Source organism: Paraglaciecola sp. L1A13 (genome assembly GCF_009796745.1).
Lineage (GTDB): Bacteria > Pseudomonadota > Gammaproteobacteria > Enterobacterales > Alteromonadaceae > Paraglaciecola.
Genome location: NZ_CP047024.1, coordinates 3,747,736 through 3,805,406, shown reverse-complemented (window position 1 = coordinate 3,805,406; position 57,671 = coordinate 3,747,736). Strand labels below are relative to the sequence as shown.

General features: G+C 42.9%; 53 protein-coding genes and 2 pseudogenes (2 of these 55 only partly in view). 38 read left to right on the top strand and 17 right to left on the bottom strand.

What is annotated here, in order from left to right:
- Positions 1-1,009, bottom strand: partial view of a polyphosphate kinase 1 gene (gene ppk1 / locus GQR89_RS16145; RefSeq protein ID WP_158770989.1) — the start only. 1,076 nt of this gene lie to the left of the window's left edge; the window shows 1,009 of its 2,085 coding nt (coding positions 1-1,009); the start codon lies at positions 1,007-1,009; its stop codon lies beyond the left edge, outside the window.
- Between the two features lie 92 nt (positions 1,010-1,101).
- Positions 1,102-1,608 (bottom strand): glycine cleavage system protein R, encoded by a 507-nt coding sequence (locus GQR89_RS16140; protein ID WP_158770988.1) that lies wholly within the window; start codon positions 1,606-1,608, stop codon positions 1,102-1,104.
- Positions 1,609-1,917: 309 nt separating this feature from the next.
- Between GQR89_RS16140 and GQR89_RS16135 the strand changes: the two genes are divergently transcribed.
- The 12 genes from GQR89_RS16135 (at position 1,918) to GQR89_RS16080 (ending at position 14,631) form a co-directional block, all read left to right on the top strand.
- On the top strand, positions 1,918-2,595 hold the full coding sequence (locus GQR89_RS16135) for a TIGR00153 family protein (RefSeq protein ID WP_158770987.1): 678 nt from the start codon (positions 1,918-1,920) through the stop codon (positions 2,593-2,595).
- 12 nt (positions 2,596-2,607) lie between these two features.
- Positions 2,608-3,876, top strand: coding sequence for an inorganic phosphate transporter (locus GQR89_RS16130; RefSeq protein WP_158770986.1), 1,269 nt, complete (start codon positions 2,608-2,610; stop codon positions 3,874-3,876).
- Between the two features lie 197 nt (positions 3,877-4,073).
- Positions 4,074-5,165, top strand: coding sequence for a substrate-binding domain-containing protein (locus GQR89_RS16125; protein WP_158770985.1), 1,092 nt, complete (start codon positions 4,074-4,076; stop codon positions 5,163-5,165).
- A gap of 91 nt (positions 5,166-5,256) precedes the next feature.
- A complete protein-coding gene (pstC, locus tag GQR89_RS16120; RefSeq protein WP_158772297.1) occupies positions 5,257-6,651 on the top strand; it encodes a phosphate ABC transporter permease subunit PstC in 1,395 nt (464 codons plus the stop codon).
- A gap of 4 nt (positions 6,652-6,655) precedes the next feature.
- The gene (pstA, locus tag GQR89_RS16115; RefSeq protein WP_158770984.1) at positions 6,656-8,008 is read left to right on the top strand and encodes a phosphate ABC transporter permease PstA; all 1,353 of its coding nucleotides are present in this window, start codon (positions 6,656-6,658) and stop codon (positions 8,006-8,008) included.
- A 12-nt stretch (positions 8,009-8,020) separates the two neighbouring features.
- Complete coding sequence (gene pstB, locus GQR89_RS16110; protein ID WP_158770983.1) at positions 8,021-8,893, top strand: phosphate ABC transporter ATP-binding protein PstB; 873 nt, start codon at positions 8,021-8,023, stop codon at positions 8,891-8,893.
- A gap of 15 nt (positions 8,894-8,908) precedes the next feature.
- Complete coding sequence (phoU, locus tag GQR89_RS16105; protein WP_158770982.1) at positions 8,909-9,610, top strand: phosphate signaling complex protein PhoU; 702 nt, start codon at positions 8,909-8,911, stop codon at positions 9,608-9,610.
- A 367-nt stretch (positions 9,611-9,977) separates the two neighbouring features.
- The gene (locus GQR89_RS16100) at positions 9,978-11,336 is read left to right on the top strand and encodes an OprO/OprP family phosphate-selective porin (RefSeq protein WP_158770981.1); all 1,359 of its coding nucleotides are present in this window, start codon (positions 9,978-9,980) and stop codon (positions 11,334-11,336) included.
- A 183-nt stretch (positions 11,337-11,519) separates the two neighbouring features.
- Positions 11,520-12,431, top strand: coding sequence for a hydrogen peroxide-inducible genes activator (locus tag GQR89_RS16095; protein ID WP_158770980.1), 912 nt, complete (start codon positions 11,520-11,522; stop codon positions 12,429-12,431).
- 74 nt (positions 12,432-12,505) lie between these two features.
- Complete coding sequence (locus GQR89_RS16090; protein ID WP_158770979.1) at positions 12,506-13,054, top strand: RNA polymerase sigma factor; 549 nt, start codon at positions 12,506-12,508, stop codon at positions 13,052-13,054.
- Positions 13,041-13,691, top strand: a complete 651-nt coding sequence (locus GQR89_RS16085) for a hypothetical protein (RefSeq protein WP_158770978.1) — start codon at positions 13,041-13,043, stop codon at positions 13,689-13,691. Before GQR89_RS16090 ends, GQR89_RS16085 begins: the two co-directional genes overlap by 14 nt.
- 10 nt (positions 13,692-13,701) lie before the next feature.
- Positions 13,702-14,631 (top strand): hypothetical protein, encoded by a 930-nt coding sequence (locus GQR89_RS16080; protein WP_158770977.1) that lies wholly within the window; start codon positions 13,702-13,704, stop codon positions 14,629-14,631.
- A gap of 183 nt (positions 14,632-14,814) precedes the next feature.
- Here the strand turns inward: GQR89_RS16080 and GQR89_RS16075 are convergent, their stop codons facing one another.
- The 7 genes from GQR89_RS16075 to GQR89_RS16045 form a co-directional block, all read right to left on the bottom strand.
- Positions 14,815-15,270 (bottom strand): hypothetical protein, encoded by a 456-nt coding sequence (locus tag GQR89_RS16075; RefSeq protein ID WP_158770976.1) that lies wholly within the window; start codon positions 15,268-15,270, stop codon positions 14,815-14,817.
- Between the two features lie 19 nt (positions 15,271-15,289).
- A complete protein-coding gene (locus tag GQR89_RS16070; protein ID WP_158770975.1) occupies positions 15,290-15,775 on the bottom strand; it encodes a cytochrome c in 486 nt (161 codons plus the stop codon).
- A complete protein-coding gene (locus GQR89_RS16065; protein ID WP_158770974.1) occupies positions 15,768-16,316 on the bottom strand; it encodes a methylamine dehydrogenase light chain in 549 nt (182 codons plus the stop codon). Before GQR89_RS16065 ends, GQR89_RS16070 begins: the two co-directional genes overlap by 8 nt.
- 10 nt (positions 16,317-16,326) lie before the next feature.
- The gene (locus GQR89_RS16060; protein ID WP_158770973.1) at positions 16,327-16,929 is read right to left on the bottom strand and encodes a redoxin domain-containing protein; all 603 of its coding nucleotides are present in this window, start codon (positions 16,927-16,929) and stop codon (positions 16,327-16,329) included.
- Entirely contained in the window at positions 16,922-17,485 is a 564-nt protein-coding gene (locus GQR89_RS16055) for a MauE/DoxX family redox-associated membrane protein (protein ID WP_158770972.1), read from the bottom strand. Before GQR89_RS16055 ends, GQR89_RS16060 begins: the two co-directional genes overlap by 8 nt.
- A gap of 3 nt (positions 17,486-17,488) precedes the next feature.
- Positions 17,489-18,643 (bottom strand): amine dehydrogenase large subunit, encoded by a 1,155-nt coding sequence (locus GQR89_RS16050; protein WP_158770971.1) that lies wholly within the window; start codon positions 18,641-18,643, stop codon positions 17,489-17,491.
- 65 nt (positions 18,644-18,708) lie between these two features.
- Positions 18,709-20,922 carry a TonB-dependent receptor gene (locus GQR89_RS16045; RefSeq protein WP_158770970.1) on the bottom strand — a complete coding sequence of 738 codons (2,214 nt, stop codon included), beginning with the start codon at positions 20,920-20,922 and terminating at the stop codon, positions 18,709-18,711.
- 171 nt (positions 20,923-21,093) lie between these two features.
- On the opposite strand from GQR89_RS16045, the gene GQR89_RS16040 reads away from it, so the two are divergent.
- From GQR89_RS16040 to GQR89_RS16025, 4 genes are all read left to right on the top strand, one after another.
- Positions 21,094-21,747, top strand: coding sequence for a TetR/AcrR family transcriptional regulator (locus tag GQR89_RS16040; RefSeq protein ID WP_158770969.1), 654 nt, complete (start codon positions 21,094-21,096; stop codon positions 21,745-21,747).
- Positions 21,748-22,198: 451 nt separating this feature from the next.
- Positions 22,199-22,642, top strand: a complete 444-nt coding sequence (locus GQR89_RS16035; RefSeq protein WP_158770968.1) for a PaaI family thioesterase — start codon at positions 22,199-22,201, stop codon at positions 22,640-22,642.
- A gap of 154 nt (positions 22,643-22,796) precedes the next feature.
- Positions 22,797-24,107 carry an alpha/beta hydrolase family protein gene (locus GQR89_RS16030; RefSeq protein ID WP_370461082.1) on the top strand — a complete coding sequence of 437 codons (1,311 nt, stop codon included), beginning with the start codon at positions 22,797-22,799 and terminating at the stop codon, positions 24,105-24,107.
- Between the two features lie 272 nt (positions 24,108-24,379).
- Entirely contained in the window at positions 24,380-24,853 is a 474-nt protein-coding gene (locus tag GQR89_RS16025; protein WP_158772296.1) for an MgtC/SapB family protein, read from the top strand.
- Between the two features lie 294 nt (positions 24,854-25,147).
- Here the strand turns inward: GQR89_RS16025 and GQR89_RS16020 are convergent, their stop codons facing one another.
- A complete protein-coding gene (locus tag GQR89_RS16020) occupies positions 25,148-25,780 on the bottom strand; it encodes an NAD(P)-dependent oxidoreductase (protein ID WP_158772295.1) in 633 nt (210 codons plus the stop codon).
- A 115-nt stretch (positions 25,781-25,895) separates the two neighbouring features.
- On the opposite strand from GQR89_RS16020, the gene GQR89_RS16015 reads away from it, so the two are divergent.
- The 3 genes from GQR89_RS16015 (at position 25,896) to GQR89_RS16005 (ending at position 28,166) form a co-directional block, all read left to right on the top strand.
- On the top strand, positions 25,896-26,786 hold the full coding sequence (locus GQR89_RS16015) for a LysR family transcriptional regulator (RefSeq protein ID WP_158770966.1): 891 nt from the start codon (positions 25,896-25,898) through the stop codon (positions 26,784-26,786).
- Between the two features lie 99 nt (positions 26,787-26,885).
- Positions 26,886-27,128: a hypothetical protein gene (locus GQR89_RS16010; RefSeq protein WP_233268994.1), complete on the top strand. Its 243-nt coding sequence runs from the start codon at positions 26,886-26,888 to the stop codon at positions 27,126-27,128.
- A gap of 234 nt (positions 27,129-27,362) precedes the next feature.
- Complete coding sequence (locus GQR89_RS16005; RefSeq protein ID WP_158770965.1) at positions 27,363-28,166, top strand: PEP-CTERM sorting domain-containing protein; 804 nt, start codon at positions 27,363-27,365, stop codon at positions 28,164-28,166.
- Between the two features lie 73 nt (positions 28,167-28,239).
- On the opposite strand, the gene GQR89_RS16000 is transcribed toward GQR89_RS16005, so the two are convergent.
- Positions 28,240-30,636, bottom strand: coding sequence for a fatty acid cis/trans isomerase (locus GQR89_RS16000; protein WP_158770964.1), 2,397 nt, complete (start codon positions 30,634-30,636; stop codon positions 28,240-28,242).
- Between the two features lie 269 nt (positions 30,637-30,905).
- On the opposite strand from GQR89_RS16000, the gene GQR89_RS15995 reads away from it, so the two are divergent.
- From GQR89_RS15995 to GQR89_RS15945, 11 genes are all read left to right on the top strand, one after another.
- Complete coding sequence (locus GQR89_RS15995) at positions 30,906-32,225, top strand: nitrate/nitrite transporter (RefSeq protein WP_158770963.1); 1,320 nt, start codon at positions 30,906-30,908, stop codon at positions 32,223-32,225.
- A gap of 139 nt (positions 32,226-32,364) precedes the next feature.
- Positions 32,365-33,714, top strand: coding sequence for a glycerol-3-phosphate transporter (glpT, locus tag GQR89_RS15990; RefSeq protein WP_158770962.1), 1,350 nt, complete (start codon positions 32,365-32,367; stop codon positions 33,712-33,714).
- A 334-nt stretch (positions 33,715-34,048) separates the two neighbouring features.
- Positions 34,049-35,173 carry a beta-ketoacyl-ACP synthase III gene (locus GQR89_RS15985; protein ID WP_158770961.1) on the top strand — a complete coding sequence of 375 codons (1,125 nt, stop codon included), beginning with the start codon at positions 34,049-34,051 and terminating at the stop codon, positions 35,171-35,173.
- A 97-nt stretch (positions 35,174-35,270) separates the two neighbouring features.
- The gene (gene prsK, locus GQR89_RS15980; RefSeq protein WP_158770960.1) at positions 35,271-37,289 is read left to right on the top strand and encodes an XrtA/PEP-CTERM system histidine kinase PrsK; all 2,019 of its coding nucleotides are present in this window, start codon (positions 35,271-35,273) and stop codon (positions 37,287-37,289) included.
- Positions 37,290-37,314: 25 nt separating this feature from the next.
- Entirely contained in the window at positions 37,315-38,673 is a 1,359-nt protein-coding gene (gene prsR, locus GQR89_RS15975) for a PEP-CTERM-box response regulator transcription factor (RefSeq protein WP_158770959.1), read from the top strand.
- 91 nt (positions 38,674-38,764) lie between these two features.
- Positions 38,765-39,148, top strand: coding sequence for a CidA/LrgA family protein (locus GQR89_RS15970; protein ID WP_158770958.1), 384 nt, complete (start codon positions 38,765-38,767; stop codon positions 39,146-39,148).
- A gap of 8 nt (positions 39,149-39,156) precedes the next feature.
- Positions 39,157-39,861 (top strand): LrgB family protein, encoded by a 705-nt coding sequence (locus GQR89_RS15965; protein WP_158770957.1) that lies wholly within the window; start codon positions 39,157-39,159, stop codon positions 39,859-39,861.
- Positions 39,862-40,003: 142 nt separating this feature from the next.
- Positions 40,004-41,713, top strand: a complete 1,710-nt coding sequence (locus GQR89_RS15960) for a DUF1566 domain-containing protein (protein WP_158770956.1) — start codon at positions 40,004-40,006, stop codon at positions 41,711-41,713.
- 1 nt (position 41,714) lies between these two features.
- Positions 41,715-42,212, top strand: a complete 498-nt coding sequence (locus GQR89_RS15955) for a DUF1566 domain-containing protein (RefSeq protein ID WP_158770955.1) — start codon at positions 41,715-41,717, stop codon at positions 42,210-42,212.
- A 90-nt stretch (positions 42,213-42,302) separates the two neighbouring features.
- Entirely contained in the window at positions 42,303-43,088 is a 786-nt protein-coding gene (locus GQR89_RS15950; protein WP_158770954.1) for a YggN family protein, read from the top strand.
- Positions 43,089-43,190: 102 nt separating this feature from the next.
- Entirely contained in the window at positions 43,191-43,847 is a 657-nt protein-coding gene (locus GQR89_RS15945; protein ID WP_158770953.1) for a site-specific DNA-methyltransferase, read from the top strand.
- Positions 43,848-43,890: 43 nt separating this feature from the next.
- Here GQR89_RS15945 and hemW read toward each other — a convergent pair whose 3' ends face one another.
- Both hemW and GQR89_RS15935 read right to left on the bottom strand, forming a co-directional pair.
- Positions 43,891-45,090, bottom strand: a complete 1,200-nt coding sequence (gene hemW, locus GQR89_RS15940) for a radical SAM family heme chaperone HemW (RefSeq protein WP_370461081.1) — start codon at positions 45,088-45,090, stop codon at positions 43,891-43,893.
- Positions 45,086-45,688: an XTP/dITP diphosphatase gene (locus GQR89_RS15935; protein WP_158770951.1), complete on the bottom strand. Its 603-nt coding sequence runs from the start codon at positions 45,686-45,688 to the stop codon at positions 45,086-45,088. The genes hemW and GQR89_RS15935 overlap by 5 nt, the downstream gene beginning before the upstream one ends.
- A gap of 242 nt (positions 45,689-45,930) precedes the next feature.
- Here GQR89_RS15935 and GQR89_RS15930 point away from each other — a divergent pair, with 242 nt between their 5' ends.
- The 6 genes from GQR89_RS15930 (at position 45,931) to GQR89_RS15910 (ending at position 52,300) form a co-directional block, all read left to right on the top strand.
- Entirely contained in the window at positions 45,931-47,037 is a 1,107-nt protein-coding gene (locus GQR89_RS15930; RefSeq protein ID WP_158770950.1) for an energy transducer TonB, read from the top strand.
- Between the two features lie 261 nt (positions 47,038-47,298).
- Complete coding sequence (locus tag GQR89_RS21585; protein WP_233268993.1) at positions 47,299-48,318, top strand: hypothetical protein; 1,020 nt, start codon at positions 47,299-47,301, stop codon at positions 48,316-48,318.
- A gap of 30 nt (positions 48,319-48,348) precedes the next feature.
- Positions 48,349-49,497, top strand: coding sequence for a hypothetical protein (locus GQR89_RS21580; RefSeq protein ID WP_233268992.1), 1,149 nt, complete (start codon positions 48,349-48,351; stop codon positions 49,495-49,497).
- Between the two features lie 53 nt (positions 49,498-49,550).
- Entirely contained in the window at positions 49,551-50,018 is a 468-nt protein-coding gene (locus GQR89_RS15920; protein WP_233268991.1) for a hypothetical protein, read from the top strand.
- A 207-nt stretch (positions 50,019-50,225) separates the two neighbouring features.
- Positions 50,226-51,608 carry an ATP-binding protein gene (locus GQR89_RS15915; protein ID WP_233268990.1) on the top strand — a complete coding sequence of 461 codons (1,383 nt, stop codon included), beginning with the start codon at positions 50,226-50,228 and terminating at the stop codon, positions 51,606-51,608.
- A 2-nt stretch (positions 51,609-51,610) separates the two neighbouring features.
- Positions 51,611-52,300 (top strand): response regulator, encoded by a 690-nt coding sequence (locus GQR89_RS15910; RefSeq protein ID WP_158770948.1) that lies wholly within the window; start codon positions 51,611-51,613, stop codon positions 52,298-52,300.
- A 263-nt stretch (positions 52,301-52,563) separates the two neighbouring features.
- Here GQR89_RS15910 and srmB read toward each other — a convergent pair whose 3' ends face one another.
- The 3 genes and pseudogenes from srmB to GQR89_RS15895 form a co-directional block, all read right to left on the bottom strand.
- Positions 52,564-53,802: an ATP-dependent RNA helicase SrmB gene (gene srmB, locus GQR89_RS15905; protein WP_158770947.1), complete on the bottom strand. Its 1,239-nt coding sequence runs from the start codon at positions 53,800-53,802 to the stop codon at positions 52,564-52,566.
- 92 nt (positions 53,803-53,894) lie between these two features.
- Positions 53,895-54,224 (bottom strand): annotated as a pseudogene (locus tag GQR89_RS21575) (dUTP diphosphatase); the annotation flags it as partial.
- 296 nt (positions 54,225-54,520) lie between these two features.
- A pseudogene (locus GQR89_RS15895) lies at positions 54,521-55,470 on the bottom strand (IS30 family transposase).
- Between the two features lie 294 nt (positions 55,471-55,764).
- On the opposite strand from GQR89_RS15895, the gene GQR89_RS15890 reads away from it, so the two are divergent.
- The gene (locus GQR89_RS15890) at positions 55,765-56,391 is read left to right on the top strand and encodes a hypothetical protein (protein WP_158770946.1); all 627 of its coding nucleotides are present in this window, start codon (positions 55,765-55,767) and stop codon (positions 56,389-56,391) included.
- A 132-nt stretch (positions 56,392-56,523) separates the two neighbouring features.
- Positions 56,524-57,051, top strand: a complete 528-nt coding sequence (locus tag GQR89_RS15885) for a deoxycytidine deaminase (protein WP_158770945.1) — start codon at positions 56,524-56,526, stop codon at positions 57,049-57,051.
- Between the two features lie 167 nt (positions 57,052-57,218).
- On the opposite strand, the gene GQR89_RS15880 is transcribed toward GQR89_RS15885, so the two are convergent.
- On the bottom strand, positions 57,219-57,671 hold the 3' portion of the coding sequence (locus GQR89_RS15880) for an NUDIX domain-containing protein (RefSeq protein WP_158770944.1). The gene runs 162 nt beyond the window's last position; the window shows 453 of its 615 coding nt (coding positions 163-615); the start codon falls outside the window, past its right edge; the stop codon is at positions 57,219-57,221.

The following is a 57,671-nucleotide window of genomic DNA, read 5'->3' as shown; positions in this document are numbered from 1 at the left end:
CAAATACGGTGTTGTGTGCGGCAAAGTCGCTGGAGGTAATTGGCGGCAACTTAGGGTTCTCAAGATAATCACGGCCTACGTTAGGGAAACCTATAAAGTCTTTAAAGTTACGATAGGTTCCACCTGCAATAAGGCTGTCGTAAGATGATATCTTTAAGCGTTTTTTTAGGTTGCGTATCATTTCGTTAGGCATCTGTTCGTCGTATACTACGCGCACTGGTTCAGCGATCAGGCGCTGCTTCATGCTTTCAGACATTTTCTCAACGTAGCTCTCTTCAATTTCATCGTTGATGGAATATTCAGAATCACGGGTCATTTTAAATGAATAGGCCTCGCCAGACTCAAAGTCGACGAAACCTTTAAAGATACTTTCAAGGTTCAAGCGAATAATGTCATCAAGCAGAATGATGTACTTTTTCTTACGGCTATTTTCAGGAGGAATAACCACAAAACGCGTCAGCGCGTTGGTGGGAACTTCTATTGTGGCGTATTGGGTGCTTTTTCCACTATTGTTAATGGCAACATATAAATAGGTAGCGGAATCATTCAGGCGAGAAACCAAATTCACTTTACTATGTAACAGTATCGGTGCGATGTGACGTAGCACCTTGTTCTTAAAATAATTTTTGAGCCAAGTGGTTTGATAATCCGTGAGCTTGTCACCTTCAATCAAAAATATGTTATAGCGAGCTAAGCGGGCAACAACATCTTCACGAACCTTCTCAAAGTCCTCGGTCATTCCCAATACTTTTTCTTGAATTTGCTCCATAAGAAGCTTAGTTTGCTCGGCTTTCTCTTCGTCATCTTCATCTAGATGAATATATATTTTACGTTTTACATCGGCCACCCGCACTCGATAGAACTCATCCATATTACTTGAATAGATGCCTAAAAATCGTATCCTCTCTACGATGGGGTTTTTTCGATCCGCAGCTTCTTGAAGTACCCGTTGGTTAAACGCCAGCCAACTGATTTCGCGAGAAAAGTAAATATTTGGTTGAGAAGTCATTGTGTCTTAACATCAAAATAAGAAAAATTTGAGCGGTATAGTGTCAATTCTGTATGACGAATTTATGACAAAATGCCGCAATACAAGTCATATCAGGCCGTAGTAGAGATATCGACCATTAAATCGTTAGCAATTGATTCAAGTGCCCGGCGAAGCTCATCTAAGTCGAATCCGTTTTCTAAGGCGACTATGGCTTTAGCTTTAAATAGCATGCCACCCCAATTTGGAGCACTACCGCAAGTAGAATCAAACTTAACAATATTTAAGCTGAAGCGATTTAATATACTGGTTAATTCTTGTACGATGCCAGGTTTGTCGTTACCCATGATTTCGATCTGTACTGTATGAGTTTGAACAGGATTTTCATTGGCACCTTCCACTAAATTTATGGACAGGTCTGGATGCGAAGAAAACTGCTCTATTAAAGCGTCCTGTTTATCTGCAGGTAATTGAATTTCGACAAAACCAGCAAAGTGACCTGCCATATATGACAGATTACTACCAAGCCAATTACCACCCAATTTGAACACAGATTGAGCGAGTGAGTCGACTAGACCTCTTTTATCTTTGCCGACTAGCGTAAAAATCATTGGTTTCATATTCGTGAACCTCGCGTTAAAGTTAAGGACTAAGATATGACCTTGAGCATAGCTTAGCATGGCGCTATTTGTTTGCAATTTTTCCTTAATAATCAATTGATAATATTAATTGATTATTCAATTTGCAATGTATATTGAGAGGGGAATATGACAGTTTAATGTGTCATTAAATATGCTCTATTATTACTGTATGTTGTAAAACTGAGACGAAAAGCACGTCACTGTCATGTTACTGTCATTTTTCTTGATGTATCATGCGCGACGATTAAATTCGAACTGTTGTATTCAAACCATAGAGATACCTAACGTATGCCAACAAACACATTTCTTGGGGTTTTTGCCAAATCACCTTTGAAACCACTCGAAAATCATATCAAAGTGGTGAATAAATGTAGCCTAGGTTTGCTACCTTTTTTTAATACTGTTTTCACAGGAGATTGGGAGAAAGCAGCCTTATTTCAACGAGAAATCTCTAATTTGGAAAAACAAGCAGATGTTCTTAAGCGCGAGCTTAGAATCAGCTTACCTCGTGGTATTTTTATGCCCATACAGCGTCAAGACGTACTTGATCTGTTAACCCAACAAGACAAAATTGCCAATAAAGCCAAAGATATCTCTGGCCGTGTATTGGGTCGCAAGTTGAATATTCCAGTAGAAATTCGCGATAGCTTCATGGTGTACCTAGAGCGTTGTTTAGATGCAACCAAACAGGCCACTCGTGTTATCAACGAATTAGACGATTTGTTGGAAACAGGCTTTCGCGGTCGTGAAGTTCGTTTAGTGGAAGATATGATCGTAGATTTGGACAAAATCGAAGATGATACTGACGTAATGCAAGTTTCATTGCGCCGAGAATTACTACATTTAGAGTCACAGCTTAATCCTGTGGACGTGATGTTTTTATACAGCATCATCGAATGGGTTGGGGAGTTGGCCGATATTTCAGAACGCGTCGGCTCGCGACTCGAACTCATGTTAGCCAATTAAGAGACAGTATTAATGGATATTTTACAAACATATGGCTTCGCGCTTATCGTGGTAGCTGCTTCCGTTGGTTTCCTCATGGCATGGGGCATCGGCGCAAACGACGTTGCCAACGCAATGGGTACGTCAGTTGGGTCAAAGGCCCTAACGATTAAACAAGCTATTTTGATTGCTATGGTGTTTGAATTTGCTGGCGCATATTTAGCTGGCGGTGAAGTAACATCAACCATTCGTAAAGGGATATTGGACTCATCCTACTTTGTCGACAGCCCTGAACTTCTGGTTTACGGGATGATATCGGCACTTCTTGCTGCTGGTATATGGTTGGCATTTGCGTCCTATCTAGGTTGGCCTGTGTCTACTACGCATTCAATTGTAGGCGCCTTAGTCGGTTTCGCTGCTGTGGGCGTTAGTGCTGATGCTGTTGCTTGGAGCAAGGTGGGCGGCATTGTAGGTAGCTGGGTTATTACGCCAGCTATATCTGGTTTTATTGCCTATTTGATTTTTCAAAGTGCTCAGAAACTCATTTTTGATACCGAAAAGCCGTTTAAAAAAGCCCAACGCTATGTGCCTTTCTATATGGCCGCTGCGGGTTTTGTGATGGCCCTTGTGACCATTAAAAAAGGCCTTTCGCATGTTGGTTTTGATGTAGGTACGGCAAATGGCTTTTATATTGCTATCTCTATCGCTATTTTGGTTGGGGTGATCGGTAAGTTTGCGATTAACCGCATTAAATACGATGAAAAAGCAGACAAAAGTACACATTTTGCTAGCGTAGAAAAAATATTCGCTATTCTGATGATAGTTACAGCCTGCTGTATGGCGTTTGCTCATGGGTCAAACGATGTGGCGAATGCTATCGGACCGTTGGCTGCTGTAGTGAGTATTATTCAAAACGACGGTGAGATAACAAAGCAATCTGGTTTAGTTTGGTGGATATTACCGCTAGGTGGTTTAGGCATTGTTGCAGGTTTGGCCTTGTTCGGTCACCGCGTTATCAAAACAATAGGTAACGGTATTACCCACCTGACCCCTAGCCGTGGTTTTGCTGCTGAACTAGCTGCCGCATGTACGGTGGTTATCGCTTCTGGGACTGGTTTACCCATCTCTACCACGCAAACTTTAGTTGGCGCGGTATTAGGTGTTGGTATGGCCCGGGGCATAGCGGCAATCAATTTAGGTGTCGTGCGCAATATCGTTGTTTCTTGGGTGGTGACTTTGCCTGCTGGTGCAGGTTTGTCGATACTATTCTTCTTTGTATTAAAAGGTGTTTTCGCCCCCTAGGTAAAAACTAAGGTGGTATATCACCAGTACAACAGAGCTTTCATACTTAGATGCTTTTTTACTAAGTAAGGGGCTCTGTTTTTTTTTGCCTGAAATGCGCATAAACAAATTTATTGAATATTAGCGACTGTCATATAACCGTTATAAAACTGTCATATTATGTGCAGCTAATGTAAGTAGATTAATTAAGTAGTTGAATGAGACCGAGCGTAATTCCGTTAATTTCTTTTTGTTTGTGGGCTGCAATTAGCGCCCCAGTGGCGGCAATGCGCGATTATATTGATGTTGTGGGTTCGTCCACTGTTTATGCGTTTTCGACTGTTGTTGCAGAGCGTTTTGGCAAGATATCCGAATTTAGAACACCTAAAATTGAATCAACGGGGTCCGGCGGCGGATTAAAGCTTTTTTGTCAGGGCGTAGGTATGAAGTTTCCAGATGTCGCTAACTCTTCTCGTCGAATAAAGGCGTCTGAAGTTGAGCTGTGCCGACGCAATGGTGTGCAAGACATCATTGAAATTCTTATCGGTTTTGATGGCATTGTATTAGCCCAGAGTAAATTAGGATCAGAGATCCGTTTAACGCGTCGTGAGTTGTTTTTGGCGCTAGCCAAGAACGTTCCTAATCCTGATGGCAGCGAAAATACTATCGATAATCCCTACCATACTTGGCGTGATATTAACTCAACTTTGCCAAATATTAAGATTGAAGTGCTTGGGCCGCCGCCAACATCGGGCACCCGTGATGCATTTTCCGATTTAGTTCTTGATTATGGTTGCCACACATTTACGTGGTTGGCCGAGTTAACAGAGCAATCAAGAGAAGCACGTGAGAAACATAATTTTCAGCTTGCTGGAGAGTTAAAACGCAAGCAGCGTCGTTTATGTAGGATGTTGCGTGAAGACGGCGCGTATATCGATTCTGGTGAAAACGATAATTTGGTGGTGCAAAAGTTAAACGCCAATCCCGATGCGCTTGGTTTACTCGGCTTTAGCTTTCTTGACCAAAACAGCGATCGTATAAGAGGGGCAAGAATTGATGGATTCGAACCCACTTTTAGCTCTATTGCTAGCGGTAATTATCCTATTTCTAGGCCTTTATATATTTATATTAAAAAGGCGCATATCGGCATGATCCCTGGAATTGAAGCTTTTATAAGTGAATTTATTAGCGAACGAGCGGCGGGAGAGAACGGATATTTATCGCGCAAAGGTATGATACCGCTATCGCGAGCAGAGCGAGAAGACATTGCACAACGCGTTAAAATGCTGCGGGGCAAAGCACAAAAATGAACAATAATCGTAGACAGGAACACAGACATCCAAAAGCAGTTTTACTCGGTATGTTAAGTATTGTGGCTAAAAAGGCAATGAATTGAAGTCTATGGAAACCCCGACGCTCATCATTATCACGCTGTTGTGTGCAGCCGGTGCGTACATTCTTGGACGTAATCGCGCCTCAAATATTGCGTACCGAGCGGGTAAAGAAAACGTCTTGCATTCGTTACCTTATTATTATGGTGTATTAAGTGCCCTGTGGTGCGCGCTGCCTTGTCTGTTCATTGTGCTTGGCTGGAATTTACTCGATGATTACGTGGTGCATACCGCGATTGTGAAACTATTGCCTGGGTCTGTTCAGGCTCTACCAGATAGTGAAATTGAGTTGATGGTCAATAACGTCATCAATAACGCCCTATATCCAAATGCATTAATCAGCAGCACCCCCCCAGATTATCTGTTACAAGCGGGGCAAAATTACCTGCGCTGGCAACAACTGAGTCAGTTGAGTTTAACGGTAGTGGTGCTAATTAGTTTAGGGCTTGCACTTTCATTAGGTTGGCTATGGATTAAGCCAAAAGTTCATGCTCGCCAGCAGGTAGAGCGGGTGTTTCAGTGGTTCTTGTTATTTTGTGCAAGTATCGCAGTTGTTACGACTATCGGCATCGTACTGTCGGTGTTGTTTGAATCGCTGCGTTTCTTCCAGTCGGTGAATCTTTTTGATTTTATATTTGGTACCCATTGGAGTCCGCAAACAGCATTGCGAATCGATCAAGTGGGGGCGTCTGGCGCGTTTGGGGCAGTACCGTTATTTTTAGGTACCATGCTCATTTCTTTTATCGCCATGTTGGTGGCGGTGCCTGCGGGCTTAATGTCAGCAATTTATTTGTCTGAATATGCCTCGCCTAGGTTTCGCGCAACAGTCAAACCTATATTAGAAATCTTAGCGGGTATTCCTTCCGTGGTATACGGTTTTTTTGCGGCCTTAACGGTAGCGCCATTTATTCATGATGCTGGTGGCTTACTGGGCTTAGATGTGTCTTCTGAAAGTGCGTTAGCAGCAGGCTTAGTGATGGGCGTGATGATTATTCCGTATGTTTCATCACTATCTGACGATGTGATAAAAGCGGTGCCTCAGTCATTGCGAGATGGCTCTTTGGGGTTAGGGGCAACTCAGTCAGAAACGATTAAGTTAGTGGTGATCCCCGCTGCGCTGCCGGGTATTGTCAGCGGCATACTATTAGCCGCATCACGGGCGATAGGTGAAACAATGATAGTGGTGATGGCCGCTGGATTAGCGGCCCATTTAACCGCAAACCCGCTGGAATCGGTGACCACCATTACCGTGCAGATAGTTACTTTGCTGGTGGGAGATCAAGAATTCGATAGTCCTAAAACCCTATCGGCATTTGCATTGGGTTTAATGTTATTTACCGTCACGCTATTACTTAACTATGTAGCCTTGTATGTCGTGCGCCACTATCGCGAAGAGTATGAGTAAGCCAATGACAAAAGCGACAACAAAGGTATCAGTAGGCAAAAACCTAAAAACTATTGTTTTGGTGCAACGTAATTTAGCAAAACGCAAGCGTGCCGAGTGGCGCTTTCGAGCTTACGGAGTGAGCGCTATATTGTTTGGCCTTGCTTGTTTGTTGATTTTATTTAGCGATATTATTGGCAAAGGACATGGTGCATTCTTGCAAACGCAAATTTACCTGGAAGTGACTTTCGACAGTCAACGATTAAATATCGATGATCCTACTAGTGACGCCCAGGTTAGACGAGCTAATTACGATAATGTGATAGCGCAAGCCTTGAGCGTGCAGCTTGAAACGGATAATAAAGCGACAGCAAATAAAGCAGGTTCGCCCATCACATTATCAGCCATAGAAAAGCGACAGCTTTTAAATCTTATCAGTAGTGGTGCTGTATACACCATTAGACAAAGCTTGAGTGATAATCCCCGTTTACTTAATCAAACTGTCGGTTTGTGGTTGATAGCTGATGATGACGTAGACAATTATGTAAAGAATATTGGGCATGATGGTAAAGGCTTTAGTAGTCGACTGAACAATCAGCAGCAAGAGTGGGTGAATAACTGGATTGCCAAAGATCAGGTGCGTCAAGTGTTCAACGCTACTTTTTTCACTTCCGGCGATTCACGGGAGCCAGAACAAGCTGGGATCCGTAGTGCACTGGTAGGTTCCTTGTATATGTTACTGGTTACAATTGGGTTAACGTTTCCTATCGGTATAGCTGCCGCGGTGTACTTAGAAGAGTATGCCGCTAAAAACCGCGTAACAGATTTTATAGAAGTGAATATTAATAACCTTGCAGCGGTACCATCGATAATTTTCGGTTTACTGGGTTTGGCAATTTTTATCGGCTTTTTTAATATGCCTCGTTCTGTGCCTTTAATGGGAGGGCTAGTATTGACCTTAATGACACTGCCTACCATTATCATTTCTAGTCGTGCTGCCATTAAAGCCGTGCCGCCCTCCATACGCGACGCTGCCTACGGATTAGGCGCTTCGAAGATGCAGGTAGTGTTACACCATGTGATACCGCTAGCAATGCCGGGCATGTTGACAGGGGCTATTATTGGTTTTGCATTGGCGCTTGGTGAGACAGCGCCATTATTAATGATTGGGATGGTAGCGTTTATCGTGGATGTTCCAAATGGTTTAATGGACCCTTCAAGCGCGTTGCCGGTGCAAATTTTTCTGTGGGCTGACAGTCCGGAACGTGCATTCATTGAGCGTTCATCTGCTGCGATCATGGTGTTATTAACATTTTTAATCACAATGAATGGACTAGCGGTGTGGTTGCGTCATCGTCTTGGTCGCAGCTATCAATAATAGGAACAAGCAGTGAATTCAAACTCAGGTTACAACGGTTTATTCGATCCGATGCTAGAACAAGGGCGAAAACTTGATTTTGCTCAACAAGGCTTGAATAACAAGACTGTAGGCAATCCGTTCTCAGACAAAGCCAAAATGTCGGTGCGTAATTTAAATGTGTATTACGACAATAAGCAGGCCATTCATGACGTTAGTTTAGATATTAATCGCAACGAGGTGATGGCAATGATCGGTCCTTCAGGTTGTGGTAAATCGACCTTTTTACGTTGTTTAAATCGAATGAACGATACGGTAGATAACTGTAAGGTTGAAGGTGAAGTGACGCTTGACGAACATAATATTTATGCTCGTAAACAAGACGTAGTACCTCTTCGCGCCCGAGTGGGGATAGTGTTTCAAAAACCGAACCCTTTCCCTAAGTCGATATACGAAAATGTTGCCTATGGGCCCAAAGTGCATGGTTTGGTATCGCGTCGTGCTCAACTGGATGAAATTGTTGAAGACAGTTTACGCAAAGCGAGTTTGTGGGATGAAGTAAAAGATCGCTTGTTTTCTCCCGGCACGGGGTTATCAGGTGGTCAGCAGCAACGGCTGTGTATCGCTCGAACTATCGCCGTTAGCCCAGAGGTGATCCTGATGGACGAACCCTGTTCGGCATTGGACCCGATAGCGACCGCTAGAATCGAAGAATTAATGGCAGAGCTAAGCCAAAACTTCACTATCGCGATTGTCACCCATTCGATGCAGCAAGCTGCTAGGGTGTCTAATCGCACGGCATATTTCCATATGGGACGTTTAATAGAAGTGAACGATACGCGTCGTGTATTTACGAATCCAGAGCATGAGCTAACAGAAGCCTACATTACCGGACGATTTGGCTAAACCAAGGGGAACAATATGGAACGACATATTTCTCAACGCTTCGACTCTGATTTAGAAGCGCTGAAAAGCCAAGTCCTAGAAATGGGTGGCGTGGTAGAGCAACAGATTATTGATTCGGTGAAAGCCATCGAATCGGTCAACCGTACGTTAGCCGAACATGTACTGAGTGTTGAAGATGACGTGGACCGTCGTGAAGTCTTGCTTGATGAAAACTGCACCATGATCTTAGCATGCCGTCAGCCAGCTGCATCAGATTTACGCATGGTTTTGTCGGTCACTAAGATGACGCGTGATCTTGAAAGAATGGGCGACGAAGCGCAAAAAATAGCGCAAATGGCCATTGCTTTAAGTGATGACGGCGCCGCGCCTGGAGGATACCAATCGATCCGCCATATGGGGGCTTTGGTACAAAAAATGGTGAACTCGGTACTCGATGCGTTTGCCAGATTCGATGCCGATAAAGCGTTAGATGTAGCGCGCGCCGATACACAAGTCGATAGAGAATACCAAACGGCGATGCGTGAAATCGTGACCTATATGATGGAAGACCCGCGCTCGATTGGTCGAGTGATGAATATAATATGGGCACTACGTTCGATTGAGCGGATCGGCGATCATGCGCGTAATATTGCAGAGCATATAATTTATTTGGTCAAAGGTTATGATGTTCGCCATACCAGTGTTCATGAGATTGAAAAGAGGCTAAATAAGTCTTAAATCATAAATTTCAACTGGATTGCATACCTAAACAAGGCAATCCAGTTGTTCAAGCCTACTTCTAAATTTATTTCACTGAAGTAATCTTCGATACCCCTAGTAATTATTCATAAACTCTTCATAAAACTGTCATTTTGTCATGTTTTTGTAATAAAATTGTCATACATTGCGCGCAATTAATTTGAATGCTTCATATACTACAACTGCGATTAATCAACGCAGGTTTATTGAGTATTGTTAAAACCAAATACGCCGGAATACCCCTGCAGATGATTTCCGTTAAGGACATATCGCGAGCGGGATAAAATGAGACGCTCTTTTACTCTCAGAAGAATTTTGCGGTCGTACAATAGGAATTCGTTTTCGTATGAATATTAAAAACCACCTAGTTGCCTGTAGTGCGTTGATTACAATTTTACCTGTCAATGCCATCGCAGCGACAAATACGAGTGAAGAGTTAGCCACACTTATCGAGCGGATTAATAAACTAGAACAAGAAGTGCTCTCGTTACGCAGTGAATTAAGTTCAGTCGAACTTGAACAGAAAGATCAGACTAAGCGTGTTGTCCTCATTGAAGATGCGGCAGAAGCAGATAGTCCCATCGCGATAAATTGGAAAGGTGCACCTGAAATAAAAGGTGAAGGAGGATGGAGTGTCAAACCCCGGGGTCGCGTACTCTATGATTTCGCTTATCTTTCGTCGGTTCCTTCAACCATTGATATTCCCGGTGAAGGATTTACAAGTGAAGCGAGACGGCTTCGGTTCGGCATAGAAGGCACTATTCCTGGCGGTTTTGGTTACAAACTTATAGCTGATTATCTTGACGGTGTGTCGCTGACTGACGCTTATATTAGTTATAAAGATGGCCCTCTGAATATTATCGTTGGCCAGCACAATACCTTTCAGGGGCTTGAAGAGCTTTCTAGTAGTAACGATACCAGCTTTATAGAACGTTCGGCATTTACTGATGCTTTTGGATTTGAGCGCAGGGTCGGTCTTTCCGCAGCATATAATGTGGGTGATTTTTTGCTAGAAGGCGGTGTATTTACAGATAATATCGATGATTTAGATGATGGAAATAATTCCTTTAGTGTCGATGGTCGAGTCACATACACTAAATTTGTAAATGAGGCACAAATACACCTTGGTAGTTCTGTACATGCACGTGATTTGGGAGAAGAAATTGATAGTGTAGGCTATAGCAAACGTCCGTTGGTGCACAGTGTTGATACACGTTTCATCAATACAGACCAAATATCAGGTGCCCAAGACGAGTTGAGTTATGGTCTTGAGGCCGCCGTAATTGCAGGCCGTTTTCATATTGCAGCCGAAACCTACTGGGCCAAAGTCAATCGTACAGAACTTGCTAATCCTACGTTTTTTGGGGGATCGATTGAAGCAGGCTACTTCTTAACCCAAGATAAACGTGAATATAAAGAAGGTGTATTCAAGGGCATCAAAGTAAACAATCCAATTGGCAATGGCGGAACAGGGGCTTGGCAAGTTAACTTTCGTTTCGATCGCCTCGATTTGGTGGATGCGGGCATTGTGGGTGGAGAGCAGGATGCTTATATGGCATCACTTATTTGGACGCCAGTGGATGAAGTCCGCTTTTTACTAAATTATGGACATCTTTCTTACAGCAACGTCTTAGAAATTGTTGAAGGCGCGCCAAATGACTTCTCGGTAAATGTGATAGGTGCTCGAACACAGATCGGTTTTTGAGGCTGCCAGAAAGACATTCTGGTTTTAGAATCCTTTGTTTAGGCTGGGAGTGAAAGTTTCTTTGCACACTCAGCCTCACTTATCGCTTACATTTTTGGGCTTTCGAAGGATAAAATTCTGCAAGCAACATCTGAGTATTTGATTTAAACTTATTATATCAATCGTTTTTATTAATGAGTTTCTATGAAATGGCCCAACCTTAAACACCTTCATTATCTTGTTACATTGCATCAAGAGCAGCACTTCCACCGTGCGGCAAACCATTGTCATGTTAGTCAATCGACACTTAGCACTGCTATTCAAAACTTAGAAGAACAGTTTGGTTGTCAGTTGCTTGAACGGGAGCATAAAACGTTTGTTTTTACCCCGTTTGGCTTAGAGCTAGTAGAGCGCAGTCGGCGTTTGTTAAATGAAGCGAATGAATTGGTCGATTTCGCCCAGACTGCTGGCGATTGGCAAGCGGGAAATCTAAAAATTGGTGTCATCCCCACTATTGCGCCATTCTTTTTTGAAGGCTTGATTGGCGTCGTTAAAGAAAATCTTCCCGATATTACCCTGCAGCTACAAGAAGACACCACGACCAATCTATTGAGCCAATTAAATGAAGGGATTTTGGACTTGTTAGTATTGGCATTGCCTATGGAAACCCCAGGTTGTAAACAGCTGGTGTTAGGTCATGACCCATTTCACCTAATTGCGCACTCTGATTTAGTCGAGACATTACCCATGCCCATGGATGTGTCAGGGTTACCGGCGAAAAGTGTGTTCTTACTACAGCAAGAACACTGCATGACTGGCCACGCTGTGAGCGCTTGCAACTTACGCCACAAAGAGCAAGTTAATTCGCTGGCTGCTAGCAGTTTGTATACCTTGGTGCAGTTGGCCAACAGTAAACTGGGTTTTACCTTTATGCCTGAACTGGCGATTAAAAATCATATTTTGACTACCACCAAACTCGTTTCTATGCCTGCTGAAGACGGTGCTTATCGCGAAATTGGCTTAGTATGGCGTAACGCTACCACGCGAGTCCGTTTATTCAGATATCTTGCAGAATTACTCGCTCCGTTAACACCTGTTCCTACCTTGAAAAAATAAAAGTCAGCTATTTCAAACTTTTTTAACCCAGTCTGCGACTTTACTTATGGTCAACACAAAAGGGAATCAAATGGGTGTTTGAGAAAAGCGACGAACAGCTAATAGAAAAAGCACAAAAAGGCCATAAGAAAGCCTGGTTGAGCTTGCTCAAACGCTATGAAAAGCCGGTTTATCATTATGGATTGCGAATGACTGGCAATAACGCGGATGCGCTGGATCTTATGCAAGAAGTGTTTATCTCGGTATTTCGAAATCTATCCTCATACCGAGGTGAAGGCAGTTTCAAAGGATGGCTTTTTCGCATCGCCCATTATCGCTGTATAGAGTTTTATCGACGTAAGCGGCCTACACAAGGGCTAGACGATGCGCCTGAAATTCCATGTGATGCTACGCCCGCTGAGCAGCTTATTGAGTGCTCCCAGCGCAATACCCTGTTGATCAAAGCGATGCAGCAACTACCATTGGCTCAAAAGTCCGTGGTTGAGCTTAAATTTTTTGGTCACTTTACCTTCGACGAAATAGCCCAACAAACCGGTATGTCAGTTAATACCGCTAAGTCGAGATTGTATGGTGCGTTAACCAAATTGAAAACCCTAATGGAGGTGGATTATGTCGAGCTTTGACAACGCCGAATTACTGGCTTTATGGCTAGAAGGCAAACTGACCCCAAAACAACGGGACGAGTTTGAACAACACTGTATCCAAGATAGTCAATTTGCTGAGCAAGTGGAAACGGCCGCTATGGTTAAAATAGGTGCTGAGGATTATCCCTCTTTTGAGGTCCCACAGTGGAATAAAGCTGCAACCTTTGAGCCCCAACAAGCCCGTAATAGTTGGTCGTGGTTATCCGGCGTATCATTTATAACGTCGGCGCTGGCCATCGTGCTGGTGTTAACGGGTACACAAGTGACTACATCTGATGGGGAGTTACGTATTCGCTTCGGTTCTGGACCGTCAGAACAGGCATTAGCGAAATTGGTAGATAGCAAATTAGATGCGTTTAAGCAAAATCAGCAAGACGCGTTCAGCTTGTATGCGCAAACGTTACAGCAACAGCAGTTAGAAAGCGCAAGCCAATTGACGAATTATTTGTTGAGTTCAAGTCGCAAGGAGCGCCGCGAAGACTTTGCCGAACTGATTAAATTTGTTAATCAGCAGCGCAGCGACGATCAGCTTTTTTATGCACGCCAACTCAATCAATTACAACAAGACGTTTATCATGATGCGACTGGCGTCGCATTAGAAAGTATTCAACAGTAGAGGTAGCCCTATGAACATGTCCAAACATATTTTCGTCATCAGCACCGTACTTGTTGTCTTGTGGGCATCCCCCGTTTTAGCTGACACAGATAAGCAAGAATTGACCGGTGAATTAGAAATAATGAGCAGTATTTTGCAAACCGCACTCAAGCAAGATAACCAAAGAGGAAGTCTGAGCATACGAGATATCGGCTATACCTATCTGCAAAATCAAGGCGTGGTGTTTAAACTGGATTTAAATCGCTACGGTAGCAGGCAAGTGTTCTTTACTGATGGTCACTCGTCTGTGCCTGTCGCGCCGCTTGCGCCTAACGTTTTTGATATGCAAGACCTCGATATCGACATTCACATGGACGAAGATGAAATAGAGGATGCAGTAGAAGACGCCATGGAACGAGCTAAATATTTATCACGTGAATCAAGCAGTAAATTACGTGCGCTAGGTGAAAAACTACGGGAGATCTCACGGGAGCAGCGCGAATATGAACGCCGTAGCCGAGATCTTGAGTTTGAAAAAAGCAACAGTAACAACGAACGTAAAGCTAACATCGAAGAGCAGTTAAGCGAGTTAAACGCTGAGCTCAAAAAGCTTCAAGCAAAACGTACAGAGGTAGAAAGATACAAAACGAAAATCGAGATCGAACGCCAAGCGCAATTACAACAACGAAAAGAAGCTGCAGAACAAGAGCATAAACGCTTTTTAGCTAACTTCGAAGAAAACTTAGGCCAAGTTTTATGTCGTTATGGCTCAGGATTAAGAGCGTTAGATAATAACGAATATGTCAATTTTGTATTAGCTGATTTTACTTCTTTATCGGCTAATGAAAAAGGCAATCAAGATAGGGTTTATGTCTTTAAACACAGTGATATTCAGGCGTGTGTTAAAGATAAAATAAACCAGGCGACCTTATTTTCTAATAGTCAGGTGTATGGGTTTTAGTGTGAAACGTGAGCTAAGCGCAACAGAATGATTACATTCTTTGTCAATCCTTCATATTAGTTATTGTAAAAAACCGGAGAGCTAATTGGGCACAATATGTCGCAATAACCTAACTATTAAATAGCGAACAATATGTTAGAGGAGCTAACGACGAGAGGGATACTCGCCGTTATCTTATTTTACTTAGTTTTGCTGGCCATTTTCTTGACGTATCTGATTAATGGTTTTTTCTCTAGATTCATACACATTTTTCATTTTTTTACCTCTGTGCAAACTAACTTCTTGAGCTGAAAATTTAGGGCTATCTTTTTCCATTAGTATTTCGGCACAAATGTAATTTAATACATCTGCGAGTTCATTATCGGTTAAGGGGGAGTTAGCCGCACCGGGCACACTAATCCAATATGATCTGCCTATACTGGAATGCACCAGTTCGGCTCCATATTCTGAAAAGTTAGGTGTCTCGGGCGGTGTTCCCGAACCATCGCTTTTATGACATCCTTGACACTGTAAAATGTAATTAGACTTAGCCGCAGTCAAACTGTTGGCCCAGGATTTCGGGGCCAACACGAACAACGTTAAAAGCAATGTCAGAACCAAAAGCGCAGTGCGAAAAGGTTGCTGGTTACTTTGATCCATAACGGTGATTCACTCCTGTTTATTCTAAAGGCAATGATGAGCGAAGTTCTCGGCTTTTAGGCCAGTTACCCAGGGCTATTTTTTGCCTAATGTTAGCAACGTCAGTTTGGGTAAACGGGCTCAATGTCTTATCGCTTGGTACCGATACCTCAGTGGTGACATAGTTAAGTACTGCGGCAATTTCTGAGTCTGTGAAGTTCATCGCAAAGGCTTGCATATAGCCATTATATTGGGCGCCTCCAATGGTTAATGGGCCATTTATTCCCTGCAACACCACGCTGATTAAATAATTTTTCCCACCTTCCAACGTTGCCATTTTATGCTTGTTGTTTAACGGTGGGAATGCGCCTGGGATGCCCTCTCCCGTCGCTAAATGACAGGCAGAGCACGTGGTATAAACTTGCTTTCCTAAGGCTAAATTTTCATTAGCAAATAGCTCACAAGATATGAAGAGCGAACAAGCCAGCAATAAGGTAGCTAATATCTTAAGATCAGAATTAACCATTTACCGCTACTCCGAGTACCACGCCAGTAGAGCATGTATAGACATTACTGCTAGTGCCTAAACACCAATTGATATCGTTATTAGCCTGAGGACGATAAGTGGGTTTGTCATTTTCGTTACGGTTACATAAGCAACGCGCGCAACTGGTTTTGCCGCAACAATCGTTATAGGAAATGATATAGTCTTTGCCATCTGTTGGGTTACGGCAGGTTCCTATCCAAGTAATTGGCGACATCTCAGTACCAGGCGGGCAGCTGGATGCTGTGCCGCCGCAGCAAGAACACAAAAAGCCATCTATGGCACAGTAACGCCAATAATCGCAGCTGGTCGGATCTCCCGGGTCGCCCTCTAGGCCGCTCGTTTGCGCCCCAACACCTGGGTAGCCTTTCCCACCTGATTCACTGGCCCGAGCGACTGGCAACAGGGGAATGGCGGCCGCGCCAATCATTAACTTAGACATATTCGCAAGCATGTGGCGGCGAGATGTATTTTGCGCAACTTTACGTGAGCTACGCTCTAACCATTTATCTAGAAATCTCATATGACTCTCCTTATGCGTAATGTTTTTGCATATATTCTTGCAGGCTGCTGTATCCGGTTTCTTTTACATTAAATAAGCTTTCAATATGTTCTCTAGAGTTGACTATTCCCATCGCTTGAAGTGTTCCTTGCTCGTCAATCAATATCGCATAGGGTAGTTTTGCGACACCAAAGGTTTTACCCAGTAGCTCTGAATTAACGAATGGGCTATTGGTTAATTGTTGTGCCTCGATGAATTTTGACATGGTGCTTTGTTCACCGTCTGAAGCGAATATCAGGTCAATCCAGCTTTGTTCGGCTTTCGCTATAGACTTAGCCACCCCAATCAAGGATTTACACATAGGGCAGGTGGGTGAAACAAAGAACAGTAGTTGGCATTTTTGGCTGGTCGACTGGCCACCAATGTGCAGCGATGTATTGTGATTTACGTCCATTACATCAATTTGTGGAGCAGATTGACCAACAGTCAATTGTTTGTTAATCGCTAACGCACCGGCGGGAGCAACGCGTTCGTATAAAATGCCAATTTGACGGATAAGGGCAAAAATAACTACTGCCATTACGATAACTGCAATCCACAGTGCGATATTTGAAGCGATAATTAAATTAGTCATGTTTAAGCCTTAATTTTGAAAGTAACACGTGATTTTCCAGCAATAAATCCACACTGCTGTAAATAACAAATAGGAAACAAGAAAAGGTTAGACCGAATAGCCATTCGGAGGGGGAACCCGTTGTTTGCTGTGTTGTTAGGTAAAACACACAACATAAAATAATTAATGCGATATTGCGCATCAACAGGGTTTTTGGGGCAATAAGCACATTCGAGTCGAACAACGAGCAACCGCAATCGACCAATGTGCGCTTTTGGAACACCAGAGTGCTGATCATGGCGCTATATGCAGTAAACAAAGTGAACAATAGTAAAAAACTGAGTTCAATCTGGCGCATGGCGTAGCACACGATAGCAGCTGCGATGACGGTGATTTCCAGCCAAGGCACGAATTTAGCAAAAGACGAGGCTAGTTTAGAAGGGAGGAAATCGTAGCTTTGCAGTGAGCGTTGAAAATTCGCTGGCGCGTTTAATTTATGTACGGCCGCTGCGAGTATTAACGACAGTAAAAAGCCAAATACGCCATAGTGTAAAATGCTGAGAAACGAGGCTATCATGGTTTATCTCCCACTGTGCAGTACAATGGGCATAGCGCCGTCACCCACATTCACGTAACGAATAAATTCGCCATCCGTGGTGTAGATATCTAACCCCATGTCGGTATTCGTCACAGCTAAAAATGGCTGCTCAGATTGGGTAACCTCGATAGAAAAGGCATTGTTTTTGAGCGCTATGCGCTTAACGCGCTGCTGCGTTATCGCGTCAAATACCCATACTTCTTCACCACCAAATTTATGGCTGCCGTTGTAGCCGTCTTTATGCATAATGATGTAGAAGAATTTTCTATTGTCAGCGGTAGCGATTTGCCACCCTCCGGGACGCCAATTTTGTATTTCTTCCTCTTTTGATACTAATGACCACCGAGCTTGTAACTTGGGCTTGGCGCTGGCTAAATCGATTGGCTGCACTTTGCCTTTGTATGAAAAGAACAAGGCGGTATCGCCGACATAAACGGGTTTATCGAATAGCGGGTCGTCATCAATATTGAAAAATGGGGCTAAGTCAAAACGTTCGCTTTCTTGACCTTGGACATCCATTTTCACGGCCTTCATTGAGCCATCGCCGCATAATGAGGAAAAGCCGATTTTACCAGTAGGATAAATCATGCTGCAGCCAGCAATGTTAATCTCACTTACGAGTTTGTTGGTTTGGGTATCCATCACAATGACGGAAGAGGCTGGCGTGAATGCATATATCAGTAGGTATTTTTCGTCATTGACCAGCTGTAGCATAAATTTGTTAGTCACTATTTGAGCGCGATTCTTTTTGGGTAAAATTACCTCGCCTGTTTTTGCAAGTGAGCTCTTGTTATACATAGAGATGACGTCCGTGCGTTCGCCCTTGGTGCCTCTAGAATAAAAAGACTCTGCTACGTAAAGAGTCGGCAGTGACTTACCTGCCAAAAATGCCGCCATTTGTGAGGCATCGATGGCGCCTTTGTATTCTTGGCTCGTTGCTGCTAGGTCTATAATGGCGATTTTACCGGCAATCATGGCGTTAAAATTTACATCATGGGCGAATATCCACGAATCTGGGTAGGTCGCGGGTAATGTCGCTATATTGGGAATCGGTTCGGGTTTTAATTCCGCCTGACTTACCAAGGGAGCAAGTGAGAGCGTTAACAACGGCAGTACCGTCAGTAATTTTGTTCGCATAATTAAGCCCTATATTGAAAATTATGGTAGCGGCCTCTAATGAGACCGTTCTGAGTTGATGTGTGCTACAGCCAAGAGTATTTAACTGATACCCCCCACCACCGTGGCTTGCCGTAATACTGCTCGGTTATGCCAAATACATCGGTACTGGATAAATCAAATGCTTGGACCATGTACTCTTCATCGGTGAGGTTGTCGACGAAGGCCTTGAGTTGCCACTTGTCATCGGATGAGGTGTAAGTTACCGAGGCGTTGTATAAGGTATAGGCTTCCTGCATAACGGTTTCTGCATCGATTAAGGCAAATTTCACATCATCACGAAAAACAAAGTCGCCTTGCAGACTGAGCGAACCGCTTGCCAAGGGCAAGGTGTAACGCAACAGACCATTGATGTTCCATTTAGGTGATTGCACTGGGGTTTGTTTAGAACCGTCAAGCAGGGTCGCTTCGGCGTCGTTATAGGCCACACCAAACAACACATCCCAACTATCTCCTAGGCTTGCTTGGTATTCGACTTCAATACCTTTGGATGAAGCGCTTGGTGAATTAACGGTGAAGGTATCAAGACCAATAATGTTGAAAATTTGATAATTGTTGTAGTCGTAGTAATAAGCCGCTAGGTTTACACGTCCGTATTCGCCCAGCTCATTTTTGATGCCTATTTCATATGCATCCAACTGTTCAGGATCATAGGACAAGGTTGCATCATCATAATCATTTGGTGGGGATAGCGGGAATATGGGGGCGTTGTAGCCACCGCCTTTTACGCCTCGATTCCAACTAAAGTATGTCAATATGTTCTCAGTAGGAAACCAGTTTAATTGTAAACGACTAGCGATTTCTGTGTCTTCTCGGCTGTTTGTATATTCCCCCAGTACTGCTTGAAGTATCATATTTTCGCTGCTATCGAAGCCAATTTTAGAGGTCGGATCAAGAAACTCAACTACCTGATCACTATAGGTAAAATCCCGCTCATCTTTGATCCAGCGAAGCCCTGCAATGACCGCTAAATTATCGGCCAATGGGTACTCAATTTGCGCAAATACAGAAGTGGATTTAGTTTTTGAAGTATAAGGGTTATACAAACCGCCTTCGCTGCCCTCAGCAGTGGTGCCACCTCCGCCGATAAATGGTTCTGATACCGCACCGTTAGCATCTGAAATATCTAGGTCCATGTAATAACCCCCTGTTACCCAGTGCATCTCATTTATGTCACCTTCTATGCGTAACTCTTGGGTAAACTGATCGGCATCTGTGGTTAAGAATAAGTTGAACAGTGATACAGGGGAGGCATCGCTGTCTTCGAAGTAGGTGCGCTCTACTTTTGAAATGTCAGTAATTGACACTACACGCATATTTTCACTGATGTCCCACTTTATTGTTGCGCTCGCGCCCTTTGTTTCTAAGTTATTAAAACCAGGATCGTCATAATCACCGGCATACACATCACCGTCGTTATCTATGTATCCCAGTACGGGATTCATCTCGTCAGGCGTTAGTTCACCCGCGCGAACTGAACTCACATTTTCAAAAAAGCCAGTATCGATATCTTGCTCGGCATAACGAACGTTGAATAGTGCTTCTACGCCTTCAGTAGGGGTATACAAAAATTGTAAACGTACGGTTTTATCATCTGCATTGTTTAGGTCATTACCTGTGTAACGGTTTTCAACGTAGCCGTCTGCGCGGTTAATATTTACAGACAAACGTGCCGCTAAGTTTTCAGTTAGCTCATTACCAAAGGCGCCCTCAAGTTTTAATTGATTGTAATCACCAACCGTTAGCTTAGCGTAACCATCTGGATAAAATGTTGGTTTTCGGGTAATAAAATGAACCAGTCCTCCTGTGGCATTTCGGCCGAATAGGGTGCCTTGAGGTCCACGTAATATCTCGACACGTTCTAAATCAAAGAGACTAAATCCCGCTCCCGACATTTGACTGATGTAAACTTCGTCTACATACAACGCAACTGGACTTTCCACATTTGTAGTAAAATCCGAGTTGGTCACACCTCGAATACCAATTGAATAATTGGCTTCACCATTTGGCTGAACCGTTTGCACACCAGGCGCCATCGCTGCGACTTCCTGAGCATTATCAAAGCCTAGAGCTTCCATTTGATCACCGGTTAGCGCGGTGATGGCGATACCTACTTCTTGAACGCTTTGTTCGCGCTTTTGGGCGACCACTTGTATTTGCTCGAAAGTGCCTTCGGCGTTAGCGGAAAATTGCCAACAGCCGGATAACATGAGCGTTAATATTATTTTATTTATTTGCATAGATATCCTCCAGGTTCCTAACAGTGTGTTTTGTGTATTGCCAAGTTGGCTGGAGCAATATCTAGACCAAAAATAGTACAGGTGAACTAAATTCATTCTTTGTTTGGTATTTTCCTGAGCAAGTTTGGGTTATTATTTAGCATGCAAAATTAACGAGTCGGAGAGTCGAGTTTGGATGACAAACAGGCGCAAAAAGACAACCTTTTAGGTAAAAAAAGAGGTCCTTATAAAACAGGGATAGAGCGTCAAAAATTGATATTAGAAGCTACTCAAAAAATATTTATTGAAGATGGATATCATAATTTTTCGTTTCGAAAAGTTGCTAAATCAGTTGGCATTTCTCCCGGTAATTTACAACATCATTTTGCTACCAGAGATGAACTTGTAGCAGCCATGCTGGACTATGTTATTGGTGGTTACATGGAAGAGATCGATGCCTTGAAGCGTGATTCTGACTCGCCAAAAGAGTATTTGTTACATGTGTTGCAACATATTATTCGGGACCTTCAAACCAGAGAGACCACACTATTTTTTCCTGAACTTTGGTCTTTATCTAATCACGAAGAAAGTGTTGATGTACTGATGCAAAATATGTATGAGAAATATCGTACTGTTTATGCTGCTATTGCCATACAAATTAACCCTCAGTTAACTCAAGTACAGGCGAACACTATTGCATTTTTTATCTCTTGTTCAATTGAGGGACATACGGTTTTTATAGGCCATAGAAAACCCCACCATGATATGTGTGAATTAACGATAAAAATAATTTATTCAACTAGCCTCAGTATGATTGAAAGTGGTGATATCCCCGTTTTTGACTGAACGAAAAAGCACCAATATGGTACGCTTGTACTATCTATGCACTAAAAATGCTCAAATTTCATACTGATTATTAGAGCTTACATTGGAATAATTGGTGTTATAACATTAATGGAAATACGCAAAGATGCCTAGATATATAGCTTTTACTCCCAGTTATGCTGGGCAAAGTCGTAGCCTATTTTTAAAATATCACCAGCCGGTAAGCTATCTCCTCTTTTACGTACCTTTTCCATTTTTTAGTAATATCACTTAAGACGACATGTTTGATCCCGATATCGCATTGAGTTCTAAATACCCCGTTATAAAACATACCTATTGGTAATCATCTTGCTCGTTTCATAAATTAATGTTCGTCTAATGAGTTTGACAATTTTTGAGCTCTGAACGAGTGAGCGCTTTGATTTACATCTAGCAATAAATCTAATGGAGGTTCTGAGATGAAAAGGAAAATATGAATATTATAAACATGGACGGTCTTGAATTGATGCAGGCAGTGGTGTGCGGTGAGCTGCCGCATCCCAATATGGCGGATACCATTCCAATGAAATTCGTATCGGCGGATAAGGGGGTTGTGGTGTTTGAAGCTATTGCGGATGACAGACACACAAACCCTCTTGGCGGAGTACATGGTGGTTTTGCTGCGACGGTTATGGACTCGGTCACAGGGTGCGCTGTGCATACCATGCTTGATGCAGGTGTAGGTTACGGTACTATCGATTTGAATGTGAAAATGCTTAAGGCTATACCCAAAAACATTGCCTTGATCGCGGAAGGTAAGGTGATCAGTATGTCAAAATCACTCGGGGTGTCTGAGGGGAAACTAGTTGATAAAAATGGCAAAGTCTATGCGTACGCTTCAGCCACGTGCATGATTTTGTTACCAAAAAAATCCTAAATTCAAAGATTATTTGAGGTTAAACCTTGTGTATTTTGTACCGATAAGTTTTGATTGTCGGCAAAATGTCATATTTTCATGGGCATAATTCATTTTTTATTTTTTGGAGTACGTGATGAGGTTGGAGTTTATACGGTGTAGTTTGACTAAAAGCATGGGGCTGAAAAGCGTTTTTGTGGTGTTGTCGCTTGGATTCACGGCTGGGATATTTGCTGAAAATAGAATCGATACTCAGCGACCCGATGCGCCGGAACTAGCAGCGTATGGTGAGCACAGTATTGGCGTGCGTCAGCTTGAGGTGGTTAATGCGGATCAAATTGATATGCTAAAACTCGACCCAACGAAGGCTCAGCCCACTGAGTTACCGCATTATGATAGGCCCCTTACACTTGAAGTTTGGTATCCGGCGGTAAAAGGTAGTCAGGGCAATACGACTTTAAAGGCGTATATGCGTGATGGCAAGACCGAGGTTGATTTGCACGGTAAAGCTGTGCGTGATGCTAAGCCTGAAACAGGTCAGAAGGCATTTCCTTTGGTACTTGTTTCACACGGTTATCCTGGGAACCGTTTTTTGTTGTCGCATTTAGCTGAGAATATCGCTTCAAAAGGCTATGTGGTGGTCTCTATCGATCATACTGATTCTACTTATCGTACTAAAGCGGCCTTTTCGTCAACGTTGGTTAATCGGCCTGTGGACCAGTTATTTGTTTTATCGCAAATTGAAGCAATGTCTCAAGACAAAAACTCCTTCTTGTATGGTTTGGTTGATGCGTCAAACGCCGGACTGATCGGTTATTCAATGGGGGGATACGGAGCGGTTATTAATGCGGGCGCAGGTGTTACTGAGCAAGTCGTCACGAGTAAGCAGAGCCCGCCATTTGGAACGCTTAAGCGTCATCAGTCAGGTATTAAGCCTAATGCTGATAAACGTTTGAAGACCGTGATAGCGTTCGCACCTTGGGGTATGAATTACCATATGTTTAGTAATGAAACCCTAAAAGAAATCAGCGTACCCATGCTGTTAATTGCTGGCTCGCAAGATGATGTGTCGGGTTACGAGAATGGCGTTCGTGCCATCTGGCAGGGAGCAAGCAACGTGAATCGCTCACTTCTGACTTATGATAATGCCAATCATAATGCAGGGGCGGTGATGCCGGCTCCAGAAGAGTCCTATGTATTTGATAACGAGTTGGGTTTTAATATCAGCGAGCACTACATAGACGCGGCTTGGGATAACGCTCGGATGAACAATATTGCCCAGCATTTTGTTAGCGCTTGGTTAGACAAGTATTTAAAAAATAACGGTGCTATGAATGCGTACATGGATTTGATACCTAATTCGAACGATGGAGTTTATGCTGTCGATGATGAAGGTAACCCTAAGGCTACCAATACTTATTGGAAAGGTTTTCCCAATCGCACAGCGAAAGGTCTGCATTTTGAGAGCTTGAGTCCATCAAAATAAGTTTTTTATCACCTTTAGTTGAGCAGTCTGCTGGGCTGGTTTAACTGAAGGTGAGCTTCTATTCACGTATTTTCTCTTCGCTCTACTTAATTTATTACTCAGCAATAAGCAGTTTTCACTGTAAAAATTACAGCGTGTGCTTTAGATAAACGCTATATCACGGGTTTTTTATTATTATCTATCTGATTCATATCTAATTTTATTTTGGCGCTGGTTTTGCTTTATGACTCTGATAGCAATCTTAAAAGTCTTGAGCAAGGGCGAAGCGCATGATTGATTTAATACCAGAGCATTTGATACGATTCGAAATAGATTTTCAGATGGTGGTGTACCATTTGTTTCAACTTGGCTTAGCTTTTTTATTTGCCTTGCCGATTGGACTCAATCGCGAGAGTTGCTCAAATGGTGCGGGGCTTAGAACTTTTCCATTAGTGGCGATGGCGTCTTGTGCGTTTATGTTAATTGCGATGAACGCTTATTCGAAAGGTGATGGCGAAGCGGAAGCAAGGGTGATGTACGGTATTATCACCGGTATAGGCTTTATCGGCGGCGGTGCCATATTTAAACAGAATGACGGGGCAAGTGGGACCGCGACTGCCGCTGGGATCTGGAATACAGGCGCAATTGGCATAGCCGTGGCCTATCAAAATTATGAAATTGCTATTATTTTATCGATCCTTAACTTCTGTATCTTTCAATTTGCCAAGCAAATTAAACCTAAAAAGTCCGAAGAGTTAGATGACTGACCATAGATCGACTCCGCATCGCCTATGGTTTGGTTGCTAAAGGTAATTTAAACAACAAGATGTTAATCGCTTTGCAAGGTAATGAGGCTGGTAAATCTATCTATTGCCATATCTTAGGCTACTATACCCCTGCATTACACTGCGACTCAGCGTCTTTTAAAAGACAAAATCCCGCAATATAGCGGAGCTAGAATAACAAAAACGTTTTTTGTTAACGCAAAAATAGCTCAACATACGAAAATATTGAGCTGTGATTTTATAAAATGCTATATATTTTAGAGTCTTAAGACATGCTTAGTAGGCAACACTTATACGCTGGTTAATGTGCGCTGCGTTCTCAGCCTCATCAACCAATGCTTTGGCATAGTCAGACACTGATATTTTACTTTCACCGTTGCTGTTAGTAAAAAATGCGTCACCACCGATGCGGAACGTTCCTTCACTTTCACCAGGGTAAAGCTGCGCTGCTGGGCTAACAAAAGTCCATTGAGTGGCTTTTTCATTGACGCGAAATATATCAAGTGCTTCACCTTGGGCCAGGGCTTCATCCTTAAATTCAGATGGAAATTCGGGTGAGGAAACCAGTAATACGCCTGGTGCAACTTCTAAACTACCGGCACCACCAACCCAAATTAGACGTTGTTGGCTGTTTGCCAACGAATTAAGTAAGCGTGCTGCGGTTTTAGCCACTAAGTCGTGGTTACCCGCTGCGCGCCCCCCGATAGAAGCAATCACCACATCAGCGCCTTGAGCTGCTTGTGCAAAGTCGTCATCGCTTGTTAAATCAAATGCGCGCGAAACTACGCCTTCTTCGTTTATTTTGGCTGGGTCACGAACTATAGCGATAACATCGTGTCCACGCGCCTTTGCTTGCGCTGTAATAGCGCTGCCGATCCAACCTGTTGCGCCTAATATTGCAATTTTCATCATAATACTCCGAATGATTATTGTGTTGTGTTAATTCAGTGAAGCTAGTTTACTTGTCTATATATTGATGATAAATACACATTTATAATCAAGATTGTTTCAATATAAGGTGCTAATGGATAAGATTACGTCACTTAAGAGTTTTATCGAGGTTGCACGATGTAGCAGCTTTACCAAAGCTGCGGATACGATTGGCTTGAGTCGCTTGCAGGTAACACGCCATGTGCAAGACGTTGAACAGTGGCTGAATTTACGTCTTTTCCATCGGACTACCCGAAAAGTAAGTTTGACCCTACAAGGTGAAGAAACGTTGGTATTTGCCAAGCAAATAATCAGTTCGGTGTCTGATCTTGAAAGCCGTGCACATAGTCATAATCATGAATTGGTTGGCACTATTCGCGTCGCTACACCGATTGGCTTAGGGCAGAATATGTTGTTGGATGCGATAGAGCAGTTTGTAGCAATGCATCCGCAAACACAGATCCAAATGCTGCTATCAGATAGTTTGAGTGAGTTGGTCGATGAACGCGTTGATATAGCATTACGGTACGTAGATGTACCACATCAACAGCTGATTGCCCGGCGATTACTGCGTATTGACAGTGTGTTGTGTGCATCTCCCGACTATATTCATCAACATTTTGAACTAACACAGCCTAGTGATTTGCTGAGCCATAATTGCTTGGTGCATAACAGTAATAGCCAGTGGCGAGTAATGTCTGCTACCAGTGACGAAAAAATATCGGTAAGTGGAAATATACAAGCCAATGAAATGGGCGTTATCTTGAAGGCCGCTTTACGTGGTTTGGGCATTGCTAATTTACCGTGTGATTTGGCTAACGGTTATTTGCGTAACAAAGAGTTATGCCAAGTGTTACCTGAATACTCAACACCGGGTAGTAATTTATGGGCAGTATATTTGTCTCGTGATCATCAACAAAATGTGGTGCGCGCCTTTATTGATTTCTTGGCGCTGCGTTGGCAAGATGATGTGAAAAGAGCGTGATGAATAAAAAACTTGATAAGTAACTGAGTATAGATTTTTGCATGGAAACACTCTAGGGAAATGCAAACTACCGCTAAATCAACGAAAATAAGGTCTCTTATGTCACCTATTATGCCGCAAATATTTAGAGTCTTCGCGCGAGCGACCATTTTTATCCCATTGTTATTGTCTGTTTCTGCTTGTACCAATAAACAATTATATAAGGCTGGGCAGTCTTACCAAAAAAGCGAATGCGAACGCAGCGCTTTGTCAGATGTGCAGTTTACTCAATGCAAAGAGATCGAAGCCAAACGTTTTGAAGATTATGAGCGAGAACGCCAAGCTGCATTGGAAAAACCGTAATATACAAACAAAGCCAATAGTAGACCTTAGTATAAGGGTGGATTTTTATTGGTAGATCTAAATCACTATTTTTAAGTGTATAAGTAGTGATAAATGTTAATTAAATGTCAAATTTATTTACAATTTACTGCTTGTGATTTTTTCGAAATATTTAAGGTGTTGAATAAAAAGCACTTTTAATTGTGGTGTTGTTCTTGCTGTACAGGCTGTGATTTTCATTAAGAGGAATGTCACATGCATAAAAAAAATATAGCAAAAACAAGCTCAAAATTAGCTAAACATATGGTTAAGATACTCAGTTTAACGGCGGTATTGGGTCTATCTTTCAATGCTTACGCGTCACCGATAAACGGCACTGGTAATATCACACCAGAAGTCATTTTTGGCGATGGTAATGCAAATGGTGCTTGGACCGGCGAAACCGTTAATGGCGTTGAAGTTGCCTTAAGAGGCAAGTTACGTTTTAACGCAGCGGCTAGCCCAGAAAATACCTTCAATTATGATGGGGATCGTACTTATACTTTTGATCCTACGCTAAGCTCAATTCCGGCAAATCGCTCGGTGTTTAATTTTGAGTATGCGGTCAACGTCGATACTGATGCATTGGGTAATACACTCGATGATTATTTCTATTTATTTGAATTTGATTTAGATCCCACTGCTGGCACTGAATTTGTCGGTTTCGATATAATTACCTTAAAAACCGATAACGAGTTAGGTGATAACGCGACCGGAAATGGTGATGGAATAGTAGACGATATTAACTATGCGTCTATTTTTGGCAATTATAGCGTGGCCCAGAATTCTCAGAACCGAGGCTTCGGCTATTCAGGCTTACTTGACGCGGCGGCAGAAGGTATTTTTACCTATAATTTAACCGTATTTGATGCAAACGGTGGAGCTGTAGCAACTAGCTCAATTGATATTGTTGTTGGAAATGTACCCGTGCCGACACCATCAACACTGGTGTCGTTATTTAGTGGAATCATTGCTTTAGGTTTTGTTAGCTTGCGTCGTCGTAAGAAGCAATTATCTTAAGTATTTAAATCTGAAATTCGCTGGTATTTGCGGCTGAGAGGGCTCAACCGTAAATACCATTATGATAATACTCTTAGCGATTTTCTAATCGATTATAATCTAACAAGCCTGCTTCAATAGGGTCGTGCTGCATAAAAATTTGATTAAGTTTGTCGCTAAACTCCCAAAAGTCTTTTGTTGTGCGACGCACGGCAAAGGAATCTAAAAAGGCTTCGTAATCCTGTTCATTTTTAATCTGCTGAGCGTTAGCCACTAATCTCGCTAAATCGGCCTCTTTGACTCGCCAAAATACATCTGGATAACTGCCAAGCAACCCATGCACTAACGTTACATCATCATTTTTGTAATCGCGGTTGGCGTCCTCAGAAAACAAGCTATTCACGTTATAATGGGCACTATTACGCACCAATGTGAATATTTCAGCTTGGTGGCCGACTTGTGGCTCAACCATGATCATACTTAGCTCAGGTAGAATAGAAGCACTACGGCCTTTAATGTCAGCTAATTGCCCTAACAGCGCTTTGCTGTTTCTGCCCAGTTCGCTGTCTTTTAACCTATAACGACTTGGTTGCACGTCTTTTACGCGTTCGGCAAAAATGGCGTAAAGTTCTTTTTTATGCTGTTTGGTTTTGAATTTAATGCCACTTGGTTGATCAAATGGATTAATTTTGCCTTCGACAAATTCAGTCAGTTCAGGGCTAGCTTTTTGATACCATGACGCTAATTCTGCGCGCCGACTTTTTGGCGGTAAAAAGGCCAGAAAGTTTGATTCGCCTTCCATGCGTAGAAAATCCATATACAAGCGCGTCATCAATTGATGTCCGTAATTACCGTATACGTCGAAACCAGCGACAAGTAGGTAATGTATACGTTCAAGTAAGGCGTAGTCGATAACCCAAGCTGTTTTAGGCGGTTTGCCCACTAGCCCTTTTATTACTGTGGCGTTATCGAAATGGCGAAATACTGTCAGGGTGGCGTTGTCGTTTTCATCATCGCCAGCCCAAATGTCGTCAGGGGTAAAGTGCTGCCCATCTTCCATCGCTGTATTCATAAAGTCATTTCGGGCGCGCATGTAGTCGCCTTGTCTGGATGCATACTCAATCCACTTCACTGCTAATGCGCTACTTTCTTGTTCTGCAGGGAGACGCAGATTATCCCGCTGTGACGCATAGAATGCGCTTATTTTATCTGATGCAGCCACTTCAGGTTTTATAAAATATACCCAGAAACGGTCGTTGATGACGTTCAGTGCTACTTGGCCACGACATACAGGGCCTTTTATATAACCCATGATGGTATTTTGTGCGCGTTCAAGCATAAACCGGTAACGAGCATTCACAGGCAATTGAGCAAAAGCAGTCAAAGGATTAGCGCCTATGCTCGGCTGATAGCTAGGTAAAGCGGTGACTCCATAATCCGCGTCGACAAACCATTTTTGCCACTTGTCGGTGAGCTGTTTGTGGATCGCATAAGGTTGGTGGGCTTTATTCACGATTGTCGACATCACGGGTTGCAAGCGGTAGTAAACACGCTCAACACCAGGGGAATCGAACGGACGCCGACTGGCAATAACATCTATCGGTAGTCCTGAAGAGGTTCTGGAACGCACTACATTGAAAAACTGTGGTTGCACATCTGATTTGCTTAGCTCACTAAAATACAAGTGGGTACTAAATAGATGTTCGTAAATGTAGCGACCGCTAAGTTGCATTTTTAAGCTATCACCATTTAGAAAGGTCTCCAATTTGTTGACTGCTTGCTGTAGATCGTCAGGGATTGGCGCGCGGGCTGGCATAAACGCACCACTTTCTAACCAGCTCATTAATACATTGTGCTCATTGTCGGTAAGTTCAGGAAGCGCATAGGGCATACCCCCATACGGTTGGCTTTTGGCATAACCGTTAAACTCTTGAATAGTTGGGCACTGTTGGCTGCGATCGATACTGACATCAAAACGCTCATCTAATAGCTTGTCATCCGGTAGGGGATGCTGTTGTTTTAGGGTTAGCATTTCAGCCAATACGGACGCTTGGGTGTTCGCTCTAGGTGTTTGCGCTCGCTCGTTTAACACCGGGTAAAAGCCGCGCTTGCGCCATTCCTGTGAATCTAGTGCATCCATAAACAAGCGATTCGGGGTGGCCGCCAAAATACGTGACCCGTGATAAACCTTTTCTTTGTTTGCACCGCGATCGATTCCTTCTGGGGAGGTCATTTTCAACTGGCAAGGTGAGTCGTAACAAGCGTGGCATACAACGCAGCGTCCTTCGATGATCGGGGCCACCTGGTTTTCATAAAATACCGTGGCAGGACTTTCTAGTGTTGATTGCGCAATGGTCGCAGATGCTCGATTACTGGGGTCTTCATTACCGTAAAGCTTATTCAAGTCTAGGTTAGCTATGGTTGCGCAGCCTGAACATATCAGAATGACGCCGATGAATATCTTTATCCATCTGGTGTGAGTATTTTGCATAGAGGTCCAGTAATGGCAGAGGAACAACAAGTATTTGTTCGTTAACAGTAGCGCACAGCGCTAGAGTTAGCTGAAAAAACAAATTAATAGGTGGGCGTCACAAATTTGCCGCGCAGTTTACCTTGTGAGCCCCATTGACTCAAACTTTGTTAACTCTCAGTGATACGTTGACCAGCTATGGGCCGCTTTTCTTTGTACTTGTCACGCAGCTTGACAGTATAGCTAAAAGCATTAACCCTATTGCCACTCAATAAATATTTTGGTTGCTTATGAGCCGTGAAAGTAATGTGACGTCAGTGTTCGGTCATATCTTGATTATTATCCTGGCGGGCGAACTCATTTTCGCATTACCGTTTCACCTGGCGCGTTTTTTTCGGCCGACTTTTTTGCAAGCGTTTGAACTTACTAATACTCAGCTAGGTGACATATTTGCGGCTTACGGCGTTGTTGCCATGTTGTCTTATTTTCCCGGTGGCTTGATTGCCGATAGATATGCACCTAATCGCCTAATGAGTTGCTCGTTATTAGCAACCGCAGCCGGGGGAGGGTATTTACTAAGCGGGCCAAGTCATTTCGGACTGACGCTGTTATTTGGTTATTGGGGGGCAACCACTGTCTTGGTTTTTTGGGCTGCTATGATCAAAGCCACACGTTTATCGGCTGCGCCTAGTCGCCAAGGTTTTGCTTTTGGTTTGTTAGATGGAGGGCGAGGGCTAGCAGCAAGTTTGTTTGCCAGTGTGGGGATCCTGTTGCTCAGCCAAGGCGCGTTTAATCCACAAGGAGACTTTAACAACAGTCACGACGCCTTTAAGGCCATGAGCTCTCTCATTATTTACTACACCTGTTTAACGGTCGTTGCGGCTGTATTAACTTGGCTCTTTGTCAGTGCTGAGCGTCCAGAGATAGATGATAGCCATAATCAAGCTTCCCAAATTGCTTCACATCAATCGGTCTGGAATACGCTGCGCATAACGTTGGTAAACCCAATGGTATGGCTACAAGGTGGTGTGGTGGTTTGTGCATATTGCGGCTATAAGGCGCTGGATAATTATAGCCTTTTCGTTGTGCAGGCATTTAATTGGTCGCAAGTTGAAGGGGCTCAATTTATTACCTTCGCAAGTTATACGCGTCCTGTTGCGGCGCTTGCAGCGGGAATACTCGCTGACCGATTACGTACCAGTCGCATGACCTATATTTTGTTTGCCTTTTTAGGAGTGGTGTTTGTCAGTATTGCGTGGCTCACCCGTTCCAATTCTGCGGTGACAGTAATGTTAGCCATGCTATTGTTTACCTTTATAGCGGTATTTGCGCTGCGTGGTATTTATTTTGCTTTGGTTGATGAAAGTCAGATCCGAATGGGGGCGACCGGCACTGCGGTAGGCATTATTTCGGTGTTGGGTTTCACTCCTGATATTTTCTTTGCCTCTGTTTCTGGGCGTATGCTTGATGCGGGTCAACACGGCTTTGGGTATTACTTTTTATTTGTTGCCGCAATTATGTTTATCGGTTGCCTGTGCGCATTATTATTGGCTAACAAAGTTAATAAATTAGTTAGTGTTAGTGAAACACAGTTGAAAATCGAGCGTTAATTATTGATATTTATCGGTAAATTTTTTGGCTGGAAATAACCGAATATTCAATGCGGCCTGATGAATTGTCATATTCGCCACATATCATTAACGCTTAACATCTGTTTTAATTAAGAAAATTATAAGTAGTAGTAATCATATGTTCGGTATTTTTAAACCCGCTCCTCATCAGCCTCGACTACCCAAAGAAGAAATCGATAAAGAATACAAAGCATTGCGCTGGCAAGTATTTATTGGGATTTTTGTTGGATATGCAGGCTACTATTTAGTTCGTAAAAACTTCTCTTTGGCTATGCCATTTTTAATTGAAGAGCAGGGCTTTACCAAAGGGCAACTCGGTATCGCCTTATCCGCAGTATCTATTGCTTACGGTTTAAGTAAGTTCCTGATGGGCAGTGTGTCGGACCGCAGTAACCCTCGTTATTTCTTGATGACTGGTCTGTTGATTTCGTCTGCTGTGATGTTCATTTTTGGTTTTTCCGATTGGGCAACACAAAGCGTCGGCAGTATCTTTTTACTGCTCTTTATCAATGGTTGGGCTCAAGGTATGGGTTGGCCAGCGTGTGGGCGAACTATGGTGCATTGGTACTCTGGTAATGAAAGGGGACGAACGGTCTCTTTCTGGAATATTGCTCATAACGTAGGAGGGGGCTTAATAGGCCCGCTTTTCATTTTAGGTATGGCGTGGTTTAACGATTGGCACAGTGCTTTTTATATTCCAGCTGCCGCGGCATCGTTAATCGCGGTGCTCGTTTATTTTATTATGAAAGATACTCCTCAATCCTGTGGTTTACCTCCAATTGAAGAATACCGCAATGATTACCCTGCGCAATATTCTAAAGCCCATGAAGAAGAGTTTACGGCTAAGCAAATCTTCATGCAGTTTGTACTGAATAACAAACTGTTGTGGTTTATAGCTGTGGCAAATGCGTTTGTGTATTTAATTCGTTATGGGGTACTTGATTGGGCGCCAACTTATTTGTACGAAGTCAAAGATTTCTCATTCGATAAGAGCTCTTGGGCTTATTTTCTATACGAGTGGGCAGGCATACCGGGCACGCTTCTATGTGGCTGGATAAGTGATAAATGGTTTAAGGGGCGCCGTGCACCAGCAGCCATTTTGTACATGATACTGGTGCTCGTAGCTGTCATCATCTACTGGTTAAACCCTGCGGGTAATCCAGGAATAGATATTGCCGCCTTGATGGCTATTGGCTTTTTAATATACGGTCCCGTTATGTTAATTGGCTTATTTGCGCTCGAACTTGTACCTAAAAAAGCAGCAGGTACCGCAGCAGGCTTAACCGGTTTGTTTGGTTACCTAGGCGGGGCTGTCGTGGCAAACATTGCCCTTGGTTACACGGTAGATAATTTCGGTTGGGACGGTGGCTTCGTATTGCTGGTTGGCGGGTGTATAGGTGCGATATTGCTTATTGCCTTAACGTTAAAGCATGAAGTTGCCCATGAGAGCCATCAGCGAGAGCATTAGTATATAGAGGTATTGAATAACAATTCCTTAAAGTAACCCGTTAAAAAAGACGTGCTGAGATAGCGTTGAACTATCTAGCGCGTCTTTTTTTACCCGCCACTTTGTACGATTCGCAGCCAAGTCAGGCTTTCTTTGCGATTTGTTACAGATTTTTCCATGTTGCTCTTTCACTGGATCGCGTCCGCGCGAGCTTAGATGCAGCGAGGCAAAGGCTGAGATTTTTACTGTCCAACACTAACAAAGCGTGATGCAGAACGGTCAAACGCTTGAACATTCATGACATTTCCGTTGCAAAGCGATAAGCTAAGGGGATATTTCAAGCGGAAAAATAAACATGACAAATTCTGTAGTGATCAGTGGTTCGGGATTATGGAATCCTCCACACAGCATCTCAAATGAAGAGTTAGTAGATGCGTACAATGCCTATGCAATGCAATTTAATGAACAACATGCCGGCGAAATTGAAGCTGGCTCGTTGACAGCGAAACCTTTATCAAGTGCTGAATTCATCCAAAAAGCATCGGGTATTCGCAGTCGTTATTGCTATATTAAAGACGGCATTTTAGATATTAATCGTATGCGTCCAATGATTCCTGAGCGTTCAGATGATGTGTTATCCGATCAAGCTGAAATGGCGATTAATGCGGCTAAATTGGCGCTAAAAGCAGCTAACAAAACCGCTGATGATATCGATGTGGTCATCGTGTCTTGTGCCTACACGCAACGCTCTTACCCGGCCTTAGCGATTGAAGTGCAGGGCGCACTGGGTATTAAAGGGTTTGGCTTTGATATGCTCGTTGCATGCTCGGCGGCCACGTTCGCGTTGCACCGAGCCTATGAGATGATAACCGCAGGTACGGCCAAAGGGGTTTTGGTGATCAATCCTGAATTGACGTCTCCTCAGGTAAATTACTGTGACCGTGACAGCCATTTCATTTTTGGCGACGTTGCGACTGCTATGGTGGTCGAAAATGCAGATACTGCTACATCAGACCACATATTTGAAATTGTCAGCACTAAAGCCGTGACACAGTTTTCGAACAATATTCGTTCTAACTTCGGTTATGTAAGCCGAGCGAACGATGTTGATCCTTATGGAGCCGATAAACTTTTCCATCAAGAGGGGCGTAAAGTATTTAAAGAAGTGTGTCCCATGGCTGTTGAGCATATCAGTGAGCATTTGACGCGTCATAAGCTAACCACTGCTGATGTCAAACGCTGGTGGTTGCATCAGGCCAATATCAATATGAATAACCTTATTAGTAAAAAATTACTTGGCCGCGAGCCAACACGAGAAGAAGCGCCAATCGTATTAGATCAATACGCCAATACGGCGTCTGCAGGGTCCATTATTGCTTTTAGTATGCACCATAAAGATTTACAAGCGGGTGATTATGGGTTGCTATGTTCGTTCGGCGCAGGTTATTCGATAGGCAGCTTACTGGTTAGAAAAAAATAACGGCTAAGTTGGTGACAGCGCTTGCTTACTGAAAAAGGGATGGCTTTTTACGTCATTAGCATAAAAACGGAATAACAACGTTGGGGACAACACCATTATGCTAGCAGTTTGGGGATATGCAGCCAGTGCGTTAGGTTACGCACTGTTACTGTTGTTACTGTTAACTTCCCGCAAGTCGGGGTTAGCAAAATACTTACTAATTCTCGCTACAGCTGCTACGTGCCTGTGGTCGTTGTCACCGTTTTTCATGGATGAAATTACGGTCGAACGATTAATTGTGTTCGATAATATAAAACAATTTTTCTGGCTGCTGTTCTTGGCAGCATGCTTAAAAGACAATTTTACCAGTCTGGCTGGGGTGCTAAGACGTCCGGAAACTTGGTTGATTTTAGCCTTACCAACAGTCGCTATTATTGTGCCGCTGTTTTTTAACGTAGCCGACAGTTGGTTGTTCTTATTTCAAACCGTGCTCGCATTGCAAGTACTGATATTGTTGGAAATTATTTATCGGCAAGCAGGGGATAATCGGTGGGCATTCAAGCCACTTATTTTGTACCTCGGGGCAACAAACTTATTTGAGTTTGTGACGTTTGCTAACGCCCTTATGGTTGAGCAAATCGATCTTACTTATATCGCCGCTAGGGGCTTTATTTATACCGCTCTTATTCCATTTTTAGTGCTGGCTATTCGCCGAGTGCAGCATTGGGGCGTTGATATATTCGTTAGTCGTGAAGTGGTGCTGCACAGCTCTTTGCTTGTTGTGGCGGGCTGTTACTTGTTTGTAATGTCGCTTATTGGCTATGTAGTTAAATATATGGGCGGGGAATGGAGTTCCACGATCCAAATCTCGTTATTTTTCTTGTCATTAGCCTTACTGGTCACTGTCTTTTTATCTGCTAGTTTCCGTACTAAAGTGAAAGTGTTTATTACAAAGCACTTTTTTGCCAATCAATTTGATTACCGTCATGAATGGGTCAAATTAACCCAATCGTTGGCACATAATCGCCCCGGACAAACCGTCTATCAAACTGTGCTTAATGCGTTTTTGCAAGCGATGGATTATCAGTCAGGTTTGTTGATTAAGCGTGTTGACAATAAAGTGGAGTATCTGGCGGATCAAGATGCAGAGCCATTATGCGAAGAGCAGTTAATTGTGATGCAGCAATTTTTTGATTATTTTCAGCATAAAAACTGGATTATCGATATTGCTGAATTACGCACTAAGCCTTTTGTGTACGAAGAGTTAAAGGTTAATCACGCAGCATTGAATGAAGTAACCTTTCAGTTGGTGGTCCCCATCTACCGTGAGGAAACATTTTGGGGGCTAGTTTTAATGACTAACACCAAAGAAACGTCGCGCAGTTTAAATTGGGAGTTACGAGATTACTTAACCGCTGTTACGGCTCAGGTAGCAAATTTCTTGTTTCACCATGAAGCAGCGAAAGAGGTAGCTGAAAACGCCCAATTTGCGGCGTTTACCCGTATGTCGGCTTTTGTCCTTCACGATTTGAAAAACGTACTGGCCCAAATAGATTTGATTTTATGCAACGCTGAGCAGCATAAAGATAACCCTGAATTTATTGATGATACCTTTGAAACATTGCATCATACCAAGGCACGCATGGAAAAAATGCTGCGCCAACTATCAGAGAAGAACTCGGATTTGGCCAGTCCTCAGCGGTTGTGCCGTTTATCTCAGTGTATCGACAGTGTTATTCAACAACGCTGCGCCAATCAATTACCCAAAGTGGAGTTGAACGTTATTAGTGAAACAGATGTCGTGTTAGATCAAGACAAATTCGCTAATGTGATGTATCACTTAATAAGCAATGCTCAGCAGGCCACAGCAGATGATGGTTTTGTGCGGGTTGAAATAGAGCATGCCCCGCAAAACACGCAAATGGTTGTGACCATTTCTGATAATGGCTCAGGAATGAGTAAGACGTTTATTCAGCAACGTTTGTTTAAGCCCTTTGATACCACCAAAGGCAATGCAGGTATGGGTATAGGTGCATATGATGCGAAAACATTTTTAGAAAAAATTGGTGGTTTTTTATATGTTCAAAGTGAAGAGAATGTTGGTACAGTCTTTACATTGAACATACCAGCAGACTAATCAAATAAGTTGCAAGGACTATTACATGGATAAGATTTTAGTCGTCGATGACGACCTAGGCATTCAAAAGCAACTAAAGTGGAGTTTTACTGGGTATGATGTGGTATTTGCAGACGATAGAGCATCGGCCATTACGCAATTACGTCGTCACGAACCGAAGGTCATTACGCTCGATTTAGGCTTGCCGCCTGATCCGGCAAATGCCACTGAAGGACTCGCTGCGCTGCAGGAGATACTGGCGTTGTCACCCAATACCAAGGTGATAGTGGTCACTGGCAATAATGATAAGCTCAATGCGTTAAAAGCCATTGAGCTAGGTGCCTACGATTTTTATCAGAAGCCGATAGATTCAGATACTATTCAACTGCTTGTCAGTCGTGCGGCCCAACTTTACGACTTAGAAAAAGAGATCCGTCACTTATCGGCTGTCGCGCCCTCAATGGATAGGATCATTGGTAACAGTGAACAAATTTTAGCGGTTAGTAAAAAAGCAGAGCGTATCGCGCAAACTGATATCAGTACTTTGTTACTAGGCGAAAGTGGAACAGGTAAAGAGGTATTTGCCCGTAGTATTCACGAACATAGTCTACGTAAAAATAAAGCATTTGTAGCTATTAACTGTGCCTCAATTCCGGAAAATTTGCTTGAAAGTGAGTTGTTTGGTTATGAAAAAGGCGCCTTTACCGGAGCGAATAAGACCACCCCAGGTAAGATTGAAAGTGCCCAAGGCGGCACATTGTTTTTAGATGAAATAGGCGATATGCCAGTTGGTTTACAAGCCAAGATGTTGCGCTTTTTACAAGAGCGAGTCATTGAACGCGTGGGCGGTCGCTCAGAAATACCGGTCGATATTCGGGTTATTTGTGCTACTCACCGTGATTTATCTTCAATGGTGTCTGAAGAAACCTTCCGAGAAGATTTATATTATCGTATTGGCGAAATTAATATTCTGATCCCGCCGTTACGTGACCGTGGTAACGATGTGATCTTATTGGGTAAAACCTTTTTAAATCAGTATAACGAAGATTTTAAAACCAAGGTTAAAGGCTTCAGTGACAGTGCTGTGCAGGCGATGCTACAGCATCGCTGGCCGGGTAATATTCGCGAATTGCAAAACAAGCTTAAATCCGCGGTTATTATGACTGAAACTGCCTATATTCAACCTGATGATCTAGGCCTTCAAGTGAATGAGCACCAAAGTGTGATGCCCACATTGAATTTGCGTGAAGTACGCGAAGAAGCCGAAAGTCGAGCCATTCGACATGCTTTTCAAGTGGCTGAACGTAATATGTCGCGTACTGCTGAATTGCTTGGTGTTACGCGTCCTACCTTGTATTCACTTATAGATAAATATCATTTAGAGGATATTAAAACTGGCTCTTAGTTCGTGTATGATTGCTGGTTATCGACTGTAATGAAAACTATCACGACCATTAGTACTATTAACACCAATAGGATGATGACTGAGGCGTTAGATGCAATGGCTTAAGTACGTACTGGCGCTTTTGTCTTTGGTAGGCTTTTGGTTTGCCGGCTTGCTTTTGAGTCAGTTTATTGCGTTGCCGGCATCATTGCTTGGCTTGTTATTATTGTTAATGGGCTTGATGTGGTTAAAACAAATTCCCAGTGCATTATTACGCGTGTCGCAGTTTGCACTTGGGCATATGTTAGTGCTATTTGTGCCTGCAACTATGGGAATTTTATTGTTTGGCGAAAAACTCGCCGGTAACCTGTGGTGGTTAGTATTGATAATTGTTATGAGCACCGTCATCAGTTTGGGGGTTACCGCTTGGATTGCGCAACGTCATTGGCAGAATAATGAGCAAGCAGATATTCAAAGTGAGGATCACGATGACTAAGAATGCCTATGCTTAGTGATAACAGCGAACTACTATCTGTGGTTATTTGGGTATTCATTACGCTCGTGGTCTATCTTGGCTCGCTGCTAATATATCGCTTATTAGGTAGTCGACCTCTTTTCCATCCAATAATTTTTTGCATCGCTATATTAGCCATACTCTTGTCCTATGCTGAGGTTGATGTAAAAGAGTATCAGCTCTACACAGGTTTGTTAAGTTGGTTACTTGGGCCGGCAACAGTGGCATTAGCCATTCCTGTATATGCGCAACTTAGCAGTATCAAGAAAAATGGTTTGGGCATTATGCTACCCATAATAGTTGGCGGCACGTTAGCGCCTCTGCTGGCCTTGTTTGCTTTGTATTTTTTACCAATGGAAGCCAGTATCAAGTTAAGCTTTTTGACTAAATCTATCACCACGCCTCTTGCGATAGAGACCAGTCAACATATTGGCGGCATTCCCGAACTCGCTGTGGTGATTGTGATTTTTACCGGAATTGTCGCAGCGATATTTGCCGCCAGCATTTATCGATTACTAGGGATAAAATCGGCACAAGCACAAGGTATTGCTTTAGGCACCGTTGGTCATGCTATTGGTACTGCCCAAGGGTTTCAAATGAGTCAAACGGTAGGCGCTTTTGCCTCACTAGGACTATGCATAAACGGCGTATTAACCGCGATCATCCTACCTATTATTTTCTTTATAATCAGCTAGTGGTACGAATGCTGCTTAGATAAGTTTATGTATTGAGTAAGCGTATAAATTTAATTCGCTTATTAATCACGTTTAGCTTATTGAAATGGTGAAATTATTTCGTCATTAAAAGACAACATTTCACGGACACTGGTTACCACATATGCGCAAAATATCACATTACACAATTCATTATTGGCTATCGCTTTTCCTCGCGACCATGGTTTTAACTGCATGCGGCGGATCAGGCTCTTCAGATTCAAGTACTGACAACACGCCAAACGTACTTGTTAATGCTGGGCCAGGTTCAACGGTCAACGAGGGAACCACAGTAAACCTGCAGGGTGATGCAGTGGGCACCACTGATGCACTGACTTATTCATGGTCTGCAGCGCCTACTCTTGACATTACGCATGACGATACCACTTCAGGAGTGGCATCTTTTGTGGCGCCAACAACGAGTGACAGCCTGACTTATCTGCTGACATTACAGGCTACCGACGGTAACGGAAACGTAGGCTCAGACACCTTAGATATTACGGTTTTACCGTTAAATACCAAACCCAATGCGTTGATTACTTATCAACCTATAGACGGCTTCAGCAATAATATATTCCCAGCGGGAATGGACGTGACGCTAGATGGCAGTACTAGCACCGACACAGACGCAGCGGACGCGAGTGACCCCATTGCCGCATATCAATGGCAACAACTTGCCGGAGTTGATGTACTTTCTGGTGTTAGCAAAGACGGTAACAGCATCTCTTTAACTACCCCTATTTTAGACGAAGACACGAGCCTAACGTTTGAGCTTACGGTAACCGATTACGAAGGAGGGATGGATAGCCAAGAGCTTACGGTGACCATATTAAGCGCGCGTAACAATGTTCCGACTGTTGATGCAGGTGTCGATCATCAGGTATTTTCAGGGGAGAGTATCTTGTTATCAGGTATCGCAGACACCGCCATACCGTCAGCGAAACCGCTTACTTATTTATGGCTAAAAGATTCTTTGCTTGAACCTCAAATTAATAATGCCAATGTGTTACAGACTTTTGCGGTCGCCCCTATGGTTAGTAGTGCTCAAGTTTTAACGTTTACGTTGCAGGTGACGGATGCAAACAACAACGAAGTAGACGACAGTATTTCGGTCACGGTTAAGCCTTTCCCTCGCAGTTTAATTAACGATACTGGCGTCACTCGTCAAGGCAGCACGAATGCTATAAATTCATCTCATCAGGCTGAATTCCCCGCGCAAGACGGCCAACGAGGCCGCGATATTATTGCCAATAATAATATGCTGACGAAGGCTGGGCGCGGTGAGGGCGGATTCGATTTTACTCGTCTGGATAATATTGGTGACGAAGTGGATGATGTGAGTCAGCCTTGGCGTTGTGTGCGTGACAACGTAACGGGATTGGTGTGGGAAATAAAAACCACCACGGGTGATTTACATGGTCGGCGTCATACCTACAGTTGGTATGACGAAGAAAATAACGGCGGATACAGTGGACCATTAAACCCAGATGTGCCGAGTTGCTCTATCAGTAATTGTAATACCCAGGCGTTTGTTGAGGAAGTGAATGCTCAAGGGCTATGTGGTTTTTATGACTGGAAATTGCCCGACCATAACGAGCTATTGTCGGTGGTACATTTTGGCAAGTCGACAAGCCCATTGCTGGATACTGATTATTTTCCTTATGCAGATGATGGCTCAACCAGCACATTGTGGTACTGGACGTCACAAGCAAGTGTTGATGGTACTAACGAGGAAGCGCAAAACGCATGGGCGATTGATTTTTCATCAGGTAACGATAATTTTTTGAATAAGTCCACAGCGGTTAATGTGCGCTTAGTTAGAGCAGGACGATAATATGAAAAAGCTTTTAATTTTGACCCTTCTTAGTCTTAATGCCAGTGCACAAACGTGCCTTGACAGTGTGAGTGAAACCGCAAACGCCGAGCAATTTGTGGTCGATACTGATGGCACGGCCACGCATACCGAGAGTGGTCTAATGTGGATGCGTTGCAGTTTAGGGCAAACATTCAGCAGTGACAGTTGTATTGGCGAGGCCGATGAACTCAATTGGCAGCAGGCGTTAGATGATGCACACGGTTACACCTTTGCTGGTCTAAGCGGTTGGCGAGTGCCTAATTTGAAAGAATTAGCCACCCTGACTGAGCGAGCGTGTGTGCGTCCAGCGATTAACGAAACTGTTTTCCCCAATACGTTATCCGATGATTACTGGTCATCGACTCCTTCCGTGACTGATGCCAGTCGAGCTTGGGTGGTGGCATTTTTTAATAGTAGTAATGCGCTGAAAGAAAAACGTTTATTCGTTTATACCCGACTGGTAAGAACAGTCGATTAACCTATATTTTAATTGGATTATCGTATCGCGCTTTCAATACCGATAGTTAATGGTCAGAATATCTGGGTCTTTTTAAGTTAGCGGTTCGATATGCGTTTTTTGTGGTTAATTTCTCTGTGCTTCCATATAGCCAATGTAAAGGCTGAATATAAGTGTGACGTCGAGTTAAACTACGGTTTAGTGGTGACGGCAAATAAGATCAGAGTTATTGATAACAGCCGCACAGTTTATCAAATTAACAATGATGATCAGCTCATTGTTCAGGGGCAGTGGGTAGCGCTGTCGCCTAAACAGCAAAGAGAACTCAAAGAACTCGCAGATGGTGTGCACCACGTCGTACCAAAAATGATTTTATTGGCCAGTGAAGGTGTTGAGCTGGCCATTGAAACAGTCGAACATGTATATTTAGGATTAGTGGGGGACGAGCATGATAGCTATGAAAAGCTTCGTTCGTCTCTTGCTAGAGTGCAATCCCGAGTCAAAGAAAAATTCATTCACGCTGGTAGTAATTTTTATATGGGGCCAGGCACACTTGAGAACGTGGACGATTTAGTCGACCGTGAACTCGAAGAGCAAATCGAAGAAGCAATGAATACTTCTCTTGGGGGGATTTTATCGGCGATTGGTGGTTTGGTATCTGAAAGTACCAGTACTGAAGAAAAAATCGCTAAATTAGCTGAAAAAATTGACAGCATCGGCAATTCCGCAGATGAGGCTATTACCTCGAAAAGCCAGACGTTACAGCAAAAAGCACACTGGTTTTGCAACGAATTTAATCGTCTTGACCGAGTGGAAAATCGTTTGCGTCGGGATATTCCCGAGTTAGCGCAATACGACGTGGTGAGCAGTTCTCAATCTCGCGCTCGCTCTCATTAATTTCAATCCTCGGTTATCATTGCGCGATTAATACTGGGGTTAAAGCGTGTCCGCTGCTAGTATAGCCGCCGTTTTGCCCAGAGTTGTATAAGATCACCCACAATGCGTTTATTCCATCAAGATGCGGTTCAATGGCTGCAAAGTCTACCCGATGCCAGTATCGATTTAGTTATCACAGATCCTCCATATGAATCATTAGAGAAACACCGAGCCAAAGGCACAACCACGCGGTTAAAGCATAGCAAGTCGTCTAGCAATGATTGGTTTGAAATTTTCCCAAATGCGCGTTTTAATGAATTGGTTGAGCAGATTTATCGGGTGTTAAAACCCAATAGTCACTTTTACTTATTCTGTGATCAAGAAACCATGTTTGTGGTTAAGCCGCTTGCTGAGGCTGCTGGATTTACTTTCTGGAAACCACTGGTGTGGGATAAATGTGCCATAGGAATGGGCTATCACTACCGAGCGCGTTATGAGTTTATTCTGTTTTTTGAAAAAGGTAAGCGTAAATTACAGGACTTAGGTATGCCAGATGTGTTGCAAGAAAAACGCGTTTGGCGGGGTTATCCGACGGAAAAACCAGTGCCGCTAATTGAAAAACTTATTGTTCAAAGTTCGGGGGAAGGGGACACAGTCATAGACCCATTTTTTGGTTCTGGCGCAACGTTAGTGGCGGCAAAAAATCTTAAACGGCAGTGGCAAGGAGCCGATTTATCACCGTCGGCCCATGCCTTTGCCGCTGAGCGCCTAGGTTGTTAACCGCCATAACGGAATGGCGGTTTAGCACATACATTTATAGGCGCTAAACCAGCATTTCAAGTAAGGTATTCAAATAGCGCCTTCCTAAAGGCGTTACCTGCCAATGAGTTTCGGTTTCTGCTAACAAGCCTTTGCTTATTGCGCTATTCAGATTTTTTAATAACTGAGGCTGCTCGGCCATGACCAAACCGGTAAATTCTGTAAAATCCTGTTTAGGGCAAGGTTCGAGTAGGCGCAGACGATTCATAAAAAACTCAAAGGGCAACTCATCATCCTGAACTTCATGTTGTTGATGCATATAAGAGCGGGTGAGATCCATGTATCCCTTGGGATGCTTGACTTTGACCGTACGTATTATTTGACCGGAGTCTTTTAACGTCACTTTGCCATGCGAACCGCAACCAATGCCTAAGTAGTCTCCAAATCGCCAATAATTCAGGTTATGTTGGCATTGCTGACCCGGTAAACTATAACCTGATATTTCGTACTGCTCATAACCTGCTGCAACGAGTATTTCGTGACCTTGCTCTTGTATGTCCCACAATATATCGTCTTCGGGCAGTGTTGGGGGTTTAGAATGAAATTGTGTATTGGGTTCAATGGTCAATTGATACCAAGATAAATGAGGTGGACTCTGAGCGATACCTTGGCGTAAATCAAACAATGCGTCGTCAATAGTTTGTTCTGGTAAGCCATGCATTAAATCCAAGTTAAAGCTATTTAAACTAGCATTACGCGCATAGCCCGCGGCATTCAGCGCTTGTTGTTCATCGTGAATACGGCCTAATCCTTCGAGTTTATCTTGTTGAAAACTTTGTACCCCTATGGATATTCTGTTCACGCCTGCTTTAGCAAAACCGTTAAAACGTTCGCTTTCTACAGTACCGGGATTGGCTTCAAGTGTTATCTCGGCATCGATGGCTAAATTAACGCGTTGACGAACACCTGCCAACAAACGGCTGATCGCATCGGGGGAAAATAGACTTGGCGTGCCCCCACCTATAAAAATACTGTGCACTAGGCGCGAGCCGATTAGTTTGGCGTCTTCGGTTAAATCATCTAATAAATGACTGACGTATTCAGATTCCGGTAACGCGCTCTGTTTTTGTCCATGTGAATTAAAATCACAATATGGACATTTCTGCACGCACCAAGGAATATGAATGTATAACGCTACTGGTGGCAAACTTAGGGTTTTAACTTGAGCGCTATTTATAGCTACGTGTGGCGAATGTGTATTAATCAAGATCTTTACTTAACCTAGTTAATAGCTGAGCAAGTGCTTGGCCGCGATGACTTAGTGCATTTTTTTGTTCACGACTAAGTTGTGCGGAAGTACATTGCTGCTGGTCCACCCAAAATACTGGGTCGTAGCCAAAGCCGCTATCACCGCTTCTTTGTTGTGTTATTTCACCGTGCCATTCGCCTTGACAGATTATAGGCGTAGGATCGTTTTCGCTGCGCATATAAACCAATACACATAAAAAGCGGGCTTGGCGCAGTGGCGTTTTTACATCTTGTAGCGCGAGCAACAACTTATCTATGTTATCTGCGTCAGTGGCATTTGGACCTGCATAACGAGCAGAGTATACGCCTGGCGCACCGCCTAATGCGTCAACGGCTAAACCTGAATCATCAGCAATAGCGGGTAAGCCTGTTTCTTTAGCCGCATGACGCGCTTTAATTATGGCATTTTCAACAAATGTGGTACCCGTTTCGGCTACTTCAGAAACGTTAAATTCACTTTGTGGAACGATATGAATGTTTAGCGGAGTAAGCAATTGACTTAACTCGGCGACTTTACCTTTGTTACCCGTGGCTAAAACTATTTTGCGCGACAAGAGCGGCCCTTCTATCTAAATATGTTTGGTCGAATTTTACCTGTTTCAACAAAAAATTGATATTGCACTGTTGCGCTTTTAATCTTTTACGAAAGGTCGCTGGTGACAAATACACCTTGCTGTGAAAGGGTAAGTTAATTAGTCTTGATACTAACTACTGAATATTGGAAATTGATCGCACCATCATTCGTTTCAATATTATCTTGTTTAAACTTAACCGCTTAGTAGCGCAAGGATGCTTTATGACATTTTCAGCCAAATTACTCCTCATTAGTAGTGCAAGCTTAATCACTGGTTATGCGACTGCTATAAATAAGCCTCAAACGGAAGCGCAGATCCATCCCATCGCAATCAGCGAACCCAGTACAGTGCTTTTAGAGTCCGCTAAGCTCCCTGAGCCTATTGAACGCGTAGCACCTAAATATCCAGTGAGCATGGCACGAAAGGGCGCTGAGGGTTGGGTGCAACTGAATTTTGTGGTGGGTACTGACGGCAGCGTCAACGATATCGTTGTGGTTGATTCAACTGGTATGCAAGCCTTTGAAAACGCGGCGGTAAAAGCAATGAAAAACTGGCAATACAGCCCAGCATTTATTGATGGCAAGCCAATTGAGCAATGCCACAACAAAGTACAAATGGACTTTCGGTTAGATGGGGGAGAAAGAGGGGTTAGGCGAAATTTTAAACGTAAATATGAGAGTGTGCGTTCCGCGCTAAGCAGCAATGATATTGCTTTAGCGCGTGAGTTGAGTGAAAACATGAAGGACAAAGGCTTGCTCAATAGCATAGAGTTTAGCTTTTATTCTTTGCTACGTGCTGACTTGGCAAAAGCACAAAACGATGAAGTTTCAGAGCTTAAGCACGTTGAACATATCTTAAGTACCGACAGAAAAGGTGAGTACTTAGGCAGCGAAGCGTATAGCTTGTTGTTAAACCGTATGTTTGTGCTGCAAATAAATCAGTCGCAATACCTGGACGCCTTGGATACGTTTCAGCGCGTGGAGACGCAAGAAAATAACGACAAAAACATCGCCATGCTCAAACCTTATGTGACCCAAATACTCAATGTGCTTAAGAGCGACCAAGTAATAGCCATTCCAGGAAAAGTCAAACAAGACGGTGATTGGTGGCACGCTCTAAGCCGGCGCGCCTTTAGTTTACGTGACGTGCACGGCACCCTAAATACAGTGGAACTTCGTTGCCACAATAAAAGCGAGCTATACACCGCCACCACAGACAGCACATGGAATATACCCGCCAGTTGGGGCCGTTGCAGCGTAAGAGTGGTAGGAGATACCGACAGCCAATTCACCTTGCTAGAAATTCCCACTAAGAGTGAGCAAAGTTGATTTTCAGCCACAGCTCTTCTTTTTAACTAAATCAATAATCACCACTGTCCGCCAGTGGTGATAGTCTTCATTTCATATCGCTATGCTCTATTCTTAGGCTGATAATCCAAACGACACCGATCAGGCAATATCTTGGTCAATATTGTGTAGTGAATGTATATTTCAGAAATTTCATTCTCTACATAATTGCCCCACATTTAAGCATTACACTGCCCAACGTTACCTATTACTATTTTCTCAAAATCGATTGGAGGTCAGTTAATGAAAAAGACATGGGCGTTTTGCTTAGGTGTGATCTGTTGTTTTACCCTAAGTGCGTGCGATGACTCAAATTTTGAGCTAGAACAGCAAACCCATATCAATGAGTTTGTTTTGAGTAGCTCAGCGATGGCGGATGGTGACAGCTTACCCACCATCTATACCTGCGATGGCGACAGCCTTAGCCCACCCTTGACGTGGCACGGGGCTCCTGAAGCAACAAAATACTATGCGTTGGTGATGCACCACGATGCACCTGAGGGAGTGCACTGGTATTGGACCCTATACGATATAAATGCTGATACAACCCAAATAAAGGCTGGGGAATCATTGGGCCAAGTTGGCAGTAATAGCGTGAATGACGTCGATGAGTACGCGCCACCATGCTCTAAGGGGCCAGGTAAAAAAAGCTATACGTTTACCGTATACGCACTGTCTGCGCCTGTGGCTTTTAACAAGCAAACCAAAGTAGATAGAGCGACACTACTAGCTGCTATTGAGGGGACTACACTTGACTCCGCAAGCATGACGGTCACTTATCAGCGAAGCGCTAGCGATAATCAAGGTAAGGCCGAAGCCAAAAAAAAGCGCAATAACGTGCCTAATCAGTCACGTTCGACATCTAATATCGATTCGCCTCGTTGTGACGATATTAAGCACTCAGTGAATGATGCAGGGTTTGAGCAAAGTGTGACTGTTACGTGCGACGAAGACTATGCGTATGTGGCATCTACTGCGTATCCTAGCCATGAGGTTATGACGGGGATTACAGGTACTAATGAGCAAATTCCGGTACCTGCTAAGGGGTATGCTGCGCCTATCAAACTCAATCCTGAAAAAGCGCAAAAATTGACGACGATTGATGCTGCTGTCGGTGTAGCGGTAAATGGCGTTCCAATATACGACTACTCTTCGCAAGGCGAGTTAGATGTAACTTCTTACGATCCAAAACATGACACATTAGCCCTTGGGCAATTAGATAATTGCGGCGGGCATGCTGGTCGTGGTGATGATTATCATTAGCACGTGTCGCCTACTTGCATGATCAACACAATGAAAAACCAAGCAAGCGATGCCATCATTGGTTGGGCCTACGATGGCTACCCTTTATATGGGGATAAAAATCCAGATGGCAGTAACATTCCACAGGGGGCATTAGATGTATGTAACGGCCAAACTGACGAGAAGTTTGGTTATCGCTACCAAACTTCTGTGACACCGCCTTATATTATTCAATGTTTGGTGGGGGAAGTTGATACCAGCAAACTCCCCAGAGTCGCTCCCCTTAGTGGCGACACTCAAGGGATAAGAGCGGATCTGCGCCCACCCCCTGAAGGCGTTAAAAACTTAACACACAGCGTAGCTGAAGATGGTGGTCGTACTATGCGTTACTCATACCGAGGTGAAGATTATTTCACTACTTACACACCGTCGGTTGACGGCGATAACTGCTACGACTTTAAACAGAAAACGATTAGTAATGGCGGTAAGGTTCAAACGGGTACATTTTGCAGAGGTTCACAATCAGCCGCGAGCCAACCATCAACAACCCGTGTTAATACTAACCCTGCAATCAATGGCGAACACAATTTAAAGCTAGAGGCATGGGCTGATAATTGGTTTGCAGCATATGTTGGTGAACAGCTACTTATTGAAGATTCAGTGTCGATTACCACGGAACGCTCGTTTAATGCAGAAAGCATCTCTTTTTCAGCTGACTACCCTATACAACTTAATTTGATCATCAAAGATTTTAAGCAAAACGATACAGGCTTAGAGTACATAGGGGCCAAAAACCAACAAATGGGAGACGGTGGTTTTATTATGCAATTAACAGATACCGACACAAATAACGTTGTCGCGGTCAGCAATAAAAGTTGGAAATGCGAAGTTCTGCATAAAGCACCGCTGAATAAGTTATGTGAAGACGAATCTAATCCTGTTGCAGGACAGGGATATTGTACATTTATGTCTAAAGAAGCGCCTGACAATTGGCTGCAAAGTGATTTTGATGACACTAACTGGCCTCATGCTACCGAGCACAACTTTGGCGATGTTGGGCCTAAAGATGGGTACGATGAAATAAATTGGGACAAGAACGCGCAATTTGTCTGGGGCGATGACCTTGAAACGGATAACACCCTAATTTGTAGAGCAACGATAGAACAACCACAGCACAGCGATGTAGGTAGCGATAAATAATGATTGTGAATTTTTTAAAACGAATACATTGGTCAATCTTGATATGTGTGTTGATGAGTATCAGTTCAACAAGCGCACATGTTTTAAATGAGACTAGTGCGCAAGTCATTTTAAGAGATGGCCAGGTTGAAGTGAGGCTCATAACCGATATAGACCACTTAGTCTCGGTTTTACAGAACGAACAAGCTTGGCTAATGGGCGATATCGAGCAGGTCATGCCGACAAACTTAAGCAAGGTCGAGCAAGCGGATTTTGTAAAAAACACTTTAGCAAAAAATATGATTTTGGCTGTCAATCAGCAAGTGATAGCCTTTGAACGAGTCGTTGTTGAAACTAAAACTAGTGGCAGCTCCCATGGTGAAGAAATTGTTTTTCAAGCCAAGCATGATTTTGCAAACGTGGATGATATTACACTTTCATTCCCCAAAAATTTAGGCTCTGTACACGCAAGTTTTGTCAAACCCCGATACCAATATCTTAGGGCCGGGGACACCGGACATGTGGTCTTTCATAACCGGTAGTTAATAGAAATACTCTGCCCCTAAAGTGTATCTACTAATTTATTTTTATTAGTAGATACGCGATTACACGCATTGTAGGTGCCTACTCAATATGCAATATTGCGCAACATACTTTACATCATGAGTTTTAACATTTGGCAGCCAATGAAGTTAATTCATAAGTTCTTTTTAGCCTTTTTTATCACTAATATCATCCTAGTGGGACTCATGTTTATATTTATATACATGACCTTTTCGTCAGGATTCAATAATTATGTTGAGCAGGAAGAGAAAAAGCACGTAGCGAGTGTTAAACAGCAATTAACAGAACTTTATGTTGAATTAGGTAGTTGGCAACCCATTACTCAAAACACACAATTGTGGCGCTCAATTGTTGAACCTGAAAATGCACCTGGGGTACCTAATGCCAATAAACAAACTAGCAATAGCCAGCCCAAACAACCTACCGATAGCGCAAGTCCGTCTCTTTTGTGGATAAACCTTCCCGCAGGGGCACTTAAAACAGGGCAGCGCATAAGCTTATATGATCAGAATAAAACAGTCGTAATGGGTAGAGAATATTTACATGACAACCCATCGGTTGAGCCCATTTTATTACGAGGAAAAATAATAGGTTGGATAGGTTTAGTACCTTCCCTATTGGTTCAAAGCAGTCCGGCAAAAGCGTTTTTAAGCGCCCAATTTCAGAATTACTTTATGATCACGTCATTCATTGTGTTACTGGCATTTGTTATGGCTATTGCTGTGTCTAGGCATCTCATTAAACCCATAAAGAAAATCCTCGCCGGAACAAGTGAGTTAATCAAAGGTAACTTTACCAGCAGAATAACTGTGCTAAGTAAAGACGAACTCGGCACCTTATCCAACCACTACAATGAGTTAGCGCTTACATTGGGAAAAAACCAGCGATCGCGCTTTCAATGGGTTTCAGACACATCCCACGAGCTAAGAACGCCGCTCACTGTATTACGCTCTCATTTATTGGCCGTTCAAGACGGTGTATTTGTGGCTGATGAGAGTCGTATTCGTTTGCTGCTCAAACAAGTAGACAAATTAAATTGCATAGTCGATGACCTCGCCCAACTAGCTCACAGTGATACAGCAAATTTGACATACAAGGACTCCGACGTTGATTTAGTCTCTACCTTTACGCAAACGCTAGAAAACTATGCTGTACGATTTGAGCAGCGTGGCATAACAGTTGATAGTCATGACTTAAATAACGCTGGCAAATTTATCATTAGTGGAGATAAAGAGCGCCTTCAGCAGGTATTTATCAATTTATTAGAAAATACCTGTAGATACACTCATCAAGGCGGACAGCTAAACGTAAAAGTGGGCACCCTAGACCGTAAGGTTGTGCTTACTTTACAAGACTCGACGCCAGGCGTTTCGCCAAGTGACAAGCAAAGGTTATTTGAACGTTTTTATCGAGTTGAAAAATCTCGTAACCGCGATTTTGGTGGTTCTGGTTTGGGGTTAGCGTTGTGTGAACAAATAGTAGAAGCACATGACGGACATATCACATTGCACGACTCACCACTTGGTGGGCTGGAAGTTAAGATAACGTTTCCACTTATAGGTCGATAATAATGGCAGCGCAAAAAATACTTATTGTTGAAGACGAAGAAAATATTGCAGAAGTACTTATTGCTTACAGTAAACAACAAGGTTTCAGCACACATCATTTCAACAGCGGTATAGGCGTGACGAACTATGTGAAGCATAACCCTGTAGATTTAATTTTACTTGATTTGATGATCCCAGAAGTAGATGGCATACAGTTATGTAAGCAAATTAGGGCTTTTTCAAGCATACCTATCATTATGGTCACGGCAAAAAGCTCAGAAATAGACCGTTTATTAGGGTTAGAACTCGGTGCCGATGACTACATATGTAAACCCTTTAGCCCTAAGGAAGTCATGGCTAGAATAAAGGCCGTATTGAGAAGAGCAAACCCAAACCCAAGCCAAGTGATTACCCATTCAGGCTTTGCGTTAAACAAAGAGGGTTATGTAGCATCGCTTCACGGTAAGAATATTGCTCTCACAGCTGTGGAGTTTAACATTTTCTTGTTGTTAATAAGTCATGTTGGGCGGGTGTTTAGCCGCGAGGATATTATCAAGCATGTTTATAACGACACGATTGATATCTCGGATCGTAACATTGATACACATATTAAAAATATTCGAAAAAAAATGACTGAGATTGAAGTTGGGGTAAATCCAATTGTCGCAGTTTACAGTGTGGGTTATAAATTTGAATACCAAAGAGATATCTAAGGTAACGCTTGGTCGATTTCTGTTCTATTTTCAGATGGCTTAATGGCATTACAGCACTTGGCATTCTCGCATCACCTCATTTAATCGCTAGATATTTTTAAGAGCGAATAATCTCAGAGTAAATGAAAAAAAATCCAGAACTACATTAACGAATTAACAAAGAGGTTGATTCAAACGTTAAAAAGGCTAAGAGATAACCATAAAAAAACCTGCAATTTTGCAGGTCTTTATATAATGTTAAAGTGCTCTAAAAAGAACGGTAATTAGCTTTTGTTCTTTTTCTTCTTAGCTTTTTTCTTCAAGGGTACACCCGCCGCTTTTTTGGCGCGGTTACTCATTTTTTTCTTGGCTGGTGGTTTAGCCTCTTTGTTTTTTGGGCGCAGCTCATCAATCACACGGCGTTTAAGGGGCTGCTCCGTGTAACGTTCAATTTTAGGCACGATTGCGATATCGTGTGCTTCCACGATCGAAATAGCGGTGCCTTTGTTGCCTGCGCGACCTGTACGACCAATACGGTGTACATATATATCAGCAGTGCGTGGCATGTCGTAGTTAATAACGTGGCTGATGTTTTCTACATCAATGCCTCTGGCAGCTACATCGGTGGCGATCAGTATTTTGACTTCACCGGAGCGAAATTTAGCCATGGATAAATTACGTTTATCTTGCGGCATCTCACCTTGTAACCAACATACAATAAAACCGTCACGCTCTAATACCTGCTTTAATTCGTTCAGACGGTCGCGAGTTTTAACAAACACGACTGCTGACTCAACCTGATGAGTGAGAATATGTTTGAGTAGAGCATATTTGTGTTTCGCGTCGTCAGCTAGGTGAAGCCACTGATGAATTTTACCTTGTTCTTTTCGGCTAGGAGCCGCTTCAAGTTCAACGGGATCATTCAGAATATCTTTTGCAAAGCGGCTAATGCCAGCACCTTCGAGAGTGGCTGAAAACAGCATGCTTTGTTTGCGCCAGCGAGCTTCAGCAGAAATCTGGTTTACGATTGATGAAAAGCCCATATCAAGCATACGGTCGGCTTCATCTAAAATAAGGCATTCAATATCACGACAATCAAAACTTTCTTGTTCAATGTGTTCGAATAAACGGCCTGGGGTCGCGACTAGAATATCGAGATTTTTTTCTAGTGTGTCTCTGTCTGTGCCGTAGTTAATACCACCTGTAATCACACCGCAGACGATATCCGTGTATTTGCTTAGCTCTAAGGCTTGATTATAAACCTGCTGGGCCAGCTCACGAGTCGGCGTTAAGATTAAAATCCGCGTCGAGCCAATACCGCGACGAGGGTAATCTAATATAAATTGGCAAACAGGCAATAAAAATGCTGCTGTTTTGCCCGTACCCGTAGGGGCTGAGGCAAGAATATCTTTGCCTTCCATCGCTGCTGGAATAACCAACTGCTGAATACTGGTGGGTTCTATGTAGCCTAACTCAGCGACTGCGCGGCAAAGTTCATCATCTAGGTCTAGTTGCTCAAACATGGCGTTTCTATGCTTCTTAAAGTTGTACTTAATATAATGGGCGCAAAAACAAAACTGTTAAGCTCCCGAGATGCCTAAGGCAATTAACGAGTTTAATTCGTTGGGTAACGCTGCTTTAATTCCTGATAAACCTTATCGCTGTAATCAGGTAAAGCAATGTCTAATGTGTTTAACACATCGACTAGGTGTTCGTTGTCTTCACGGCCGTGCCATAGCTTTAAGTAGCTACCATCTTTATAACCGTTGTCTTGACGAAAGAAGTTTAATACATTTTTACCCACATACTGACGATACAGTTCATCGGCGGTCATATCAGCTTGCTCGACAATTTTGATGAATAAAGGGACGTCAAAACGATTAGCGGCGCACAGGCCAGCCATTAACTGTAAATTATCCAGTATATCTAAACGGGTGAAATCATAGGGTTGCCATCAAAAACGACCTGTTAAATCAATAGGTGTCTTTAGAAGCTTTTCCCAATTGCCTATAACCTATATTTCCGCAAGGTGGAATGATAACAGACCAACCTATTCAACTCTACGGTGACTTCACTTACTCAAACAACAAGTAATTTAGGAAAGAGTATAAAACATTCTACTATTTAAACGTCTGCGGACTCAGCATTATATAAATGGTGCTATAAAAGCGTTTGATGATTTTTGAATTCTTCAGTTTTAGAGCAACGCGAATTCAACTCCGGAGTGTACCACTCAATAAATTAAGCTGCGCTGCATAGTCCATTGAAGACAACTATGGGTTGTCTGTACCCAAGACACTTTCTTGGTCTCAGGTTAAGTCCCTGCTGTGCGTCAGCAACCTGTTCACCTGTAAAGGTACTTAAATCTATGCATTTTAATGTATTGCCTTAAAAGGCCGTTAAAATCCTCGTTCAATCCTCGCTCCCACGATGAGCAGGGATTCGCGAAGTAGATATCGGTTTCTAGTTTTTTTGCAACCTGCTCGTGACCGCGGAATTCTCCGCCATTGTCAGCTGTTATCGTGTGCACATGACTACTGTAGCGCCATAGCATCCCAACCATGGCTCGGCCTAAATCAGCTTCGCTTTTAGCGGGTACCTTGCGTAACAAGTACAATTTGCTTGTACGCTCCACCTAACTTACAATGACGCTGGTACCGTGCTTGCCTAACACGGTATCCACCTCCTAATCACCAAAGCGCTCTTTCTCACCTACAATGTCCGGACGACACTCAATACCAACCTGATTTGGAATGCTCACGCGTTTCGCTCGGCCACCTTTAGGGTACTTACGGCGAGCTTGTCACAGCTGTCTGTACAGCTTGTGGCCCACTGATTTGTCTCATTGAACGTAGCCGTAAATCCACTCATGACTGACTGAGTAGCCAACGATTTTATCCACTCCAGCAATCTGCTCGGGACTCCATTTCTGCGAGAGTGCGTACTCAACAAACCTAATGGTGACTGCTGATACTTGATATTTAGCAGCCAGAGACCGCCAACGACTTGTTTTACTTTGTGCCAATTCACGCAAATAATGGCTGTCTCTTAAACGATTGCACCGAACTTCCGGGCTGATCTTGCTGTGACTGACACACAACCGTTTTACTATTTCTCAGATAACTCAAACCCTCGCGCAAGTAGGCGTCTATCTGATATCTTTGTCTTTCGAACAACTGCTTGTAACTCATGGTGATACTCTTTTTGTTTGGCGACTTAAGAATAAGACCAACAAGCAATTGTTCCTCTATCGCCAGTTAACCATGAGCGGTGTACTTATTATCTGAATTCGGGAATACATGCAGACATTTAATTACAATAGAATCCCATTTTCCGGTAAGCTAACTACACGAGAAAGCTAGGCTTGTGCGATGAGTAACGTTCTTGAAAATATGTAAATTTTTATAATTATTTTGAAGTGCTCAGGTTAAACTCGCAAAATAACAAATTTCTGTGTAATTATGAACTTAAAAGGATTGAACTCGGTGGGAATATTATCTATTAAAGGAAAACATACGGACTGTAATGAGATTTTTGAATTAAATAAAACGTCTGATGCAAGTCGGATTTATTCAGATGCTACTATGATTGAGGAGTTTTCTATAGAACTATCGATAGGAGATGTGTGGGCCGAGGATATTTCTAAAGATAAAGCTGTTATGTATGCCATTGAAGATAATGAAATATCAATTCCCCCCCAGACTTCAATTGTAGTTGAAGTTCAAGAAAACATTCAAGTACCATTTAATATGTATGGACTTATATTACAGACAGGTTCTGTATTTTTGGAGCAAGGTATTTTAATTGGAGCTGGAAAAATAGAGCCTTCGTTTGATGGCAAGTTGCGCCTATTAATATTTAATACATCCAGAACAAAAAGGACGTTGAAAAAGAAGCAGAAAATTGCATCTGCTATATTCTTAAGAACTGATAAAACTATAAAGACTTCAATTTATAAAAATAATAGAGAGTTTCTTCATAAAAAAAAGAAAGGGAGATTCACTCAGGTGCGAAGTTTCTTTGCGTCGGATATGAAATTTACACTAACCCTTATTGCTATGATAATTACATCATCGCTTACTACCGTGCTTTTTACATTTGCCATCACTTAACGTAATGCTGAAATAAAATGTAGTAAATTTAAGTGCAGCGCTCCCCTTAGAACCAGAGTTTCTCAGACTGAGAATATTTGTCTATATTCCTTCAGTGCGAGTGAATCTAAAATAGAAATTAATAGGACGAAAATGGTTGTTGTAGGTGAAAATCTGAAGGGCTTGATTCAAGCAAGCCAAATTTGCAGTGACGATTTATTTGATGAGTTCTCTATCAAGGTGAATTTGAATCGTATCGTGTTTCGCTTGAACCCTGATAAAAATGAGCCGATTAAATACGGAGCTCAATCTGTAGACGAATATTATAAAGAGGAAGAATTAACTGGAGGTGATCTTACATTAGCTTCTGGGGAATGTGTTTTAGCATGCAGTGCCCAAGACATAAATATGCCACTGGGATATATTGGTTTTGTTCAGACAAAGGGAACTCTAGCTAGATTATTTGTTGCAGCGCAATGCGCTGATGCGCAGATAGAGCCGGGGTTTTCTGGGAGAGTAACTTTAGAATTAATGAATCAGTCTCCTTTTGATGTAGTCATACCAGTAGGGGCAAGTATCGCTCAAATCTATATAATGAGATGTAGCACTGATAATAGTAAACCTTATAACGGGAAATATCAGAAGAGCGGGCTCCCAACTTTGCCACTTCCTTTTAATTAACTGATGTATTTATTTTCGACTAATGAGTAGCTTTTAGCCTTATAAAAAACTATTTAAATTGCTCAAATTAACTTTTCGATAAAACTGAAGTTTCTAGTTAGAATTTTACTTTTAACTAGAAACTTTATTGTTGGTCGATATCAACGTGTAGGTAGTTATGTGAAATTCTACAAGAAGTTATTGTTTTTTACTTTTGTTAGAATCTCACAAATAATTCTTGCCCAAGCCTCAATATTATATTTACCAGAAAGTAACTCAGTAGGAGAAACAAAACCCACAGTCTTCAATTGCTCTTCCGATGAATTTACACCTTCGCCGTCAAGTTCATGAACATAAACTACAGCGATATGATGTCTATCAACTTCGGTATCATCTGCACAAATCTTTTTTTCGAGTTCCATCGTTTTTATAATATTCGATGTCAGATTTACTTCTTCCTTAAGTTCCCTTTGCATTGTTTGCTTTAGAGACTCATGTAAATTAATGATACTACCTTTTATGACAAGGTCATCTAGATCCCAATGTCCCCCTACAGCTACAGCTATTTTGTTATGTAATCGGTTCTCACCGCCTTTATTAGTACGTTCATATGCCCAAACTTTCCCTTTGTGAGTGAATAC

Coding starts and splice junctions, on each gene's coding strand:
- GQR89_RS16140 (WP_158770988.1), bottom strand. CDS start 1,608: ATGAAACCAATGATTTTTACGCTAGTCGGCAAAGATAAAAGAGGTCTA.
- GQR89_RS16135 (WP_158770987.1), top strand. CDS start 1,918: ATGCCAACAAACACATTTCTTGGGGTTTTTGCCAAATCACCTTTGAAA.
- GQR89_RS16130 (WP_158770986.1), top strand. CDS start 2,608: ATGGATATTTTACAAACATATGGCTTCGCGCTTATCGTGGTAGCTGCT.
- GQR89_RS16125 (WP_158770985.1), top strand. CDS start 4,074: ATGAGACCGAGCGTAATTCCGTTAATTTCTTTTTGTTTGTGGGCTGCA.
- pstC (WP_158772297.1), top strand. CDS start 5,257: ATGGAAACCCCGACGCTCATCATTATCACGCTGTTGTGTGCAGCCGGT.
- pstA (WP_158770984.1), top strand. CDS start 6,656: ATGACAAAAGCGACAACAAAGGTATCAGTAGGCAAAAACCTAAAAACT.
- phoU (WP_158770982.1), top strand. CDS start 8,909: ATGGAACGACATATTTCTCAACGCTTCGACTCTGATTTAGAAGCGCTG.
- GQR89_RS16100 (WP_158770981.1), top strand. CDS start 9,978: ATGAATATTAAAAACCACCTAGTTGCCTGTAGTGCGTTGATTACAATT.
- GQR89_RS16095 (WP_158770980.1), top strand. CDS start 11,520: ATGAAATGGCCCAACCTTAAACACCTTCATTATCTTGTTACATTGCAT.
- GQR89_RS16085 (WP_158770978.1), top strand. CDS start 13,041: ATGTCGAGCTTTGACAACGCCGAATTACTGGCTTTATGGCTAGAAGGC.
- GQR89_RS16080 (WP_158770977.1), top strand. CDS start 13,702: ATGAACATGTCCAAACATATTTTCGTCATCAGCACCGTACTTGTTGTC.
- GQR89_RS16075 (WP_158770976.1), bottom strand. CDS start 15,270: ATGGATCAAAGTAACCAGCAACCTTTTCGCACTGCGCTTTTGGTTCTG.
- GQR89_RS16070 (WP_158770975.1), bottom strand. CDS start 15,775: ATGGTTAATTCTGATCTTAAGATATTAGCTACCTTATTGCTGGCTTGT.
- GQR89_RS16065 (WP_158770974.1), bottom strand. CDS start 16,316: ATGAGATTTCTAGATAAATGGTTAGAGCGTAGCTCACGTAAAGTTGCG.
- GQR89_RS16060 (WP_158770973.1), bottom strand. CDS start 16,929: ATGACTAATTTAATTATCGCTTCAAATATCGCACTGTGGATTGCAGTT.
- GQR89_RS16055 (WP_158770972.1), bottom strand. CDS start 17,485: ATGATAGCCTCGTTTCTCAGCATTTTACACTATGGCGTATTTGGCTTT.
- GQR89_RS16050 (WP_158770971.1), bottom strand. CDS start 18,643: ATGCGAACAAAATTACTGACGGTACTGCCGTTGTTAACGCTCTCACTT.
- GQR89_RS16045 (WP_158770970.1), bottom strand. CDS start 20,922: ATGCAAATAAATAAAATAATATTAACGCTCATGTTATCCGGCTGTTGG.
- GQR89_RS16035 (WP_158770968.1), top strand. CDS start 22,199: ATGAATATTATAAACATGGACGGTCTTGAATTGATGCAGGCAGTGGTG.
- GQR89_RS16030 (WP_370461082.1), top strand. CDS start 22,797: ATGGGGCTGAAAAGCGTTTTTGTGGTGTTGTCGCTTGGATTCACGGCT.
- GQR89_RS16020 (WP_158772295.1), bottom strand. CDS start 25,780: ATGAAAATTGCAATATTAGGCGCAACAGGTTGGATCGGCAGCGCTATT.
- GQR89_RS16015 (WP_158770966.1), top strand. CDS start 25,896: ATGGATAAGATTACGTCACTTAAGAGTTTTATCGAGGTTGCACGATGT.
- GQR89_RS16010 (WP_233268994.1), top strand. CDS start 26,886: ATGTCACCTATTATGCCGCAAATATTTAGAGTCTTCGCGCGAGCGACC.
- GQR89_RS16005 (WP_158770965.1), top strand. CDS start 27,363: ATGCATAAAAAAAATATAGCAAAAACAAGCTCAAAATTAGCTAAACAT.
- GQR89_RS16000 (WP_158770964.1), bottom strand. CDS start 30,636: ATGCAAAATACTCACACCAGATGGATAAAGATATTCATCGGCGTCATT.
- GQR89_RS15995 (WP_158770963.1), top strand. CDS start 30,906: ATGAGCCGTGAAAGTAATGTGACGTCAGTGTTCGGTCATATCTTGATT.
- glpT (WP_158770962.1), top strand. CDS start 32,365: ATGTTCGGTATTTTTAAACCCGCTCCTCATCAGCCTCGACTACCCAAA.
- GQR89_RS15985 (WP_158770961.1), top strand. CDS start 34,049: ATGACAAATTCTGTAGTGATCAGTGGTTCGGGATTATGGAATCCTCCA.
- prsK (WP_158770960.1), top strand. CDS start 35,271: ATGCTAGCAGTTTGGGGATATGCAGCCAGTGCGTTAGGTTACGCACTG.
- prsR (WP_158770959.1), top strand. CDS start 37,315: ATGGATAAGATTTTAGTCGTCGATGACGACCTAGGCATTCAAAAGCAA.
- GQR89_RS15970 (WP_158770958.1), top strand. CDS start 38,765: ATGCAATGGCTTAAGTACGTACTGGCGCTTTTGTCTTTGGTAGGCTTT.
- GQR89_RS15965 (WP_158770957.1), top strand. CDS start 39,157: ATGCTTAGTGATAACAGCGAACTACTATCTGTGGTTATTTGGGTATTC.
- GQR89_RS15960 (WP_158770956.1), top strand. CDS start 40,004: ATGCGCAAAATATCACATTACACAATTCATTATTGGCTATCGCTTTTC.
- GQR89_RS15955 (WP_158770955.1), top strand. CDS start 41,715: ATGAAAAAGCTTTTAATTTTGACCCTTCTTAGTCTTAATGCCAGTGCA.
- GQR89_RS15950 (WP_158770954.1), top strand. CDS start 42,303: ATGCGTTTTTTGTGGTTAATTTCTCTGTGCTTCCATATAGCCAATGTA.
- GQR89_RS15945 (WP_158770953.1), top strand. CDS start 43,191: ATGCGTTTATTCCATCAAGATGCGGTTCAATGGCTGCAAAGTCTACCC.
- GQR89_RS15930 (WP_158770950.1), top strand. CDS start 45,931: ATGACATTTTCAGCCAAATTACTCCTCATTAGTAGTGCAAGCTTAATC.
- GQR89_RS21585 (WP_233268993.1), top strand. CDS start 47,299: ATGAAAAAGACATGGGCGTTTTGCTTAGGTGTGATCTGTTGTTTTACC.
- GQR89_RS21580 (WP_233268992.1), top strand. CDS start 48,349: ATGAAAAACCAAGCAAGCGATGCCATCATTGGTTGGGCCTACGATGGC.
- GQR89_RS15920 (WP_233268991.1), top strand. CDS start 49,551: ATGAGTATCAGTTCAACAAGCGCACATGTTTTAAATGAGACTAGTGCG.
- GQR89_RS15915 (WP_233268990.1), top strand. CDS start 50,226: ATGTTTATATTTATATACATGACCTTTTCGTCAGGATTCAATAATTAT.
- GQR89_RS15910 (WP_158770948.1), top strand. CDS start 51,611: ATGGCAGCGCAAAAAATACTTATTGTTGAAGACGAAGAAAATATTGCA.
- srmB (WP_158770947.1), bottom strand. CDS start 53,802: ATGTTTGAGCAACTAGACCTAGATGATGAACTTTGCCGCGCAGTCGCT.
- GQR89_RS15885 (WP_158770945.1), top strand. CDS start 56,524: ATGGTTGTTGTAGGTGAAAATCTGAAGGGCTTGATTCAAGCAAGCCAA.